Genomic DNA, 57,671 nt, shown 5'->3' on the forward strand with positions numbered 1-57,671 from the left:
ATAAAAAAGTCCCTAAAGGACCTTTTATATTTTCATTATAAATTTCTTTTTTGAAAAGAAAAGAAAAAATTTACTTTTTGAATAAAATCACTTTTTATTTGATTAATCTTTGTGGTTGAATAAAAATTTTTAGTTTTTAAATCTGATGATAAATATTTACAATAAGGATCTTTTTTAACATCAACAAATTTAATTAAATTTTTAATGTCTGTAGCTTGAATTTCCTTCTCTATATTGTTTGAGGCATCTTCATCTATAACATAATATAAATTGTCAAAATCAATAAATCCCAATTTAGGTTTTTTAGTTGTTGAAGTAGAAGATTTAATTTTGGACATCGTAAATTTTTTTACAACGGAAAGAAGAAAAGAAGTAAAAGAACATTTATCTAAGTGTGGTTTATATTTTTTTAAAACAGAAGCTACAATCATTAAAAATTCTTGATAAATATCATTAATAGAATAATAACTTAGCATCAAAAGTTCTTTATATAAATTAATCATTGAATAAATTTTTTCTTTATACCAAAAATCAACAATTAAAATTAACTCATTATTTTTACAATCATTAATAAAAAGAATTAATTTATCATTTTCAAAATTTTCAACTAAATTTTTAAATATTTTAATTTTATTTAAAATCAAAATTACTCATTCCCCTTTTTAACAATAGAATTCAAAAGAATCCCTGTGGCAACAGAAACATTTAAAGATTGAACGGTTCCATATTGTTTAATATATATTAATTCATCTGCTTGTTTCAGTACGGGTAATGAAACTCCATCACCTTCATTTCCAACAATTAAACAAATAGGAAAATTATAATTAACATCATCAAGTTCTTTTGCTTTTTCGCTTAAAGCAGAAGCATAAATTCAATAACCAAATTCTTTTAATTTTTTAATACTTGAAACTAAATTAGCTGATTTTATTATTTTCATACCAATAAAACCACCCGAACTAATCTTTAACACACTAGAAGTAATATCAGCACTTTTCTCTTTAGTCATTATTATGTGTTTAACCCCAAGAGCATTAGCTGTTCTAATTATTGCTCCTAAATTATGAGGATCTTGAATTTTATCAAGCATCAACACAAAATTTGGTTTATCTTTTTGAATAACTTGTAAATCATGTATTGGAAATTCTTTTAAGAAAGCAACAATTCCCTGATGATTTATATCTTTGAAATCAAGAAAAAAAGTCTCGTCTTTTGTTTCTATATCAAAATTGCCATATTTTTTAATTTTGTGTGCAAGAACTTCATTATTAACAAAAATTTTTTCTAAATTAAAGCCATTTTTTATTGCATCAAAAACAGAATTTTTCCCACACACAAATAATTTTTTCAAATTTTGCTCTTTATTTTTCCATTTTTGTGTTTTTTCTTTTTTATATAAGTTTTTCATCAATTAATTGTTTTCTTAATTTATCAGCATTAAGAAAATCCCTTTCTTTAAGGTATTTTTGTCATTGTTCATAAATTTCTAACGATACTTTATATTGTGATTTATTTGTTAATTTAGGGTGAATAATAGAAAGAATTTTAAAAATAATTGAAGCGGTTTCATAATTTGTGTCTTTATTAAAATCTTTTATTAAAGAATTTAAAATCAAATTAAAATCTGCAAAATCAAATTTTGAAAGAGATTCCATTGCTTTTAAAAAAATCTCATTTTCTTTAAATTTAATTAAATTTTCTGATTGAGTATCAATGTTTAATATAAAAAACTTAAAAATAAATTTTTTATATTTAATCAAAATCGCTTGCATATTATCTATTAATGAATCTGTAATGTTAATAGGCGCTGAAATTTTTGAATTTAAAATAATTAGTTTTAAAATTTCAGGCCCATATTTTTCAATAAAATCATTAGCTAAAATGATATTCCCTAGAGATTTAGACATTTTCAATCCATCTAAGTTAATTTGACCAGTTCTTATTCATTCTTTTGCTATATTTTTATTGTAAAGTGCAAAATGTTGAATATTTTCATTTTCATGATGTGGGAATGTCAAATCCATTCCACCTCCATGTATATCCACCCCTTCAGAACCAAAATGCTTAGAAATTAAAGCACAACACTCAGTATGTCATCCTGGCCTACCATATCCAATTTTTGTTTGATATTTAATTCCTATAGTAGTGTTTTTTCAAAGAGCAAAATCTGCTTCAAACAATTTATTAGAATCATTTTCTTCAAAATTCATATTAATTAATTTTTGATTAGAAACAATGCCATAATGATTTTGATTTTTTTCAATATTAAATCAAATATTATTTTGATTGTCTTTATATGCATTATTTTTTTCTAATAATTTTTGAACATAATCAGCAATAAATTCAATATTATTTGTTACTTTTTCTATTGAAGTAATTGTATTAACGTTAAGATCAGACAATAATTTTAAATAATCTTCTGCATAAAATTCAGATATTTCTTTTTCAGTTTTATTTTCATCAAGTGCTTTTTTAATTATTTTGTCATCAATATCAGTCAAATTATGAACAAAATTAAAAGAATTGCCCAACTCTCTTCAACCTTTTAACATTAAATCATAAGTTAAAATCGGCCTTAAATTTCCGATATGAACATAGTTATAAACTGTTGGCCCACAAACATAAATATTTAAATTATTTCTTGATTTCATATATTTTCCTTATTTATTTAAAAATTTATATAGTAAAAATGATAAATAAAATAATAAAATTTAATTATAAAAATTTAAGGAGATATATATGAAAATTGTTGTTGTTGGTGCAAACCACGCAGGAACTTCTTTTTTAAGAACATTAAAAACAGTAAATCCAGAAGCACAAGTTGTAGCTTATGAAAGAAATTGAAATACATCATTTTTAGGTTGTGGAATTGCTATTTGAGTAGCAGGACTTTTTAAAGAACCAGGTGGATTATTTTATTCATCACCAGAAATTTTAAAAAATGAATATGGTGTTGACTTACACATCGAACATGATGTTATTAAAATTGACAAAGAAAAAAAAGAATTAACTGTTAAAAATCTTAAAACTGGCGAAGAATTTATAGATACATATGACAAATTAGTTTTTGCTGGTGGAACTTGACCAATTGTTCCTCCTATTAAAGGAATTGATTATAAAAATATTGTTTTATCTAAACTTTATCAACATGCTCAATACTTAGTTGAAAAAGCTAACGATCCTAAAATTGAAAATGTTGTTGTGGTTGGAGCTGGATATATTGGAATTGAGCTTGTAGAAGCATTCCATATGAAAGGCAAAAAAGTTACTTTAATTGATTTAAATGAAAGAGTAGTTTCAAATTATTTAGATGAAGAATTCACAGAAAAAATGGAAGAAAATATGCTAAAAGACGGGATTGAATTAGCATTAGGCCAAAAATGTGTTGAATTCAAATCTGAAGATGGCGAACATGTTTCAGCAGTGGTTACTGACAAAGGCGAATATAAAGCTGATTTAGTAATTATGAGTGTTGGTTTTAGACCAAATACTTCAGTTATTGAAGGTGTTGAAAAATTACCTAATGGAGCTATAAAAGTTAATGAATTTCAACAATCAATTTCAGATGAAAACATTTATGTATTAGGAGATTCAGCAGCATTAAAACACTGTGTAAGCAATAATTACTCACACGTTGCTTTAGCGACAAATGCTGTTAAAACCGGTATTGTTGCAGCTCTTAATTTAGCAGGAATGAAAGTTGCTTTCCCAGGAGTTGTTGGTACTAATTCTATTAACGTATTTAATTGTAAATATGCTTCAACAGGATTTACCGAAAAAATGGCTAAACAAAACGGGTTTGATAATGTGGGAGCAATTTATTTTGAAGACAATGATAAATGTGAATTTGTAAAAGACTACGAAAAAGTAGGATTTAAAATCGTTTATGATAAAAACACATTAAAATTACTTGGTGTTCAAGTAGGTTCATGAGGAAAAGCAAACCACACAGAAGTTGTTTATATGTTTGGTTTTGCTCTTCAAAAAGGCGCAACACTTGTTGATACAGCATTAACAGACGTATTTTTCTTGCCACATTTCAATAAACCATTTAACTTCATGTTAATGCCAATGTTAAAAGCATTAGGATTAAATTACAAAAAATAATTAATAAATAAAAATTCTGGCTATGCCCCAGAATTTTTATTTAAAATTTCCTCTAATTCTGTTTTATCAATTTCAAATTTATATCTGTGTAAAACTTTTTGATTATTAAATTCTCATTTAAAGTCAATAATAAATTCAGGATCAAAAGTGAATTTATAGAAAATTTTACCTTCAGAAGAAGGAAAATTTTTAATTACAAATTGAACCAAATTAGGAACAATTTTTTTATCTCAATAGACTTTACCATTTTCATATCTTATGTATTTATAATAATTTTTGTAATCAATTTCTGGAAAATAAATATTTTCAACATTTAAAGAATCTTTTGGAGATTCTTTTTCAATTTCTCTTCCTGTTTTAGGATCCTTTTTAATAGGTTTTACTTTTGAAGTATTTTTTTGCTTCTTTAACGAAACAACAGAAACGGGGACAATTATTCCAATTAAGCCAGTTATCGCTAGAGAGGAAAAAAGAAAATTTTTAAGTTTCATTTAAAATCTCCATAAATTTTATATCTTCAAAATTTAAGTTTGATTTAAGTAAAAAGTCATTGGTATTTTCCAAAGCAATTGAATAATTTCAATTTTCATCTTTTGTTTCAGTTATTGTTTCATTAAAGTTTAATTTTACATATCCTAAGTTATCTGAATTTAAAATTGGTTTTTCAATAATATTTGTATTTTTTATATTTAAATTTATTAACTCTTTTTTATTGTTATGTCCATAATCAAAAAGAATGTGATATTTATTAGTTAAAATTCCAGAAAAATAAGGAGGCACTATATACCCTTTTTCTGTTGCTTCATCAGAAACAGATAAAGTCATTTCATTAAAATCAAAAGTTAAATAATCATCAAAGAAATAATCTTTAATTTCTTTAAATGCATTTTTATAATCCGTTTTATTAGTCCAATTTTTTACGATTTTCGTTGTTATGTTAGGCTGAAAACCTAATAATTGATTTTTAAAATCTACAAAGTTATATTTTGGAGGACCTTGACTTACTTCATTCATTCTTTTAATTTCTTTAAAAATTTCTCCAAAAGCAAAATGAGATGGTCCAACTCCATAAACTGAAGGATTTGGATGCATTCTTGCAGAATATTTGTGCTCAATATATGGAAATGACAAGGTATGTTGATAATCAATTTCAACTGTAAGCAATTTATTATTAACTTCAAACTGATTAGTTTTGGGAATTTTGACTTTCAAAATATCGAAATTATTAAAATAATTTCTTTTGTGATTATCATCGTCAATAAAGAAAACAAAAGAATTTGGAATTAAAAAGTTTACTTCGTTTTCTTGTGTATTTACATTGAAATTTTTATTGATGATAGGATTTTTTCTCAAATGGCAATAATATGGACCCTCTGTGCTGTGTTCACCAAAATATGATAAAGAAATAGTTTCTAGTTCTGAGTATTTGACACCAAGAGCCACAGAAGAAAGAGTGAACGAAAAAGTTTTAAACATCGATCCTTCAGGATAGGTGCCTTCTACATCGTATCTATCAGGAAATGCAACTTTCTTCATATAAATATCGCTCATTTTATGTGAAACTACTTTATCTTCATACAAATTATTATCTACATATTTGTTATTAATTGATATTGCAAATTCATCAAAAACCGATTCATCCCATAAATTTTCGGGAACAAAAATGTTAAAATTTATTCAAAAATTATCATTGTTGTATGATTTTTTTACAATAATTAATTCTTTTGTTCTAATTCTATTTCCACCACGATGGGTTGAATTTTTAGCATAAGGATCCAAATTTGTTGGAAGATGAATATAATTATAATATTTATCAATTATTCATTCTTCCTGTGCAATATTTATTGGATTTTTAATTTTGTATTCTTGAACTATCTTATCTTGATAATTAGAATTTAAATTGATTGAAGTAATAATAAAGAAACTCCTCCGTAGCTATTTTTCTGAATTTATAATATGTTGTGCTTGAAAAATAATCCAACATTCAATCCTTGTTAGTATTTTGGTTAATAAAATCATTTTCAATAATTAATTTGCTATTTGTTCCAAGTAGATTAAGAACTTTATTTAACCTATTTATAGGCTCATACTTAATTTTATTTTTGTTATTGATTTTCTCTTTTTCTTTTCAAAGACTTCTATTGATTTTTTCCATTTTACAAATAGTTTTGACTATTTTAGCTTGTTCAATAGAAGAAAGTTTATTTGAAAAATAATTGTTCAACGAAATCATATATCTCCTTTCAAATTTAAATTGCTAATTTAAATCAAAAAGGCGAAAAATAAAAAAATAATAAAAAATTTAGTCTTTTTTGTTGGTAATCAAGTTGAATTATTAGCCATTTTTAATATTAAAAAATACCTCTACAGAAGAGGCATTTTCAAAAGTTCAAATTAATTTGAAAAAAAAGGAAAACATAATTATTTTTTATAATTCAAAATGTTATTTCACTTTAATGGCCAGTTTTTTGGTGTATTTTTAGTTTTTTTAATTTTTACAATATAACTTAATTTATTGTCAAAAGTTAAATACTTAAAAATTTCAATATCCTTAGATTTCTCGGGGAAAAAATGTAAAAACTCGTCAATTTCAACTTGATAATTTTCTCCCTTTAATAAATATCAATAACCATTTTTTTTAAGTAAATGATGAGACATTAAAAAAATATTTTTAATAGAACTTAATGCTCTTGCAGTAATGAAATCAAAAACATAGTTATGATTATATTCTTCTGCTCTAGAATTAATTATTTGAAAATTTAAATTCAAATCTTCAGAAACATTTTTAAGAAATTCGCATCTTTTCTTTTGACTTTCCATAATAGTCAATTTAAATAAATTTTGATTTTCAATAAGAACAGGCACAGAAGGAAATCCCGGGCCAGCGCCAATGTCTAATAAAGAATAAACAGAGTTTAGATCAATTTGATTAATTAAAGGTTCAAAAGCTAATAAAGAATTAATTATTCCTTCATTTAATATGTCTTCTTTGTTTTTAAAGCCAGTTATATTCATTACTTGATTTTTACTATAAACAAGTTCTAAATATTTATAAATTTTAGAGTCAAGTTCTTTTTTCATTAAATTAGTTCCTGGAATCTATTGTAAAGTGTTGAAATTGACGAACCATTTATGTGACAGTCAATAACACCAGCTAAAAATTTATCTAAAGATACTACTTGCAATTTTGAAAATTTTGAAACTAAATGTTCATTATTAATTGAATCAGTAATTATCACTTTTTCAATATTTGGATTATTTTCAAACATTTCAAAACCTTTAGTAAATAAGCCATGAGTTGCAGCAATAATAATTTTTCTTGCACCGTTATCTTTTAACGCTTGCGCTGCTTTTAAAATAGTTCCACCTGTATCAATGATATCATCAATAATAACGGCATTTTGATCCTTAATATTTCCAATTAAACCTAAAATTTCAGTTTTATCAGTATCAATTCTCCGTTTGTCAATAATGCAAATTTTAATACTATTAGCAATCAATTCAGCTAATTTACGAGCACGATTGGTGCCTCCGTGATCTGGTGAAACAACAGTGAAAGTTTCTTTAGAATCAATAATTGGTTTAGCAAGAACAAAAGCGCCTTTTAAATCATCAATTGGAATATCAAAAAAACCTTGAATAGCCGGATTATGTAAATCAACAGCAATAATTTTAGTTGCTCCAGCGGTTTGCAATAGATTTGCAACAAGCTTAGCACTTATAGGTTGACGACCACTTTCTTTGCGGTCTTGGCGCGCATATCCATAGTAAGTTAAAATCACAGTGATTGAATTAGCAGAAGCTCTTTTTAAGGAATCAAGAAAAATTAAAAGTTCCATTAAATTTTCATTCACAGGCATAGATGTGCTTGCAACAACAAAAACGTCTTTTTGCCTTACTGTTTGTTGGCTAATTAACATGCTTTCTGTATCTGCAAAAGTGATTCTTTTAATTTCTGATAAAGGAATTTCTAAACGATTAGAGATATTTTTAGCTAATTTATAGCAATTAGGCATTCCAAAAAGGATTACATTTTTTTTATTCATAAATTTTGTCTCCTTATTTAAATTATATTTTTATTAAGTTATTTAAAAAAATAAAAAAATCGCGAAAAATCGCGACTATTTTGTAGCTTCATTAATAACAAATTGATTTAAAAGAATGTCAATTTTGTATTTGTGGTCTTTTTTAATTGAACCATCAATAATTTTATAAGCAATAACACTTTCTAGATTATTTTGCACATAACGACGAATAGGTCTTGCTCCAAAATTTGGATCATATGCCTTTTCAGCTATAAATTCAGCAACTTTGTCATCATATGCAAGGTTAATATCTTTTGCACTTTTAACTCTTTTAATTAATTTATCAAGTTCTAATTTAACAACTTCCTTAATAGCTTCTTTTGAAAGCGGTTTAAATGTAATAACTTCATCAATTCTATTTAAAAATTCTGGACTTAAAAATTTGAGTAATTCAGCCTTAATTGAAGGCATATCCTCAAGTTCATTTAAAATTTTTTCTGAAGCTATATTACTTGTCATAATAACAATTAAATTTCGACAATTGATAACTCTACCTTTTGAATCGGTGATTGTTCCATTATCGAGAATTTGTAAAAGAATGTTTAATACATCACGATGTGCTTTTTCAATTTCATCAAAAAGTAAAATTGTGTAAGGGTTACGACGAATTTTTTCAGTTAATGAACCAGTTGAATCATAACCGATGTATCCTGGAGGAGCACCAATTATTTTAGCAACACTATGTTTTTCCATGTATTCTGACATATCTAGTCTAATCATTTGTTTTTCACTGTCAAAAAGTGAATAAGCAAGAGTTCTTGCTAACTCTGTTTTTCCAACTCCAGTAGGACCAGTGAATAGAAAACTAGCCAAAGGTCTATTAGGATCATTGATATTAGCTTTTGCACGAATTACAGCTTGTGAAACTAAAGTAATGGCTTCATCTTGTCCTTTTACTTTAGATTCTAAATCATGTTTAAGGTTTAATAATTTTTCACGATCAGTTTCTAAAAGTTTAGTTACAGGAATATTAGTTCATTTAGCAACAATTGCAGCAATTTCTTCTTCAGTAACGGTGTCTTTAATTAAAGTATTGCTTGAATTATTAATTAAATTTTCAAGTTCCTTAATTTTTAATTTAACACTTGGAATTTCATCGTACATAAGTTTAGATGCTTTTTCATAGTCAGCTTCATTTTGATAAATAGTCAACATATGATTTAAATTATCTAATCTATGTCTTAGATTAGAAAGTTCATTTAATCTATTTTTTTCAATGTCTCATTTATGTTGTAGTTCATTAATTAAAGCATTAATTGTAGCTATTTCTTGTTCAATATTTTTAATTCTTTCAGCATGTTTAGTTTTATCTTCTTCTGATAAAGCAAATTTTTCCATTTCAAGTTTAGCTAATTTTTGTTTTGCTTTTTCCAATTTTTCTGGTTGAAAATTAATTTCAGTTTTAATTGTGGCGGCAGCTTCATCAACTAAATCAATAGCTTTATCTGGTAAGAAACGATCTGAAATATATCTTGAACTTAATTTAGCAGCTGCAATTAAAGCGTCATCTTGAATTTTAACATTGTGAAAGTTTTCAAAACGATCTTTAATTCCTCTTAAAATGGTAATAGTGTCGCCAATTGAAGGCTCTTTAACATCGATTTTTTGCATTCTTCTTTCAAGCGCCGCATCTTTTTCAATGTACTTGCGGTATTCATCAAAAGTAGTGGCGCCTATAAGATGCATTTTTCCTCTTGCCATTAAAGGTTTAATAATATTGGCTGCATCCATACCGCCATCAGAATTACGACCAGCTCCAATTAACATATGAATTTCATCAATAAATACAATAATTTCACCATTAGATTCATCAATTCTCTTAAGAATATCTTTTAATCTTTGCTCAAATTGTCCTTGATATGAAGCACCAGCAATCAAACTACCTAAATCAAGTTCAATTACATCTTTACCTTTTAAATTTTCAGGCACTTGACCTTCAACAATTTTTCTTGCCAATCCTTCAACAATAGCGGTTTTACCAACTCCAGGTTCACCAACCAAAACAGGATTATTTTTAGTTTTACGACTTAAAATTCTAATCATTCTTCGAATTTCATCATCACGATTAATAACGGGATCTAATTCATTTCTAGCAGCTAAATCAGTTAGATTTCGACCATATTTTTTTAAGACATCATCTTCATTCTTCTTATCTTTTTGATTATTATTAATATTATTTAAAAAGTCATCAAAATTGAAATCCATTTTTTACCTCCCAAAATTTAATATATATATTTTAGCACTTAAATAGTTAGAGTGCTAAAAAAAATAAAAAATTTTTTGTTTGATAAAATAAATTTTATGAGATTAAGATTTGATAAAAATGCAGAAGAGAAAATAATTAATTCAGGTTATTTAATTAATAATAAAACTTATCCAATTAAATTGAATGGAACCGAAGTTATTGAAATAGGTATGGGAAAAGGAGAAATGATTGTAGAATTGGCTAAGTCCAATCCTTCAATTCAGTTTTATGGATTAGAAAAATATGCAACAGTTGCATCTAAAGCAATTAAAAAAGCACAAGAATACCAATTAAAAAATTTTCATTTAATTTTAGATGATGCGACAAAATTAAATGAAATTTTTGAAGGCAATTGTGCCAAAATTTGACTAACTTTTAGTGATCCTTGACCTAAAAATCGCCATGAAAGAAGAAGATTAACTTATAAAGATTATTTAAGTAAATATTGTTCAATTATGAACGAAAACACCATTTTATTTTTCAAATCAGACAATGACAAATTATATGAATACTCATTAGAAAGTTTTAAAGAGAATAATTGATCAATTGTTGACAACGGCACTGACTTACATCAAAGCAAATATAACAATGAAAATGTCAAAACGGGTTATGAAATAAAATGAAGCAGTTTAGGTAAAAATATTAATTTTATAGTGGCTAAAAAACCACAATCTATGGAAAAAAAATAGCTTTTTTTCCATATTTTTATTTTTTAGCTCTTTTTTTAATTTTGACACTTAATTTATTAACTTTTATAATATATATTAAGATATTAAACAATATCTTTTCAAACAAACTAAGGAGTATTTATGTTTAAAAAAACATGATTAAAAGGTGTTTTATTAGCATCTATGCCAGTGGCAGTATCTTTAACTGCATTATCAGCAGGTTGCAATAATTCAGCACACCCTAAAAAACCTTCAGTGTTAGTTAGCGATGTTGAACCAAATGAAGCATTAAAATTAACTGCTGAACAAGTGCAAAATATGCCTAAAGTGGCAGTTATTACTGATGGTGGTGAATTAACTGATAAATCATTTAACCAATCATCATGAGAAGGGTTAATTAAATTTGGTGAATTTAATGAATTGCCTTTCGAAAAATATGGTGTTTATGAAGTAAAAAGCAGCAACTTTATGCAAATGTATGAACAAGCTTTAGCTGATGGAGTAAAAATCTTTGTTCTACCTGGATTCCATCACGAAGATCATGTAAAGGCTTTTTATGCAAAACATAAAGCTGAAGTTGATGCAAAAGGAATAATCTTTGTAGGATTAGACTTTGCAATGCCAGCAGAAGTTCCAGCAGGAAAAGGAATTTCAATCGAATTCTTAACCAAAGAAGGGGCATTCATTGCAGGATATGCATTAGCTCAATATCTTTCAGAAGTTTTCCCAGGTGCAGAAAATGCTGCTAAGAGAACTTTTAGTACTTTTGGTGGTGGTACTTTCCCAGGAGTTACTGACTTCAATGAAGGACTTTACAAAGGTGTAATGCACTTTAATTCATTACAAACTGATGTAAATAAAAAAGTTTCTTCAAATGATGCAAATCCAGTTATTCTTAACACAGGATTTAATGCTAATGACAACTCAATGGTAACTAAAGTTTCTTCAGATGTTATTGATAGAAATGGAACTGCAATTTTACCAGTTGCTGGACCATTTACATCAGTTGTAGTTAAAAATGAAAACTTCAAATCAAACAAAGATAGAATTGTGATTGGAGTTGATTCAAACCAAGCTTTATCTGAATCTAAAGAATACAGACACCGTTTCTTCTCATCAATTCTTAAAAATTTAGGACAAGCTGTATTTGATACAGTTTCAGGAATTATTTTAAATAAAGCGGAATTATTAGGTGGTTTTGTATCTGGAAGAACTAACGGAACTTTAGTTAAAGGGGTAGCCGATAACTGAGTAGGAACAGCTCCAACTAATATTGAAGGCACAAATAAAGCAATCGCAGAAAAAGCTTTAAGTGATGCAAAAACAGTATTTTCAAGTTTAGATGCTACAACTAAAGAATGATTAATGTCAAACAAAGTTCAAAAAGATGGACAAGAAGTTAACGATAATCAAGAAAGAATTAATCAATTATCTGTTGCAACTAAAATTACAACTTCTTAGTTGTAAATAAAATTATTCTAATTTATGTCTCAAAACGCAATTGAATTTAGACATATAACTAAGGAATTCCCTGGTATTAAAGCTAACGATGATGTTAGTTTTAAAGTTAAAAAGGGAACAATTCATGCTTTAATAGGTGAAAATGGGGCCGGAAAAAGTACTTTAATGAGTATGTTATTCGGTTTATATGAACCAACATCAGGCGAAATTTTAATTAATGACAAAAAAGTCTTTTTTAAAGGACCAAATGATGCAACTAATTATGGAATTGGGATGGTTCACCAACACTTTAAACTTGTTAAAGTGTTTTCAAACTTAGACAACATTATTCTTGGTTCTGAATGGACCAAGAATAATTTTATAGACAGAAAAATAGCAACAGATAAGATTATTTCCTTACAAGAAAAATACAATTTAAATTTTGATTTAAAAATGTTAAGTGGCGATTCAACAGTTTCAACTCAACAAAAAGTTGAAATTATGAAGATGCTTTTTAGAGATAATGACATTTTAATTTTCGATGAACCAACTGCGGTTCTAACTGACGAAGAAATTCAAGGGTTATTAAAATCATTTGAAATTTTTAGAGAAGCTGGAAAAACAATATTATTTATTACCCACAAATTAAGAGAAATTCAACAAGTTTCTGATTATGCGACTGTTTTAAGACATGGAAAAGTTATTGGAACTTATGATGTTAAAACAACTCCAATGGATGAAATTGTTAAAGCGATGGTTGGATCAAATGTGGTAATGGCTAAAAATAATTTACCAACTGAACGTAAAAAAATAATTTTTGAATTACAAAATATTTCTACTAAAAATCAAGTCAAGAATCTTCAAAATCTTTCATTAAAAATTCATGCAGGTGAAATTTTTGCTATTGCAGGAGTTGAAGGAAATGGACAAAGAGAATTAGAACAAATTTGTTCAGGAATGATCTTGCCTTCAGAAGGAAAAATTTATAAAGCTAATCAAAATGGCGAATTAATTGATATTACTAAAGACAAAGTTTTAAAAAGATCAAAAAATGGAATTTCATTTATTCCAACTGACAGACATGCACATGGTTTAGTTTTAGATTACAATATTCAAGAAAACTCAATTTTACGTAGATTATGAGATAAAAAATTTCAAACATTTACTTGAATTAAAAATAGAAGTAAAAAAGAATTTACTAACGAAATTATTGAAAAATATGATGTAAGAGGTGCTTTGAATGGCTATGCCCAATCAAGATCTCTTTCTGGTGGAAATCAACAAAAATTTATTGTTGGTCGTGAAATAGAAACTCCACATGAATTCATCATCATAATGCAACCAACTCGTGGTTTAGATGTCAAAGCAATTAATAATATTCATCAACAAATTATTAAAGAAAAAGAAAATGGCAAAGGAATTTTACTTATTTCTTATGAATTAGATGAAGTTCTTGCCTTGGCAGATACAATTGGAGTTATTAACGAAGGTGAATTAGTTGCAATTAAAGATGCTAAAGAAATTACAAGAAGTCAAATCGGAGAATTTATGGCCTCAAAAAAGGAGAATAAATAATGAAAGAAAAAATCTTAAATTGAAGCCAAAATCTAAGATCATTTATAAGATTAGATCAAACTAAAAGCACAACAAGAAAAGTTTTTTCATCAGTTTGATCTGTAGTACTTGGACTTTTTGTGGCAATTATTATTATTGCAATTTTAGGACAAGGGAATCCTTTTGTTTTCTTCGAAAAATGAGGAGAAGCATTTAAAGGAACCAAAGCAAGCAATTTATTAATTTATTTAATAATTTTCGGATTTGCAGGACTAGCTTCTGCTATTGGATTTAAATCAGGCCTATTTAATATTGGTATTAGTGGCCAAATGATGATTTCGGGATTAGTAGGCTTTAGTTTATTAATGGTTATGGGAGTAAATGGAAGCAACATTAATCTCGGACATCTAATTATGATAATGGTACTTTCAATTATTTTAGGTGCCTTTATTTCAATGATTGCCGGTGTGCTTAAAGCTTATTTAAATGTGCACGAAGTTATTTCAACCATTATGCTTAACTGAATTATTGTTAATTTAGCAAAATATTTATTTAATGTTTCAAGAGCCAAAATTATTTGAGGTGAACAAATTTTCAATAATTATTTCAGTACCCAAATTACAATTGGAACTAAACCAGAAGCCTTTGGAATTCTTTCAAATGCTATGGTTACTGGATTTTCTGTTTTCGGAATCATTTTATTCATAGTTGTATCTATTGGAATATTTTTAATGTATAAACAAACTACATTTGGTTATAAATTAAAAATGCTTGGTTTATCAAAAACTAATGGAAAATACATTGGAGTTAATGAAAAAATTTCTATAGTATTGGTAATGAGCGTGTCTGGAGCTTTTGCTGGATTTGCCGGATTTATGTACTATTTCTTTAAAGAAAGTATGTTATTCCAAAATTTAACAGTGCCACTTGGAATAGGATTCGACGGAATCGCAATTTCTTTATTAGCACTTAATTCATCAATTGGTATCATTCTTTCATCATTATTTTATGCGATGCTATATACCATAGCCCCTTCATTACAATCAAATCCGCTTTATTTAAAACCTGATGACGTACAAATAATTACAGCAGCAATTTTATATTTAGCGGCGCTTTCACAAATGTTATATAACTTCAAACCATTTAATTTTGTTTGAAGATCTATTGTGAATGTTTCTTCAAAAAAATGATGACTATTATTGAAAATTAAATATTTAAACTTGCAAAAAGAAAAATTAATTAAAACTTATTCATTGAAAAAAGCCAAAATTGAATTAAACATTAAAGAATCTAATAAAGATTCAATGTTAAATGAGTATAAAAAAGCGAAAGAAATTTCATTTATAAAATTAAGTAAATTAGATAATCAATTGGATTATTACAAAGAAATGTTGAATTTACAAAAAGGCAATCAAACAATTGATAAAAACGTAATTCAACAATTAAAAACTGATTTAGTTTCTAAAAATAATCAGCCAGTCGAAATTTATTATGATTTAGCACAATTTAAAGCTAAAGAAAAATCAAAAATTGAATTGGTTAAAGAATTAAACAAAGAATTCAAACAAGAACAAGATAAATTCTTAAATTTAGTTTATACAACTAAAGATAAATCTGCTCAAATTAAGGCTTTTGAGCAAATTGGATTATTAAAACAAAAACACTGACAAGCTTTGAATGAAATTAATATTGATGCAATCAAAAACGTCAAAATGCAACACAAAGCCAACATTAAAGAATTAAAAAATCACTATAAATTAGATGTAGAAAACAATTATCAATCAATGATGAATGTTTATATCAAACCTTGATTTAATAAAGCATTTAATTTCAAGAAAGGAGCTAAATAAAATGAACATTTCAATTTCATCAGGTTCATCTTTATATAACCTTATTCTTGTGTTCTTTTGCATTTTAGCTCTAGGAGCAATTAGTGGTATGTTTTCAGAAAAAGTAGGAATTGTTAATATTGGAATTAACGGAACTATGATTTTTGGAGCTATTGGATATTTAATGTTTAGTCAGACAGCAATTAATAATAATTGAGGGAATAGTCCATGATTAGTGATTCCAGCTACTTTAGTAGCAATGTTATTTGGATTTGTTTCATCTTTATTATTTGGATTTGCGACTATCAAATTGAAAAGTTCACAAACAATTTCTGGATTTGCTTTTAACCTATTAGCAGCAGGAATTGCATTATTCGTAATGCGTTTTTATGGAGAACAAGGAAGTACAAATTTAAATAATACAATTAATCATTTACACTTCGCATTAGAACCTACAATTGATGGGGTTAAAGGAACATTTCCAATTATTCCATTTAACTTGATTATTACTTTAATAATAATTGTTGGTGGTTATATTGTTTTATACAAAACCAAATGAGGTCTTAGATTTAGAAGTATCGGGGAAAATCCACAAGCAGCTGATGTGGCTGGAGTAAAAGTTAATAGTTATAAATGACAAGGAATTTTTATTTCAGGAATTATCGGTTCAATTGCAGGAGCATTTTTTGCTCAAAAAACTTCAGATGGAAGTTTCACTTTTAATGGCGATGTGTTAGGTCTTGGGTATTTAGCACTTGCTATTATGATTTTAGGTCAATGAAATATATTAATTATTACTGGAATTTCATTTATTTTCTCAATTTTATTAAGTCTTTCATTCAACCAATCAATGTTCCCTGCAATCAAAGATCATGCTGGAATTTTAGAAATTCTACCTTATTTATTAACCTTAATTTCAGTCATGTTTTTTGCTGGTAAAAAATCCAAAGCACCAGCAGCAGCTGGAATACCATATGATAAATCGCAAAGATAAAATAAAAGGTTGTTATCAACCTTTTATTTTTGTTTAAATCGATAAGAAAAAAAGAAAAAGACAATCTTGGATAAATTTTATAATTCTAAAAATACTTTATTTATAGGAATTTTATGTTTGTCTTAATGGGTTCATTAATACTTTTAATAATTTATACAATTTTATTGTTTCCTTTTTCTTCAAATATTTATGCGCATGGAAGAGTAAAAGATTTATATGGAGAGAATCATCCATACACAATAAAAGATGAGAAAAAAATAAAAAAAATTTATAAATTTTATAAACCTTTTTTATTTATACTTATTAATGGCGTTATTTTTAATACTATTATATTTATAATTGCAGTTTCTCACAAAATGAAAATAGATTCTTCTTTTTTTGTTTCAATAAATTTATTAATTATTGTTATTTGAATAAATATTTCTTTAATATCAAAAACAATAAATTCTATTAAATGAAAAACAAAAAACAAAAATTAAATTTTGTTCAAAATGATTAATTTGTCTTATTAAAAAAGATAAGGAAGAAATGATAAATATAGTTTTTTATTCAATACTAACAGTTAATTTATTATTTTTTACAATTGTTAATTTATTTTTTTGAAATTATCAATTTAAAAAATTGAAGAAGAAAATGCATACTAAATTTAAAATTTTTGAATTTCCCAAACTAAGAAAAAAAATAGTAATTTATTATTTAATAACAAATTTAATTTATCTATTTTGTGCGATTACATTGAGTTTTTTATTTGAATATATAGCAAATTGACAGAAATGAATGGAATTTTTATATTTGAATTTAACCAATTTTATTCTAGCTTCATTTTGTTTTATTTTTGGAGCTATAAAAATAAAAACTATTGAAAATAATTTAATTCTAGGGGAAACAAATTAAAAATGTCAATAACATTACTTGCTCTAATTTTTTCAGTATTCTATCAAGTTTTAATTTTTCCTCGAGTTCTTATAGGAAGAATGAAATTAACAATAATAGCTAGATATGGAATCGATGATCCATATCTTGATGTTATAGATAAATTCAGAAACAAAATTTATAAAATTTACGACCCAATTGTTTTTTGCTTTTTCATAGGCCTTATCGCAAATTTGAGTATTTTCATCTTAAAAATACTAAATATGATTCCTATTTCTACATTATTTTTTGTTTGAATGAATATATCAATAGCATTTTTAAGTTTCAATCTTTTTATAATATTAAAATGTATAAAATCGATTAATTTCAAAAAGAAAAAATAATTTTATATATCGATCAAAACCAATCAAAAAAAGAGAAAGTAAATTCTTTCTCTTTTTTTTGATGTTAACTATTCTTCGTCATCTTCATCATGGATATCATCATTGATATCATTATAATGATCTAATAGTTCAGATTTAAGTTCATTTAATAATTTAGAAGTTTTAGACACTTTTTGATTTTCAGTATTATTTAAAGCATTTTCTTTATTAACTTCATTTTTATTAAATTGAATTGGGCTTGTTTCAAATAAATTCTCATTTTCTTCATCAGTGAATAAAATGATAGGGACAATAATTGGATTTCTTCTTTTTTGATTGTGAAATAGATTTTCAAGTCTTTCAGTAATTAATTGTTTTAATTCAACTACATTTCAGTCAGGGGTGTTTCTGATATAGAATAAAGCACAACCATGAGAAATTCTTTTAGCTTCTTCAACTAATTCAAGAGAATTTTTTACATAAAAACTTCCTCTTGAAATTAAAGTTGGTCTACCAACAATATTATTCTTGGTTTTATCAATATTCAAAATTAAAGCAACAAAACCAGATTCAGATAATCTTGCTCTATCTTTAATTATAGTTGCATTCGTACTTAAAGTAGTATAACCATCAATATAAATTGGACCAAAATCAATTCTTTCATCAGTTTCATAAACGTTTTGCTTATGCATATTATAAACATGACCTAAAGCAGGAATAATAATGTTATGCGGATTTACACCATTTTCAACTGCAGATTGTCCATGCACCATTGACATACGATATTCGCCATGATAAGGCAAGAAATATTTAGGTTTAGTTAGTTGAAAAATTTTGGCATGTTCATGTTTATAAGCATGACCGGAAGTGTGCAAGTAGCCATCAACACCATTTTCCTTAATGATAGCCCCTAATTTAGCTAATCTATTAATAAGTAATTCTATTTCGCTTCTATTACCTGGAATTGGACTTGATGAAAAAATAATTAAATCGTTTTTTTCAATTTTAACACTTTGGTGTTTGTTATAACTCATTCTAGAAAGGGCAGCAAGTTGCTCTCCTTGACTTCCTGTTGTTAAAATTACAATATCTTTTGATGGATAATTATTAATTTCTTTTTTCTCAATGAAAACATTATTTGGTGCATTAATATAACCTAATTTACGTCCGATTTTTACTCCTTGTACCATTGAACGACCAAAAGTTACAACTTTCTTTTTCAATTTAACAGCCAACTCAATAATTGCTTTTACCCGAGTTAAATTAGAAGCAAAAGCAGTAATTATAGTTTTTTTAGTTGCCTGGCGCATATATTTTTCAATATCAGTCAGAATATCATTTTCGCTTGGAGAATGAAATGGACGCATAGCATTAGTTGAATCTGATAAAAGGATTGTTAAACCTTCTTTTCCAATTTGATCTAAACGTGCGAAATCAGTATATGAGTGTCCAATTGGATTATAGTCAAATCTAAAATCCCCAGTACACATTAAAGAACCATTTGGAGTAGTGATTCTGATTCCAAAAGCATCTGGAATAGAATGTTGAGCAGTTCAGAAATCAACTTTACAATTTCCAAAATGATAAACCGCATTTTTTTCAATTTCAATAAATTCAATTTTTTGATTAATTCTGTGCTCATCAAATTTTAATTTGAAGTACTGAATAGCAATTCTAGGTGCAAAAATTCTTTTAACTGGTACTTGTTTAACCAAATGAACAACGCCACCTATGTGATCTTCGTGGCCGTGAGTAATAAATAAACCTTCAATTTTGTCACGATTTTCATATAAATATGAGTAGTTTGGAATAATACCTTTAATACCAGTTGTCGCAGTATTTGCAAATTTAATTCCAGCGTCAATAATAAAAATATGATTATCTTGTTCAACAATTAAAGTTGATTTGCCAATTTCTTGTACTCCACCAATAGGAATTATTCTTGTAGGATTCATTTTTCTCCTTTATTTTTAAATTAATTTATGAAATATAAAACGATTTTTATTTATTTAAAAATAAATAATACTAATAAATTATAATTTTAATTATTATTTTAGGTAAATAAATATGAAAAGAAAATCAATAAATGTTAAAAAAATTATTAGCAAATTCAACATTTCATTAATTAATGGTGAGAAAGAATTGATTTACCGCAATATTTTTAATCCAGCTATTAAAAGGTTAGGGTTAGAATTGGCAGGTATTATTGATAACACTCGTTATAACAGAAATGTAATTTGTTGAGGAACAACTGAAAGCGTATTTTTTAAACAACAAGGAAAAATACAGGCTTTAAAAACTTTAGACAAAATTTTATCTGTTGAACCCCCACTTGTTATATTATCAAAAGGAATTACACCTTTAATTAGAAATTGAATTGTTTCAGTGGCTAATAAATACAAAATTCCAGTTTATCATGCAGCAGTAAGCACATCAAAAATTACAACATCAATCGGTACTTATTTAAGTGACTTTTTTTCAGAAGAAGTCCAAGTCCACGGATGCTTAGTTTCTGTTGGTGGGACCGGAGTTTTAATAGTTGGTAAATCTGGAGTTGGTAAATCAGAAGCAACTTTGGAATTAGTTTTGAGAGGCCATATTTTTATTAGTGATGATGCAGTATTAATTAAACATATTGGTGCGAATTTTTACGGTACTTCGCCAGCGATTACCAAAGATTTAATTGAAGTTAGAGGAATCGGTTTTACTAACATTAAATATACTTATGGAATTAAAGCCATAACTGAGGGTTGTGTAATTAATTTAGTAGTAGAATTAGTCAATCAAAATGAAAATGTAATTTTTGATAGACTTGGTGTTGAATATCAAAAATACGAGATAATGGACGGTTCAATTCCAAAAATTCAAGTGCCAGTAAAAAATGGTTTTTCTGCTGCATCATTGATTGAGGCTGCAGTAAGTACTTATTTAGCTAAAAAAGACGGTTTAAATGTTATAGATTTAATTGAAAATCGAAGAAAGGAGATAAATAATGCCTAGTTGACAACCAGAAGCAGGAATTAAAGCAAATACTCCTTCAGTTTTATTTCAAATTGGAAGCTGAAGTTTTCATACTTATTCTTTAACCTTATTATTAGGTATTTTAGCTGCAATTTTAACTATTTCAATTTTTTGATATAGAGCAAAATACAAATGAGAAATTTTATGAACTTTAATTTTTATTACCATTCCAGCTGCAATTATTGGAGCTAGATTATGAGATTTAGTTGAAGAATGAATTTATAAAAGAGACACATTTGATTTTAGTCGTTGGTATGCGATTTGAGAAGGTGGATTGAGTATTCAAGGGGGAGTTGTTTTAGCTTTTATTTGTGATTTAGCATATATTTATGCTAAACGAGATTTAATTGATATACGGAAAGTTGCTTCAATTATTGTACCAACTATATTAATTGGGCAAGTAATTGGACGTTGAGGAAACTATGCTAACCATGAGTTATATGGAAAAGTCGATTGATCAGGTAATTCAGTTTTAATATTTGGACATAATTTTGCTCAAAATATGTTTATTTCAGATGCAGTATCTGATAGTTATAATCAAATTGCGCTTTATAGATATCCATTATTTTTATATGAAGGTTTAGCAAACTTAGCGGGATATTTAGTTTTAGTTTGAATTATTAATTGATTTGGATTACTTAAACCAGGATCTTCAGCCGGCTTATATTTCATTTGATATGGTTTAGTTAGATATGCACTTGAACCATGAAGAGAAAATTCATATGCAATGTATAGTGTAGCTTCAATTGCTTTCATTATTTTAGGGTTAATTGCTTTTATTTACTTCCAATATTTATCAAAAATTCACTATATAAAAATCAAAAGAAAATACTATTTTGATTACAAAATTGCTCATCCTGAACAATATATTGATTGAATTAATTCAACCAGATTCTTTAAAACTAAAAGAACTAAAGAAAAAATTACTGAATTAGCTTATTAGGTGGAATATGAATAAAGTTTATGATGTAATAATAATTGGCACAGGACCAGGAGGATTAAACGCTGCTTTATACGGCTCAAGAGCTGGATTGAATGTAGCAATTATCGATAAAGGTGCCCCTGGAGGAAAATTAAGTCAAACTGCTAAAATTGAAAATTGATTAGGAACTGAAATAATAGAAGGTTATGAATTAGCTATCAAAATGTTTGATCATGCAATTAAATTTGGTGCTGAGTATAAATACGGCAATGTAAAATCTATTCAAAAAAATAAGGAATTATTTGAAATTTATTTTGCCGATGAGTTTAATGAAACAATGTATGCTAAAAATGTAATTGTAGCAACAGGAATGAAAAACAAAGAACCAAATTGAATTGAAAATTATGAAACATATAAATACAAAGGAATTTCTTTTTGTGCAACGTGTGATGGACCGATTTTCAAAGACCAAAATGTAGTTGTAATTGGTGGCGGAAACAGTGCAATTGAAGAAAGCACTTTTTTAGCTAATATTGTTAACGATGTTTACTTAATTGTTAGAGATAATCAAATAATTGCAGAGCAAAAATTAATAGAAGATTTAAAAAAACACACAAATGTTCATATTCATATGAATTCTGAAGTGATTAAAATTTTAGGTAATGAAAATCAAATTAATACTTTTGTAATAAAAAATAATTTAGATAATTCAATTTTTGAAATTAATGCAAATGGATTTTTCCCTTTTATTGGTTTATTGCCTAATAATCAATTAGTAAATAATTTTTCAGAAATTTTAAATGAATCAGGTTTCATAAGAACTGATGAAAATATGCAAACTAAAGTAAAGGGGCTCTATGCTGTAGGTGATATTAGAGAAAAGCATGTTAGACAAATAGTTACAGCAGCTGCAGATGGAGCTATTGCAATAAAAAATATTGTAGATTCTAAAAATTAAATTAAAAAAAGATAGTGAAAATGCTTTTTTAGTTATAATTAAAGCACTTTTGTAAAAAATATATTTTTTAATAATTAAAGAAAGGAGAACCTTATGTCAAGAGTAGACCAAATTACAGGAAAAGGGCCTATGGTAGGAAATCTTCGTTCACACGCTATGAATGCTACAAAACGTAGATTTAATGTAAACCTTCAAAAAGTAACAATTTACTTAAATGGTAAAAAAACAACCTTAAGAGTAAGTGCAAAAACAGCTAAAACACTTAAAAACAAAGGTTTTTAATCCTTTCTTATCTTTAATCAAAATATGGATTTTTCCATATTTTTTTTGTTTTTATAACCTTTGAAACTTGGAAACTCAGAAAGTCTGTTAACAGTGAATTGCCGTTAAGTGCTCTGGTTCCTGAATATAAGAAAAAGTATATGGATGTAGATGGTAAAACAGTCGGAAGATTAAATATCGAAAAAATTAAAAAAGTCGCTAATGAAGATGACTTTTATATGATTGAAACCAACATAACAAACATAGATTCAAAAGAAGTGAATGAAATATATAAGGAACAATGAAAAGTGGTAGAAGGTTTGAGAACCTTAAAATCAACAATCGAAGTTAGACCGATCTATGTTTATAAAGACGAGCATATTCAATCTCATGTATTTTTATGCTTTTTGTCTCTAATTGTTTTATAAATTAAAGAAATTTTATAAAGATAATGGAGAGAACCAAGAACTCACAATGAATATGTTTATAGATGCATTGAAACTTATAACAATCATAACAAAGATTCTGAATGGTAATGTTGTAAGTGAAATCAAGAATAATTTAGACCCAGAACATAAGGAATTAAACAAAATATATAGTGATTTTCAATATGTAGTTGAAGGTCTATCATTGTAATTTAAAAGCGCAAAAAAACGAATGTGCCTTATTTTTAGGCATATTCGTTTTTTTCTTAATTACAACTTGGAAACTCAGGAAATTAAAAAATTTTTAAATTTCTATAACAATGATATAACTCAATCAAATTTAAATTGAAAAACACCAAAGTAATAATATGCTTTGGTGTCAAATATCTAAAATCTCAAATTTTTATGCCCTTGTTAAAAATCCTTATAATCTTTAGTTGTGCTTACTACTAAATATATTAGAGCTATCGGAAAACAAAATATTAATAACAATATAAAAACTATTATACTAAATCCCTTTTTATCTTCTTTTATTATTATTTCAGGTTCCAAGGGGCTTTCTATATTTATGCTTTCATTTGAATTTAGTGAATTATCATATTTTGATTTCGTCTCTTCATATAAAGGGTTGAGACGTTGACAATATTGACAAAATTTAAATTCATTAGATAATGAAGCACCACAGCCTACACATTCATTAATATTTTCTAACATCTTATCTTCCTATTCATTCCTTTGTACAGGAATTTGTTTTGCTTGATATTTATTTTCAGATTTTAAGTTATTTTTAATTCAAAAAATCACACAAATAAATGCAACCACAATCAATAAAATCGAAATTATTGAATATACTGATAATCATACAAGCGATTCAGTAAGTAAATAAATCGCTCTTATTGATTCTGGAATTAAAAGCAATAAAACCCCTAAAAAAGTAAAAATAATATAACCAACATTTACTGGTTTTAATCAAAGCAGATATCCGATTAACACAATAAAAATAATAGAACATAAAGCTTTTACAACAATATAAAGTATTAAGTGATCATTTCCTATGAAAAATGGGTTTCTACCAATGCCTATTGGAATGATTATAGAAACCATTAAAAGAAACACGAAAAAAATAATTCAAAGTATTTTGTTTTTAGTCATTTTAATCCTTTAATTTAAATCCACATTCACTACAGAATTTAGGATTATATGCTATTTTATTTTGACAATTAGGGCATTTTGCTGTATTGGCAGTTCCACATTCACTACAAAATTTAGAAGTTGACAACATCGGTGAACTGCATTTATAGCACAACATAGTTTGAGATTCTTTTTTAGGTTCATCAGGCGGAATAATGGGATTACTTCCATTTAAACTTTGTCCTAACCCCATCCCCAAAATCATATTTGCCGACCCATTATTATTTTCAGCTAATTTTTCAGTTACATCATAGCCTTTAACTAATCTATAATTATTTTGTAAAATATCCAATTCAGCTTTTTTAGAAAGATAGGAATTGATTTTTTCGCGATCTTCAATAGGAATATTTAATGAATCTAACGATAAATTAATAAGATCAAAACCAAATTTGGTCATTTCAAATCTTAATTTATTTTCAAGTTCAGATTGAAATTCATCAAGGTGTAAATTTAATAAATCATAAGATATTTTGTCTTCATTCATCTTTTTAAGAAGAATTGATTTAATATATTGTTGAATTTTTCCTCTAAATATATTAAGAACAAAATCAAATTCTAAAAAACCATTTTCTCTTATTGAGCCAACAAGTTTTTCATATAGAAATTGATAATTTTCAACCTTAAATCCTAATTGGCCTCTACCACGAATTCTAATAATAATTCCATAGATAGGATCTTTAATTTCAATTGGTGATGACGTTCCTCATTTAGCATCTAATTTTAATCTTGTATTAATAAAATAAAATTGAACAGGTCAAGGAGTTTTTCCTTTATGAAACGATTTTTCGATTGAACTCAAAAAAGGAACTGTGTTCGAATTAATTTTAGTTGTTCCTTCTTTAAAAATTGCATCAATTTGCCCGTTTCGTACAACTATTGCTACTTGCCCTGGGTTAACAATTAATTTAGAATTATTTCAAACTTCAGTAATCGGATGTTTATAAATTAATCAGTCAATTTTTCCATTACCATAAAAATCTATTACTGAATAACCTTTTTTCATATTACTCCTTTAAATTTGAATCTTCACAATTAAAATTTTGAAGAATATGCATAGTTTATTAACTTCTTTAACTAATGTTAATAAGCGATTAATAAGTACACATTTTTATCTTAAAAAAAAAAAAAAGAAGCATAAACCGGCAAAATGCACAATAAATACAAACAAATCTGCATTTCTTGTTTTCTATATAGGAAAATAAACGAGGTACTCAAACAGAATGAATGGCAAGACCCTTTTCAAGTTATGATAATTTGGTATTGCAATTATTTAAACAAAACAAATGTTTATTTGAAAGAAAAAATTAAAAAGTTATTTTAAAATGAAGATCAAATAGTTCTCAATTATAGTGTTATTGGCAGAACAATTATAGAATTCAATCGTTTTAAATTGAAAAACACCAAAGCAATATTGTGCTTTGGTGTCAATTATCTAGTTTATGCTTCTAATTTATTTTTATATCTTTCGATATTTAGTTATTTAGTTCTTTTTAAAAATGCTCTCATATCAATTCATTCATTTTGATTTGGGAATGAACCAGAATTAATAAAGTATTCATAAACAGCATTCATTGTTTCTTTGTTAGCTTCAAAACCTTTGTCATCATCTTTATATTCAATATCTCTTGTAACAATATTAAATTTATTTGAAAGTGGGAAATTTTGAATATCTACAAAACTTTTAATTTTGTCATCATTTCATTTTAATTCAGTTTTTAAAAAAGTCATTGTAGATAAAATGGTTGTTGTAGTGGCTTGAAGTCCATATAACTCTGTTTTGGAATTTTTATTATTATCAAAAAGAATCGATTTATTATTTCTTAAATTAGTAAAATCAACTGCCAACATGTTTTCTCAAGCAATTTGAGAATTTAAAATTAGTGCATAATTATCACTATTTTCTCCTAATATCATATTGATATATTCAACTGATTGTTCGATGTTATAAACTGGATGCAATTTAAAGAAATAATTGTATTCACTTCTTGGATACAATTCATGAATTTTATTAAAGAATGAGCGAATTTCATCTAAGGCATATTGTTGATAACTCAATCTTCAACGACTATCTTTCTCATTGTGTCTAAACAATGAAGACCCCATAAAAATAAGGTTTTTCTTATTTGGATCGTAATTATTTTGACCTTTTACAATAAAGTCTAAAAATGTTTTATTTTCTAAATTATTAACCTTATTAAATTGTTGAATAAAATTTTCACCAATTTCAGGAAAATATGAATAAAAAGCAGTTGGAGTTAAAGGATATTGATTAATATTCAATTTAGCTCACCCAAAACCTTTATTTTCCAAATCTTGATTAAGAGCATTAATATATGATGAATCTAAATTGTAAATTTTAAATTTGTCTGTTAAAGTTAAAAAATATCTTCAATCTAGTGTGAGATTATCATTATTTGAATTTTGAAACTCTATTCATTTAGCAGTTAATTCTTCTTTACTATAGAAAGTTTTTTGATTTACAACCCAAGATAAATATTTATCACGAATAAATTTATAAGGTTGAGCATTACCATCGCTTAAAATAACTATTTTATTAGCTCTTTTAATAATTCAGTTACGAACATTTTTATTCATTCCAGTAAAAGAAATATCAGGGATGTAAAAATCAAACTTAGTAACTCCTGAGTCTAAATATTCTTTCAAGTAATTTTGAATTTCACTTACTGTTCTAGGAAAAACAAGATAATTTGTATTAGAAGAAGAATCTAAATATTTAGTATTTTCAAAAACTTCTAATTTTCCGTTTTGGTTCAGATGTTTATCACCATATGAATTTAATAAATAATTTAAATTAAATCTTTGATTAGTGGCATCAAGCTCACGATTTTCATATTGTCACACATTGTGATCAATCAAAAACATGTTCTTATTTGTAATTGATTGATCATTTTTTGATAATTCAAGTTGTCCAACAAGTTGAATAAAACCTGAAATAAAATATTGAGCAGCATTTCTTGAAACAAAGATTGAAGGAAATTCATTAGTTGCTGAATCTTTTAAGTCATCAAAAAATGGTTGAAAAATTAAATTTTTTTCATAAATTATATTTTCTACCGGCTTTTCTGGTTTAGTTTCATTTTTCGTAATCTTGTTGCAATTAGTAGCAACAAGAGGCAAAGATAAGCTAACAATTAAACTTGATAAACAAAATAACTTTTTCATTTTATACCCCTTATTTTCGTTAATTTCTTTAATTATATATATATATATATATATATATATATATATCGGACTATAAAAAGCCTATAAATAGGGTAAAAAATATGAAAAAAAGCAGCAAAAGCTGCCTTTGTAAAAATAAATTATCTTTTAATTTCTTTAAGTCTTGCTGCTTTACCGCTACGATTTCTCATGAAGTAAAGTTTTGAACGACGAACTTTATTTGAACGAAGAACTTTAATTTCAGCAATCAAAGGTGAATTAAGTGGAAAAGTTCTTTCAACACCAATACCGAAAGAAATTTTTCTAACAGTAAACATTTCTCTGGTTCCATTGCCTTTTCTTGAAATTACTAAACCTTCAAAATTTTGAATACGCTCTTTTTCGCCTTCACGAATACGAACTGAAACAACAACATTGTCTCCAACTTGAAATTCAGGGTGATCTAAACGTAATTGATTGTTTTCAACCAAATTCATTAATTTATTTTGCATTATTAATCCTTTCTATAATATCAGGACGATTTTTTAAAGTTTTTTGATATTGAGCTTCTCTTTTTCATTTTTCAATTTCTGCATGATTGCCACTAAAAAGCACTTCAGGAACTTTCATCCCCTTATATTCACGTGGTCTTGTATATTGTGGATAATCTAAATATCCTTCCCCTTGAAATGAATCATTTTGATGGCTTAATTCATTAATTACTCCTGGAATTAATCTAATAATAGAATCAGCAATTACCATTGAAGGTAATTCACCACCAGTTAATACATAATCACCAATTGATAATTCAAGATCAACTAATTCAGTCACGCGTTCATCAAAACCTTCGTATCTACCAGAAATTAAAGTTATTTGATTATCATAATCTTTAATTTTGCTAGCAATATCATTTGCCAATTCTTGATTAAACACTTTGCCTTGTGGACTAACTAAAATTTTATAGCCTCCACGGTTTTTTAAACTTTCGAGTGCCAAATCAATTGGTTCAACTTGTAACAATAGTCCATGACCGCCACCATAAATTTCATCATCTACTTTATGATGTTTATCAAGACTAAATTGTCTAAAATCAACTACATTAAATTCAATTAAGTTACGTTCAATTGCTTTTTTAATAATTGATTCTTCAATAAAAGGTTTGAAATATTTAGGAAAAAGAGTTAAAAAATTAATAATCATTATTTTTTATTTGCTTGAAATTTAGCGTTTAAACCATTTGCTCTAAATAAGTTATAAACAGTATCTGTTAATTGTGCACCTGAATTAATTCATTTTCGTGTAGCTTCTTCATTGATTGTCAATACTTTTGTGTGAGGATTGTAATTACCTAAAGCTTCGATAAATCTTCCATCACGTGGAGCACGAGAATCAGCAGCTACAATTTTATACATAGCATTAAATTTGCTACCAAGTCTTTTTAATCTAATTTTTACCATTGTAGTCTCCTATTTTTTAATGTCAAGCAAAAGTGCTTGACAGCAATGAATTTATTTTATATTAAAAGAAAAAAAACAAAAGTATTTTTAAATTAAAATACTATTATTAAATTTAATATAATAAGCACTATGATAGGTGTAGACATTGTAAAAATAAATCGATTTGCAAATAAATCAGATTATTTTGTCAGGCGCATACTATCGAATAGGGAATTAAATTACTATAATCAACAAATTGATATTGATAGTAAAACAAGAGTTTTAGCTTCGATTTGAGCGATCAAAGAAGCTATTTTTAAGGCAGACAACCAATATGCAAGTTTTCAAAAAATTGAATTAGAACATACCGATAAAGGGTGAAAAAATCAAGATTTTGATATTTCAATATCGCATGATGAAGATGCAGGGATTTTAATTGCTTTTGTAATAAAAAAAAGATAAGGAGTCAAAATGAGCTTTAAAGCAAAAATGTTCTTTTTATTTCCATTTTTCTTATGACATGTATGAAGAATTAGGGTTTATGCGCGTAAATATCGTAGAACTCCGGAACAATATACTTTGCAACAAAGAAATGATTGATTATTAAGAAAAGCTAAGAGATTAATTAAATGATTCAACATTAACTTAGAAGTAAAAGGTTATGATGAATTGCCAAAAGCGCCAGTTTTATTAGTGCCAAACCATAAATCAAATTTAGATGCAATCTTAATTTTAGCGGCTTTAGCTAAGCAAACTAAAGAAGAAGGTGTTAGAAATAAAATTCCTACATTTTTAGCTAAAAATGAACTATTAAAATCTAAAGTAGCAAAAGCAACTTTAGAATTATGTGATACATTTTTCATTGATAGAAAAGATATTAGGGACTCATTTAAACAATTAGCTAAATTCGGTAATTTTGTAAAAGAAAATTTAACTTATGGAGTTATTTTTCCTGAAGGAACTAGAATAAAAGGCGATGAATTAGGTGAATTCAAAGCTGGGGCATTCAAGACTGCAATTAGTAATTATATTAGTGTGGTTCCAGTGGCAATTCATAATTCTGAAAATGCTGATAATAAAAACAGAAAAGAAAAATTAAAAATAACAGTGGAATTTTTAAGACCAATTAGAGCCAATGATGTTATTACTTCAAATCCTGAAGGTCTAGCAAAAAGAACTAAAGAAGCAATTAGTGGAGCTTTAAAAAATGCCAAAAACTAGTATGTATGATACTCCTGATGGTAAATATGACATAAAATTAGAAAATTTTGATGGGCCATTAGATTTATTACTAAGTTTAGTTCAAGATAAAAACATTGATATTATGGAAATTGATATTGTCAAATTAGCTACAGAATATTTGGCAATTATTGAAAGATTGAAAGAAAATGAAATTGATGTAGCTGGCGATTATTTAGTTATGGCAGCTACATTATTAGCATTAAAGACTAAAATGATGCTTTACACTCCAGAAGAAAAACCAGAAATCGAAGAAGATAAAAGAGAAATTTTAAGAAGATTATACGAATATCAACAAATCAAAGAAATTTCTAAAACTTTAAGAGAACAAGAAGGTTTAAGAAGAGAAATTTTTATCAAAAAACAAAGTAATATTGATGAATTTATGATTGAAGATGATAAAAGCGCTTTAGATGGTAATTCTAATCCATTAAAGTTAATTACTACTTTAAGAAAAATGTTTGAAAGAACTTTTGCTAATCAATTAAGAAGAACTAAATTTGAACATTTTGATTTAACTCCAAAAGATCAAATCCCTTTTATTTTAAATTTGTTTGATCAAAATGAAGTTGTGACTTTTGAGATGATTTTTACACAACCTTCATTAAGCCACTTCGTAATTACTTTAATGGCAATTTTGGATTTAGCAAGAAGACAAATTATTAGAATTAAACAAGAAGAACAATTTGGAGAAATTCTCTTTGAAAGAGGACCTGAGTATGAAAAATAAAATTATTGAAGCCTTATTATATGTGCAAGGGGATGAAGGCCTTACTCTTGAACAAGTTCAAGAAATATTTAATTTAAATACAAAAGCAGAAGCAAGAAAAGTAATGAACGATTTTTATAAATATTACAATGACTTAGATGGTGCTTTAAAAGTAGTTAATTTTAATGAAATTTATAAATTAGCAACGAGAGAAACTTTTAAAGAGTATATTGTTAAAATGGTAAGTGTAGTAAGAAAACACCGTTTATCTAATGCAGCTATTGAGGTGGCTGGAATTATTGCTTATAAACAACCTGCAACAAGATCAATGATTAATAATATTCGGGGAGTAGCTAGCGATCAAGTTTTAAATACTTTATTAGCTAAAGGAGTGGTTGAAGAAGTGGGGATTAGTCCTACTCCTGGCAATCCAGTTTTATATGGAATTACTAATAAATTTTATGATTACTTTAGAATAAAATCTTTAGCTGATTTACCTAAATTATCTGAATTTAATTACACTGATGGTGTTGAAAATGAAGATGAATTTCGCCTATTTGATAGTCAAAGACAAGATAATTATGAATAAGGTGTACTTTCGTACACTTTTTATATTTTAGGAATTTATGGCACAATTGAAAGAATATAAAATAACAGAGGCAAATGAGTCTAAAAAGTTATTAAATTTTATGAAAAAGATTTTACATAATTACTCTTTATCATTTATTTATAGGCTTTTTAGAAAAAAAGAAATAAAAGTTAATCAAAAAAGAATTACTGATTTTAATTATCAATTAAAAACTAATGATATTGTCAGTTTTTATTTGAATGAAGAGAATAAACTTGAAATAAAAACTGAAAATTTTAATACTTCAGATATTAAATTTTCAATTATTTATGAAGATAAAAACATTTTAGTGGTTAACAAACCAATTGGAATTAGTATTCATTCCGAAAAGGATTCTTTGGACATGCAGGTTTTAAAATATTTAAATTATCAAAATAATTTAGAGGATTTTAGACCAAGTCATATTGGAAGAATTGATAAAGAAACCAGCGGATTAATGTTATATGCAAAGAATCATTATGCCTTGTCGCAATTAAATAAAAAACAAAATGATTTTGAAAAAATTTATACTTTTAAATCAGATTACAATGGCAAAGATAGAGAAATTATTACTAAAATTTTAATAAAGGATGAACGTAAAAAAAATAACAAAGCTAAAGAAGCTATTACTCAAATCTATAATCGTAAAAATCAATGATTTGCCAAAATTTTAACAGGAAGAAAACATCAAATTAGAATTTCATTAGCTGAAATCGGCTATCCAATTTATGGTGACAGAAAATATGGTGGCAAGAATGCTGATAGAATGTACTTACATAGTTACAAATTAAAATTACAAAATTTAGATGGAAAATTAGATTATTTAAATAACACAGAATTTATTGCAAAAATTCCTTGAAAGGTATAAAAATGGAAAAAATAACAAAAGAAGGTATTAAAAATATAGTTAAATCTATTTATCTTGAACCTAAAGCAGAAGTAATTGAAAAATTATGACAAGAATGACAAAATTTGCAAACCGAAATGAAATGATTAGATGAGCTTGCTTTAGATGATTTAGAACCAATGACACATATTAATGAAGAATATTTAATAGATTTTTTAAGAGAAGATGTTGTAGATTATAGTTTTGCCATTTCTAAAGAAGAAGCTTTAAAAAATGCAAAAGAAAAAAATGACGATTTTGTTTTAATTAAAAAGGTGGTCTAATGACAATTAAAAATTTAGGAAATTTTCAATCCGCAATTAAAGAATTGAAAGAAAATCAAAATAATTGTGTTCTTATAGTTAATGAAAATGCTCATACATTAAATAGCAACGGAATTTTAGCCAATGCAGTTTTTACTGTTAAAGATAATTATGCAACAAAAGATTTTCCAACTACTTCTTCAAGCAAAATTTTAGAAAATTTTAGTCCTTTTTATAATGCAACAGTAATTGAAAAACTTTTAAACGCTGGTGCATTAATGGCAGCCAAAGTAAATTTAGATGAATTAGCTTTGGGAGGAACTGGAACTTTTAGTGCAAATGGATTGATTAGAAATCCATTAGATCCTTCAAGATTAGCAGGAGGATCATCTTCAGGTTCAGTGGTAACACTAACAAATAACATTTCTTTTGCTTTAGGTTCAGATACTGGAGATAGTGTAAGACTTCCAGCTTCATACAACGGAAAAGTAGGATTCAAACCAAGTTATGGTGCAATAAGCCGTTATGGACTTTTTGCTTATAGTTCAAGTTTAGACACAGTAGCTTATTTTGCACATAATGTTAATGATATTGCGATGGTTTCTCAAGCCTTATTTGGCAAAGATAATAAAGATTTCACATCATTAGAAGTTAAAATCGATCAAGTGCAAAAAATTAAACCGAAAAAAATAGCTTTTCTAGATTTAGCTGAATTTATTAATCCGGATTTAGCAAGCAAATATGAAGAGTTGTTCAATTTGTTGAATGAAGATTCTGAAATAGAAATAGTTAAAATTAAACCGGAAATAAAATATTTTAGAGCAATTAAACCCATCTATCAAATTATTTCTTTTTCTGAAGCAAGCTCTAATCTATCTAATTTAAATGGTATTGCTTTCGGTGAACGTCAAAATGGAAAAGATTGATCACAAATTATGACAAATACAAGATCAGTAGGATTTGGCGAAATGGTTCAATGAAGACTAACCTTAGGTTCATATTTCTTACATGCAGCAAACCAAAAAGAAATTTTTATCAAAGCGCAAAAAGCACGCCGAGCTTTTAAAAACTATATTAATGAAATTCATAAAAATTATGATTTAGTAATTTATCCAGCTAGTGCTGATGTTGCACCTCTAATAGAGGGACCTAATAAAAATTATGGTTTTATGGAATACATTTTAACTGGTGCCAATTTAATAGGAAATCCTTCAATTACAATTCCTTTTATTAAAATTAATAATTTGCCAATTAACCTAGCTTTAGATAGTGAAATTTATAGCGATGAAAAATTATTATCATATAGTCTATGAATGGAAGAATTAATTGAAAATAATTTTAATGGAGGTAGAAATGATTAATTTCGAAGTAATAATTGGAATTGAAATTCACCTTGAATTAAATACTAAGACCAAAATGTTTTCTCCAGCAGCTAATATTTTTGGAGCAGAACCAAATATTACTATTAATCAAATTGATTTAGCTTATCCAGGAACTTTACCTTTGGTCAATAAAGAAACTGTAATTTCAGGAATTAAGTTAGCTAAAGCTTTAAAAATGGAAATCGATCAAGAATTGCACTTCGATCGTAAAAATTATTTTTATCCTGACTTACCAAAGGGTTACCAAATTACTCAATTTTATAGACCAATTGGTAAAGATGGATTTTTACCAATTAAATTAAATAATCAAATTAAAGAAATTGCAATTGAAAGAATTCATCTTGAAGAAGACACGGCAAGACAACATCATAATTCAGACTATACAGAATTAGATTATAATCGTGCCGGCGTACCATTAATTGAAATTGTTTCTAGACCAGTAATTCATTCTGCAGACGAAGCAGTTGCTTATATTGATATGATTAGAAGAATTGCTCTTAGTTTAGGGATTTCAGATGCAAAAATGGAAAATGGATCTTTAAGAGCAGATATTAATATTTCATTAAGACCTTATGGTTATCCAAAATTTGGAACTAAAGTTGAAATTAAAAATATGAATACTTTTAGCAATGTTAAAAGTGCAATTGAATATGAAATTGCTTTACAAACTCAAAAAATATTGAATAACGAAGAAATACTTCAACAAACCAAAAGATTTGATGAAGCAAGTCAAAGTAATATAGTAATGAGAACAAAAACCGGAGAAGTTGATTACAACTATTTTCCTGAACCAAATATTCCTTTCATTAAACTTTCAGATTCTTTTATTAACAATGTTAAATTAAACGAATTACCTTGAGAAATTGAAGAAAGATATAGAGAAGAAGTTAAAAATGAAATTTATGTAAATAGTTTGATTAATGATTTAACTTTAGCTAAATATTTTGATTCTATTAAATATCCAGATAGAGAAAAACTTGCTAAATTATTTTTTGCTGAAATTGTGCAATTAGCAAATAGTGAAAATAAACATGTAATTGATTTAAACATCCAAATTAATCATATAGAACAAGCATTAAAATTGTTAGATGATGAAATTATTTCTGGAAAATCATTTAAAAAATTGATTACATTATTACCTAATTTTGATGTTGAAAACATTGAAACATTAATTGAAGAGCACAATTTAAAACAAATCAGCGATAAACAAATAATCACTGAATGAATATTAAATAGTTATAAAGAAGAAATGATTAATGATTATGTTCAAAGGCCTGAAAGAATTATTAAGCAAATTTTAGGCCAAGTAATGAAATTATCTGGTGGACAAGTCAATCCCAAAATTGCTAATGATTTAGTAATTGAATTTTTAGAAAGCAAAAAATAAACAAAATAAAGTCAAAAAAAATACGCCAAACGCGCACAAGGCGTATTTTTTTCATTATAATTTAAAAAAAGAGAGGCAGGTAAAATGAAAGAATATGATAGATACATAGAAGAACTAAAAAAGATGAATCTTACTGAAGCAGAAAAAATAAATACTAAAATTTATCAAACATTGAAGTTAAATAATTTTAAAAATATTGAATCAATTTCAGCTAATATTCAATCTTTTGCTAATAAAAAAGATCCTACTAAAATAAGAATTAGAAGTGATAAATTTTTAAATAATGCGAAAAGCGAGAAAACAACATTGTTAATAGGTTCATATAAAAACCATAATAACTCAATAACTAATTTAATTATTTCATCACACTGATTTAAACATTATTCATCATCTTTAAATAAAAGTAATAGCTTTTTTGTTACAGAATTTGAAGATCTTGAAAAATTCGCTAATTTTAATGGATACCAATTTAAAAAGAAAAATATAAAAGATAAAAATTCTTCAATTAAGTATATATTTTTAGCAATAAACGATGAAAATGTAACTTCAGAAGTAATTAAAGAATATATAAATAACAGCAAAACAATTTCTGATTCAGTTTCAACAAATTCTAATTTTTCATTTGAAAATTATGTAAGCAAAAAAACAGATCCAAAAATACCTCAAGAAAATAAAGATAAAACATTAAGAATATACAATAATAGTTGCGCGATATATGACCTAAATCATAATTATTGTAAAACCAAAATTAATTGGATAGAAACAGCAAAGGAAATAAAAGGGACAAATTTGAATTTACCAATTGATTATCATCATTTTATCCCCAAATCAACTTTTAAAAACTCTTGATTTCATGAAAACATTGAATTAGATTGAGATTTTATTCATAAAGATATAAATTTACTACCACTATGTCAAATTTGTCATCAAAGTATTCATAGCAAAGATAAAAAGTTGGCACTAAAAACTTTTATGTATATATTGGAAGCGCTTAAAAAGGTATATAGGTTTGAAGAGTTTGAAGAATACTTAACTAAATCAAAAGTATTTAAAAATATAAAAGAGTTGGAAAACTATTATCTAAATATTATGGGAGATGAAATAGAAAATGAGTAAAAAAATTGTTGTATGAGATTTATTTGGTGGTGGTCAAAATAGTGTTTATGGATCTTTAAAGGAAAGTAATTGACTTAGTAAATATGATATTTATACTTTCGATGTAACAGAACCAACAAGAAAAAAACATATAAAAATGGATTTAGCACAGGACAATATAATTGAATTATTTAAAGATTTTCCTAAACCTGATATTATTGTTGCTTCACCATTATGTCAATCATTTTCTTGCGTATTAAATATGAAGGGAGGAGGAACCTGTTTTTGAGCTTATGAGGACGAATCAAGAACTAAATTAAAAGAAAGAAGTATTGAAGATTTTGAACAAAAGAAAAGTGGATTCACTAAAAATTTAAAAAGTGAAGTTCAACTTTTTATTAAAAGACTTGGTGAAAAATGTATTAATAACACAATAAAATTAATTCAACATTATAAACCGAAACTTTGATATATAGAAAATCCCAAAAATTCCTTAATGTGAAAATACATAAAATATAATAGGAATGATTTTTACAACAAAAATTTTTATATTAATGAAGCTTCATTAGGAAAATATGGATTTTTTACAAGTAAACCAACTTTTTTTATGTCTAATATTGAAATGAGTTTGAAAAAAGGGAAAATTGAACCTCCTTATGAAATAAAGGAAATAAAAGGCGAAAAGTATTACGTTTTAAAAGACGATCCTTCTGTAATGGTAAAGAGAGAACTTGATAGCAGAATGATAGGTTTGGCATCTATTAATAAAATGATAAAAGCAAGAAAAGTTAAATCAGGAATGGGTGGATTAGATTTTGTTATGAAAATGCAAAAAGCACCAATTCAAAAAAATAAAATGGTTAATGAACAATTATCGGAAGCAGGGCCAGCAAGCGCAATACCTCACTCGTTAATAAAAGAGATTTTCTGACACTTTGGAGAAAATTTAAAAGAATTTAATTAAATTTTAAAAATACGAAACTTTTTCATATAAAAGTTTCGTGTTTTTTAATTAAGCAAAAACTAATAATATAAACATAAATAAGCCTACAAAACTTACGCTATCATAACGATCTAAAACACCACCATGATCGAGTAAAATTTTGGAATAATCTTTAATGCCATTCATTCTTTTTAAATATGAGAAATATAAATCCCCGATGACAGCTAATAATGTGCCAAAAGCAACAAACAAAGTTTTTAAAGCAATGTTATGTGGGAATAAATCGAGTCCGAAAATCAATCCAGAAGTTACAATAATGCCAAACGAAATACTGAATATAAAGCCTTCTCAAGTTTTTTTTGGACTAATGGCAGGGGCAAAAGGTTTATTAATTCATTTTTTACTAAATAATTTTCCACCAATAAAACCACCAACATCTGAAACCACAGCGGTAATAATCATAATTAATCAATACCAATAGTTAAGAAGAATTGAAAAATAAAAGAATTTAATGCTTATTTGCAAAATATAAATTGAAATAAACAAAATAAAAACTCTACTTAATCGATCTTTTCAAGAAATATTGATTTTAGTTTGTAATTCAATTGCGAAAAAAATCAAAGAAACGGCCAAAATTATAATTAATGATTGTCAATCTGCTCCAATTAATTTCATTGTTTTACTTAATTCTTGGAATTGAGTAGAACCATTTTGAATTTTTTGAATAGAACTTAAATTACTTGTATTTAAAATATGCAATTCAAATGCATTTAAAGGAAAAAACATTAATGAAGTTGTAATTAAGGCTAAAGGAATTGAAAAATATTTTTTTAAACGATTAGCATTAAATAATTCATAAAGTAAGATGCTTAAAATAGTAAAACCAAAAAGAAAAGCAACTATCCTTGCTTGATAATGAAATGGTGCGAAAATAGAAACAGGGATTAAAGTTGCAAATAAAAAAATAGCAAATAAAAGCCCAGGAATAATTCTTCTTTTAAGTAAATTCATTTTTTTATTATACTTTAATTAATATTAATAGTTATTTATGTTTATAATAAATTAAATAAATTAATAGAGGTAAAAGTGAAATACAAACGAATATTAGTAAAACTTTCAGGAGAAGGTTTAGCAAACAAAGAAAAAAGTCTTTCAATTGATTATGAAAAAGTAAAAAATATTGCATTGCAATTAAAAGAATTAGTGGAATCTGGTGTTGAAGTTAGTGTTGTAATTGGCGGAGGAAACTTCTGAAGAGGAGCAAGCGCTGAAAAGAATGGAATTCCAAGAAATAGAGCTGATTACATTGGAATGCTTGCGACAATTATGAATGGACTTGCATTAAAAAGCGGATTTGAAAAATATGGTTTAACTGCAAGAGTGCAATCATCAATTAATATTGATCAAAAAGTAGCTGAAAATTACATTAATGAGAAAACCTTAAAATATCTAAGCGAAGGTGAAGTTATTATTTTTGTTGGTGGAACAGGAAGACCTTATTTTACAACTGATACTGCAGCAACTTTATTTGCTTCAGAAATTAAAGCAGATGTAATTTTAATGGGTAAAAATGGTGTGCCAGGAGTTTATGATAGTGATCCTAAAACTAATCCTAACGCAAAATGATATTCACGCATTACATATGATGAGATTTTAAATAATAAATTGCAAGTTATGGATTTAACTGCCACCTCAATGGCAAGAGACAATAACATTAATTTAATTGTGTTTAACATTTTAGAAGAAAATTCAATTTTAAGAGTAATGAAAGGCGAACTTCAACATACAGAAGTTACCAAATAGGAGTAAATTATGAACTTAGAAGAATATTTATTAGAATTTGATGATGAAGCATCAAAAGTTTTAAATCATTTTGTTTTTGAACTTTCAAGAATTTCTACTGGAAGAGCAAATCCTCAATTAATTAAAAATATTAAAATTAATTACTATGATACTTTAACCCCACTTGAAGAATTAGCTAATGTTTCAGTTCCTGAAGCTCAACAATTATTAATTAAACCTTATGACACAAGTGTTAATAAAGAAATTGCAAAAGCCTTAACCAATGCTAATTTAAGTGTTGGAATTGCTGATGAAGGTCACCAAGTTAGATTAACTTTCCCTGCTTTAACAACAGACAGAAAAAAAGAATTAGTTAAAGGCTTAAAAAAACACACTGAAGCAGCTAAAGTTGGTATTAGAAATGTAAGACAAGAAATTAATAAAAAAATTAAAGCAAATGAAGAAATTTCTGAAGATATGCAAAAGCATTTTTTAAATGAAATCCAAAAAGAAGTTGATAGTAAAATTCAACATATTGATGATTTAACTAGTGCAAAAGAAAAAGATATAATGGCAATTTAATTTTTAAACTACCTATAGGTAGTTTTTTTATTTTTTGCTATACTAATTATGAGAAGAAAATCTCTATGTATTGATGTCATAACAGTCATCCCAGCCAGGCATATTAAATAATAGGCAATGTTGAAAGCGTCTTTTGGTTATGCAATATCGGGCGCTTTTTTTGTAAGGAAATTAATGATTGAACATTTTAATTTATTTAATGCTTTAAAAAAATTCATTGATTTATTCAAAGAAAAACAAAGATTCAATGTCTATTTTAAAAATAAAATATTAATTTGTTTAGATTATGACAACATTGCTCATTTAATTGGAATTCAATATTTTCAAAAAATTTTCAAATTAAGTAAAAGAAATAGTATTCATAAAAATATGCATATTTTTATTGATAAGGTAATTAATGAAAAAATCGATTTATATCATTTAAAACAAAAATTTATAAATAATATAAATTTATTAAATGAAAATAAATTTTCACCTGCTTACTTTTTTGATTTAATTTATGCAAGACTTGAATATTTTTATTTTTTTATGATTGAAAGTTTTATTAAGAATAAAGAATTTATAGTCTTAGAAAATAAAGATAAAATTAACCAAAAAATGTTATTAATAAAATTAAAAAATAAAAATGGATATTTTTTAATTTTAGAAAATATAAGTTTAACACATTATAAATATCAAACTTATAAACCAATTTCAATTCAAAAACGAAATATAAAACAATTAATAAATGAAACAAAATGATTAACTAAAAAGACAGAATGGAAGAAAAATGAAAAATTGACCTAAATTTAGCTTATTGCCAAAATTAAATACAAGAAAAATAGCTTTTATAGCAATTTTAATTGCAATTTCAGTAGCTTTTTTCATTATCATTGTTAATTTAGTGCCAATAGCTTCAATTCCAACTTTTAAAATTTCTTTTATTGGATTGCCAATTAAAATTAGTGGTTTTATTTTTGGCCCAATTATTGGAGGTTTGGTTGGTTGCTTAAGTGATTTAATTTCTTTTTTATTTGTACCAAATGTTTTTAATCCTTATTATATTTTAGCCGCTGTAGTTAATGGAGTTGTTTCAGGAATTATTGGATGATTATTTTTAAATGTAATTAAAAATTATTTTGGTGGGAAAAGAAAAGATTTGGTTTTAAGTTTGCAGATTTTTAAATTAAAAAATAAACTTGAAAAATTAAAAGGCAAATTAGTTTCGCATAAAGCTAAAAAAATTCGTAAATTGGAAAATAATATTATTTATTTAAATGAAAAGAGAAAGAAAAATAATTTGCTTGGCACTCAATCAGAATTGAAAAATTTTAACGGAGTAATCGCGACATTAATTTTAGTAACTTTAATTTTGTTAATTATTTGAATTATAGGATTTAAAGTACCACAAAGCGCTATTAATAATGGGGTTATTAAAAATAGACTAATTTTAATTTTATTAATGATTTCGGGATTTGCTGTAATGATAATTTTTATTTGAATTGCTAGATTTAAAATGAAAGATAAAAATTATTTTGTGATAGTACCAATCATCATTTTTTCAGCCTTAATTGAATTTATTAATGTGCCAATCTTATCATTAGCCGATTCACAAGCATTGAGTTCAAGTGATGGATTATTCATTTATATTTTTCAACACACATTATTTAGTCCAGTAAAGATTTGATTTAATATGTTTATTATTTTCTTTACATTTAACGTAATTAATGGTTTAATCAACAAAAATAACAACATTTCATATTAATTAAACAAGGTGTTAACCTTGTTTTTATTTTGAAAAAAATCTAGATTTTAGTTCTATTTATTGAGTGAAATTGAAAATTAAAAAAAATCAGCAAATTTAAATTGCTGATTTTTAAATAGAGACGATTATTTGCCTTGTTTATTTACAAACAAGTCTAAACGAGATGACTTTCTTGCACCTTTATTTGGGTGGAAAGTACCTTTTTGTACTGCTGTAGCAATCATTGAGTGAGCAAAAGCCACTAATTCTTTTGCATTTTCAGCATTAGCTAAAACTGCTTCTCTTGCTGCTCTAATTGCTTTACGAACACGAGTTTTCATCGCATTATTACGAAGTCTTGCTTGTTCGTTTTTTGCAATACTTTTAATGTTTGATTTAATATTTGCCATTTTCGCCTCCTTTTTCATCTATTGTTAGTTTTTCTAACTGAAAAATCTATTGCATTATATATTAAATTTACAGAAAGTATAAAAAATAATGCTATACTATATCAAAAGTCAAGTTTATATAGTTTAAAGAGTTGCATGAACTTGCAACTCTTTATTATTTTAAGGAGCAAAATGAATTGAAAACAAATTTTACAAAAGCAATTTGGAGAAATTATTTTAGATGTAAAAAACGAATTTGCATTTAGTCATCCAACTTTAACAGTTGTTTTAAATACAAGCAATATTGAAGAAGTGGATAAATACACAATGTTAATAAATACTTTTTTAGATGCTAATTTTGAAGACAAAATGAATTTTGATGTTTTAAATATATTGTCAAAAGGAGCAGAAATTGAAATCCCGCTTGAAGAATTGAGCAATTTTAAGGACACTTTTGCAACAGTGACAACTAAAAAAAGTATTAATGGATTAAACAAAATTAACGGTCAAATTTTACATGATAGAGATAATGTTTTGCAACTTAAATGAAACAATAAAGGTCAATTTAGAACTCTGAAAATAGAACATAGCAACATTTTAAAAGTGGAAAAATATATTAAATTTTAAGGATTAAAAATGAGTGAAACAATTAGAAAAAATAAAAAAATTAATCAAGATAAAGATTTCTATAAAGTAATTGAAGGTTTTGCAAGCACAGATCATTTACCCTTCAATGAATTAGCTGAAATGTTTAGCCAAGAAACAACAAGAATTATTAATAAATTAATTGATCCGGATGCTGAAATTGAATTTGAAATAGATCACGAGAAAAAAGAAATAAAAATTTATAACAAAAACGCAGAAGTTATTGAGGATCTTCCTGAAGAAGAAACATTAACTACTGCTGATGAAATTTATCAAATCGAATTAACTAAAGCAAAAAAAATACTTAGAAACAAAAGTTTAAAAGTTGGAGATTATGTCAAGATTCCGATTAATTTGATTGCTTTAAAAGAAACATCAGAAGATAAAGATGTTTTAAAAGTTATTTTACAAGCTTTAACTCAAGGTAGAAGACAACTAAAGAAAAAACATATTTATGAAATTTACTCTCGCAGAATTGGCGATAGTGTAACTGCACTATTTAATTCAAAAAATAAAGATGGTTCTTGAAATGTTGAATTTGCTGATAAAACTAGTGCTTATTTACCATCAATGTTTATTAGTAAATTAAGAAATATTAAAGTTGGTGAATGACATCAAGTGGTAATTGAAAAAGTAATTGAAGATACTAAATTATCACAAGTTCAAGTTTCTTTAGATTCAACAAATATTATTAAAAAAGAGCTTATTGATAGTATTCCAGAAATTAACGAGGGATTAATTGAAATTGTTAATATCGTAAGAAAACCGGGTATAAAAACAAAAGTTGCAATTAGAAAAACAGAACTTGCGCCAGCAGAATTAGATGCTTACGGTTCAGTTATTGGAATTGATGGAATCAGAGTAAAAACCATATCAAAGAAAAACTTTGGCGAAAAAATTGATATTGTTGAATGAAACGATGATCTTAAAATTTTTATTGCTAATGCTTTGACTCCTGGTAAAGTTTCAGACGTAGTACCTTCTAAAGAAAAAAATAATGCATATTATGCAATAGTTTCTAATGAAGATGGAAATATTTCTAAAGCTATTGGTCAAAAAGGAGATAATGCTGTTTTAGCTTCACAATTAACTAAAGCATTGATTGATGTGATCAGTATAGAAAAAGCACAAGAACTTAAACTTGAATTCAATACAAATGCCTTTGAAACTAAAGAAATGGCCAAATCAAATGTCAAAGTTTCAAGAGAAAATAAAGTAAAAACAAAACCAAGAACTTCTAAATCTCAATCAATTTTTGATAATTTAAACTTTACAATGGACTCATTTGATAGTGATATTGAGGCATTTGAATTAGAAGAAAAAGAAAGATTTGAAAATCAAAGATTTGATGATTTTGATTTTGAAGAATTATACAAACATCATTTAGATAATAAAAAAGAAGAAACTCAAGTTGATGAAATTCAAGAAGCCGAAGTTAAAAAAGAAAATAAAGCTAAAAATAATGAAAATTCATTAAAAGAATATAAAGAAGCAAAAAAACTTGTTAAAGATTTTAAAGTGGATAATGATTTAATTAATTTTGGTAACAATTTAGATCTAGATCTTTCAGAATTTGATGATGAAGAGTGAGATTAAAAAAACCATAACAAATAGAAAATGTATGGTTTCAAATCAAATTTATTCAACCTCTGAATTAATTAGATTTAATTATGATAAAAATAATAAAGAAATATCTTTAGATTTAAATAACCTTAAAAAAAATCGTGGAGCATATTTTTATCCAAGTAAAGAAAATTGAGAAAAAATATGCGCCACCAAAGCTTTAAATAGAGTTTTTAGAACAAATGTTTCAATAGAAACTTATAAAAGTATTCAAGAACAATTGGAGGAGTTAGTATGGACAAAAACAAAAGAATAAAAAATGAAGAAACTGTTAAATCTCAATTAATTGATGTAAAAACAGAAGTAAAAGATGGTGTTTTTATATTTACAAATAAAATGCCAATCGCAGAATTTGCACAAAAAATTGGAATTAATCCTAATGATATAATTAAAAAATTTTTAATGCAAGGAAAGCCTTATACACTCAATAGAGTTCTTGAAGAAGAGGAAATTGCTGAACTTTGTTTAGATTACAATTTGGACTTTAAAAAAGAAGAATCTGTAAATGTTGGTAACTTTTTAAATAAAGTTAAATTTGATGATAATGAAAAAGATTTAAGAAAAAAACCTCCTGTTGTAACAGTTATGGGACATGTTGATCATGGAAAAACAACATTAATTGATTACATTAGAAAAACTAAAGTAGCTCAATCAGAATCATCAGGAATTACTCAACACACCGGTGCTTATCAAGTTAATCATAAAGGTAATAAAATTACTTTTATTGATACACCAGGGCATGAAGTTTTTACCGAAATGAGACAACGTGGAGCTAAAATAACTGACGTAATTATTTTAGTTGTAGCAGCTGATGATGGTGTTATGCCACAAACCAAAGAAGCAATTCAACATGCAAAAGAAGCCAATGTACCTTTAATTGTTTTTGTCAATAAAATGGATAAACCAACAAAAAATGTTGAAAAAATTAAATACGAGTTGCTTGAAAATGAAGTGGTACTTGAAGAATATAATGGTGATGTACCAGTTGCATATGGTTCTGCCAAAACAGGACAAGGTATTGATGAACTTCTTGAAGCAATTATCTTAATGACTGATTTACTTGATTTAAAAGCAAATCCAATGAGATATCCTTCAGGAACTGTTATCGAAAGTAAAGTGGATAAAGGAATTGGAACAGTTGCAACAGTTATTATTGAAAATGGAACAATGTTTAAAGGAGATTTCATTGTTGCAGGCTCAAGTTATGGAAGAGTTAAATCAATGATTGATGCAACAGGCGCGAGATTAGAAAGTGCAGGCCCATCAACTCCAGTAATTATTTCCGGATTAAATACTGTTCCATTAGCTGGAGATAGATTTATTGGTTTTGAAGATGAAAAATTTGCTAAAAAATTAGCACAAGAAAAATCTCAAATTGATAAAAATCAAGAATTATTTCTTAAAAGTAGTAATGTTGCGGCAAACGATGACAAAAAGATTATTAATATAATTATTCGTTCTGATGTTCATGGAACTGCAGAAGCATTAAAAACTTCAATTGATGGTATGTCAAATGATGATGCAAAAATCAGAGTTATTTTGGCGAATGCGGGACAAGTATCAAATTCTGATTTATTATTAGCACAAACTTCTAATGCAATTATTGTTAATTTCAACATTAAGCCAAATGCAAACATTAGACAGAGTGCAAAAACTCAAGGAATTAAGATGATCTATGACAATGTGGTGTTTAACATTGTTGAAGAAATGAAAAAACTGCTTGATGCCGAAAAAACCATTGTTTATGAAGAAAGAAAAATCGGAACAGCTCACGTAATTAAAGTGTTCACCTACTCAAAAGTTGGAACTATTGCTGGTGCATTGGTTGATGAAGGAGTAGTAAGAGCCGGAGCAAAAGTAAAAGTCTTTAGAAAAGGAAAAATGATTCATAAAGGAGTAATTGAAACTCTTAAACGCGAATTGAATGATGCCAAAGAAGTTGAAAAAGGTAAAGACTTTGGTACACACATTAAAGATTTTAATGATATAAAAGAAGATGATGTGTTTGAATTTTTAGAAGACTTTCCAGTTAATAAATAAGGATAAAAATGAATTTATTAAATTATTTAGCTGATGTAAAAGATTTTCCTAAAAAAGGAATAATTTTTAAAGATATTTCTCCACTTTTAAATGATGGAACAGCCTATAATTATGCAATTAATGAAATGATAAAAAAAATAAGTGATGTAGATGTTATTGTTTCACCAGAAGCCAGAGGTTTTATCTTTGGTTGCCCTGTGGCTACCAAAATGTCAAAAAGTTTCGTGATGGTTAGAAAGCCAAATAAATTGCCTGGAGAATGTTTTGAGCAACATTATGATTTAGAATATGGACAAAACGTTTTACAGATTCAAAAAAATTTAATTAAACCAGGTCAAAAAGTTGCAATTGTTGATGACATTTTAGCGACAGGTGGCACAACAGAAGCAATTATTAAGTTAGTTGAACAAAGTGGTGGCAAAGTAACAGACATTGTAGTTTTATTGGAATTAAGTTTTTTAAATGGAAAAGAATATTTAAAAAAATATGATGTAAATATTCATTCATTATTAAAAAATTAAAATGGTTAGAAAAAAAATAAAATTTATTAATAAAAAATATTTAACTTTTCCAAGCAAAGATTTTGAAGATAATAAAGTAAAAAATAAAGGAATAATTTTTAAATATGTAAATATAGCTATTTATTTAGCTTTATTTCTTTTATCGGGGTTAACTGTTTATTTCGGGTATATACCACTTTGAAATACTCAAATTACATATTTACCTATAATTGTTGTTTTTGCAACTGTTCATTTGGGATTTGCTGGAGCAATGACAGCAGGGTTAGGATTTGGATTTTCTTCCTTTTTAGCAGCAATGATGCTTGGTGTAATAAAATACCAATATCCAGATATTTCAATTTTGCCAAGAGTACTTTTAGGACTAATTGTTTATGCTATTTATAGATTATTAAGAATGGATGACAAAAATAAATTGTGAAAATTTGCCTTTTTATCAATTTTGGCATCAATTTTAAACATTGCATTAGTTCTATCAATGCAATATTTACACAATTTATATTCTCCACTTAAAGGAATTTTACCTATAAAAGAATGGATTCTTTTACATATTCCAACTTTAGTCATAGAACCAACAGTTGGATTAATTCTTGGAATTTTGCTATTTTGATTTGCAAAAATGACAAGAAAAAAATATTTGCAAAGATTAAATATGAGTTATTAAAAAGTGAAATTTTCACAAAAAAAGCACCTTATAAGTGCTTTTTATTTTAAATATAAAAATAATCTTTAATAATTAATATGTAAATTTTTAAATTACACTTGGAGAATGAATGAAAAAAAATAAATTATTATTAAATTTTAGTACTTTATTATTACCTGTTTCTTTTGCCACATTGGCAACAGCATGCGGCAAAGATTCAGAAATAAAAATAGAAAATTCCAATAAATTAGTAATTAATCAAGTTAATCCTTTAACTAAAGATCCTTTTTTCTTGGATTTAAGCACCGAAGGTCAGACCAATATTGAACCAGGAAATTTATTAAAACCTATTGTCGGTGGAAATTTATTTAGGAACCAAACTATTAAAAGTCCAGAATATAATGATGATGAAAAAGCATCATTAAAAAACTCTGGAATTGTCAAGTATGCTTTTGAATTAGCTAAATCTATTACTATTACTTTAGAAAACGGCGAAACAAAAGTATATGATAATGATAATGCTGAAATTATCAATAATAATGGTAATGTTTATGAGTATGCAACTTCTAATGATGCAAAATCTATTAACTCTGCACAGTTTAAAATAGATATGCAAAATGCAAAAAAAATTGCAATAGGTGTAAAAGAAGAGATTAAATGAGTAAATTCAAAGGGTGAAAAAACAGAATATTCAATTAGCGCAAAAGATTTTTGATATTCATATTTAAGAAGTTACTATACCGGATTTTTCCAAAGAGCATTTAAAGAAGAAAACGGAAATTATCAACAATCTTTATTAAGTGACAAATATAATAGAGAAAGATTAAAAACTACTTCAAGATTTAATGGTTCATTATTATTTACTAACAGTCAACAATTTGCAATTAATGGTCTTGACATGACTAAATTTATAGAATTTGATAATGAAACCTTTGAACCAACTAGAGCAGTAGCAAATAATGAATTAGTATTTGAAGCAATAGAAAATGAAAATAATACTTTTGATGAAAGTAAAGATTTCTTTAACTTTTTTGATTTATTATTAGTGAAATCTCAAATTTTTTCAGCAGCACCTAGTCAATATATTAATTTTTTAAATAAAAGTCATCAAGCTTCAGAAACAATTGAACATGAAGGTCAAACAATTCATGTTAATGGCCAAAGTATTGTTAATAAAATAGGCTTATATTACTATGGTACTAATGGATGAGAAAATAATTTATATGCAGGTGCATATATTCCAGTTAAATTGAATGATAATGAAAATGAGTTTAATTTAAAATTAAATGAACAGTTATTTGATAGTCAAAATTTACCAGCAATAAAAGAAATTCAAATTTCTTCTGGAATCAATGACTCTTCATTAAACTTTAATAATTTTAAAAATGGCGAAAATGCCTATTTAAAATATTCTTCTTTATCAGAAACCGAAAAAAATTACATTAATCAAAATAGTGCTAAATTTAATTTAGTGAAATTTAAAAATTATTTAAAAACTAAATCAATTGGAAATACTGCATTCAACATTACACCAAAAGTTGCTTGATTGGAAAACGGTCAATTGAAAACAATTGACTATGAAAAAGTTGCTTTTAATGAAAATTATGCAAAATTAGTTTATGGTTCAACTTTTGCAGAAATTAATCGTGGTTGAAGAGGCGAAGATTTTAATTCAAAAACTTCTATTGGTGCAGGTGTATTCGAAAACAAATCAATTGCATTTAGATCACTAATTAATGCCGCAATTAATTGAAAATATATTGCAGATTTACAAAATAATACTGATTTATGATTGACCAATGCAGCACCGGACGCTTTACTAGGTGGAACCAATCAAAAAGAAAGTAAATATAAAACAGCCAGAGATGCCAAAGACATTATCAATAATTTAATGGTAATTGACAAAAACGGCAATTTAGTTAATTTTGATGATACAAATAAAAATTCAAGTTATCAAAACACTTATAAATCAGTCTTTTACGATCAAATCAAACCATTAATCAGTGAACTATTAGATGAATTTTATCAAAGCAATTCTTTAACAAATGATCAAAAAATTAAGTGAATTATTTACAACAACGTTTTAGTTGATAAAAATGAAGCCAATCATTATGCCAATATTGTTAATATCTTGAAAGAATTAGATTCAAGAATTGAACCAGAATTTAGAGAATTAAAAACTCAAAAAGACATTAATGATGTAATTGGTGCTTATAATGGTGGTGGCAATAATTCGGTAGCTCAATATATAACATATAGCTATGAATTTGATACTTTATCTCCATATCTTGACAAAATAACTCATGCAATTGGATTAAGCCCTTTTGCTTTATGACATAAGTTTTCAACCTTAGAACCTAATTCTCCATTAAGACAAGCTTTCCCTGAATTGGTACGCTTTTCAGAAACCTTAAAACAAAGATTTGAAAGCGGACAATTTAAATATAATGAAATATATACAGGTGGTATTTTAGAAAATAGACCAGAAGACTTAAATAGTGTTTTCAAAAAAATTGAGTGAAATGACTTAGCTAAATTCAATAGTTATGAAGAAAGAGAACTATATTTAAGAGGAATTTACTTAAACAATGCTTGACAAAATGTTGGATTTGGTGGTTTGGGTTATGAATACGCAGGTAAAGGAATATTTAAAATTGACAACATTTTAGAACAATCTAAATATGCTCGTTATTACTTAACTCAATCAACTAATGAGCAATTAGTTGAATTATTGCGTGAACTAAACACTTGAAGATCATTTAATATTGATTTAAGCAAAACAATTCCAACCTTAAGTGAAACAGATGTTTTAATTGCACACAAAAATCTCAATCCGATTGTTTCATTTAATAATGTAACTTATGTTCAAGATTTTAAATCAAATAAATAAAAATAAAGTGTTTCAACAACTGAAACCTTATTTAAAGTTAATAAACAAAATTTTATTAAGTTTTGTCACAGTGATTTGCATTGTGACATTTCTTTATATTTTGTTAAGTGCATTTTTTCCAATTACAAATGCACAAAGACAATCTCTAAATAACGCCGGAGCTAATTATGATGAGATTTATGCGAATATTGTTAAAACTAATTTATTAAATAAACCACTTATTTATAGAGTTTCAATTTATTTAAGAAACATTTTTCAATTAAATTTTGGGGAATTTAGCCAAGTTTCGGATCTATACGGAATAGGCAATACAAATATTTTTGACTATTTTATAGTACAAAATAAATACACTTATTTAATTGGATTTATTAGTTTGATCATTAGTTTAATTTTAGGGTTCTATTTGGGATATTTGTCAGGTAAGCATAAACAAAAATTGATTGATTATGGATTAAATTTAACTGCAATTATTTTCTTATCGATTTCATTACTAGTTTTAATTCCTGTCATTATTTTGATTTTTTCTTCTTTTGGTTTCATAATTAAATTCAATAGTAATAATTTGTTAACATATCTATTGCCTATTTTTTCTTTGGTTTTAATCACAATTGCTCCAATTATGCAAATTATTAGGGCAAAGACAATTGAAATTAGCGAAACAGAATTTTTTATTTTTTACAAAGCAATGGGATTTAGTCAAAACCAGATATTTTATAAATTATTTTTTCCAAATTTAGTGGCAGAATTAATGAATTTACTTCCTTTTTTGACAATTGGTATTTTTATCTCAAGTATTTTTTTAGAAATTTATTTTGCAATTCCAGGCACTTGAAAATATTTATATAATGTAATTACTTCACATGAAAACAAAGCATCTTGTTTTTTGGTTTTATGATTAGGAATAATCTATTCATTTACTTATGTTATAGGCGAATTAGTTAAATTTATGTTAAATCCGCAAAGTATAAAGGTTGATAATGAATAAATTTAAATTTGTACAAAAAAATGTAATTAAACATTCTCCAGTGCCAAAAAACAATACAAAGATAAAGAACTTTTTTAAATCAAAAATAAACTTATTTTTATTATTTTTGATTTCAATTTGTCTTTTAGCGGGAATTATTACTTTATTTTTAAATAATGCTCCCTTAAAAAAAGTGGCTAATTTGAATTTAGATAAAAATATGCCGCCTTATTGAAATTGAAATTTTGAATATAGTACTAAATATAATGCGGAAAATAATATTTCTCAAGCGATTCAAAAATTTTTAGAAGATAATAATTTGCCCTATTTTATAGGCAAAAAAAATGGTGCTCTCGAAACAAAAATTTATTTTAATTTAAATGATTTTTTTCAAGCACAAAAAATTCAAATCAAACCTTTTTTAGGTACTGATTCACAAGGAAAAGATGTGTTTATTTATTCTGGACAATTATTCACTAAATCCATTGCAATAGCAGCAACAATTTTTGCTTTTGAATTATTTTTTGGCTTATTTATAGGAGTTTATTTAGCTTCCAAAAAACAAATATCATTACAAATTATCAAAACAATAAATGTATTTATTTCAATTCCAGATATAGTGACAATTTTGCTTGTAATTTTATTCACCAGCAACTGATATATTATTTATTTTGTTATTTTTCTTACAGGAACTTTCAGAATGATTTATTGAGCCTATCAATATGGAGTTTATGAATTTAATCAAGCCTATATTGATGCTTTAATCAGCAACAATGTATCTTTAATAAGAATTATTTGATTGCACATTATTCCAAAAATTATTGGCAAAATTTTAATAATTTTTATTCGAAGAATAAGTTATATTATTTTTTTAATTGCCACTTTGGAATTCATTGGGGCAAATACTCAAAACAATATTGGTTCTTTGTTTAAAGATAATTGAAATAAAAGAGATGAAAATTTATGACAAATTTGATATCCAACATTTTATTTATTAATATTTTTTGTTTCATTGCAATTAATTGCAATTAATTTAGCTAAAACTTTAGATCAAAGGAGATAAAATGATTAAACAATTCATTTATGGTGATTTAAAACTTGAGTATTTAGAAATAAATAATCAAAAATCAAAAAATTTGATTTTCTTGCACGGATTTTCAAGTGATTTTAATTTTTTCAATTCATGATATCCAGAATTAAGCAAAAATTTTAATATTTATGCTTTAAACATGCCAGCACATGGCAAAAGCGAAGCCAGATTAGACATTATGACTGAAATAGATTTAATGAAAATTTTTGTTGCTTGAATTAAAGAACTGCAATTAAATAATTTATATTTAGTGGGCCATTCAATGGGCGGCGCATTAGCTCTAATGTCAGTTCAAGAATTAAATGACAAAATTGAAAAAATTATTTTAATTGGACCACAAAATCGATCAAGTTTAGTTCGTGAACAAGATTTTTATGATACCTTTTTTCCAAGAAAAATTGCAGATTATGCCAAATTAGTTAAATTATGCTATTACTATCCTGATAAAATTCTAAATAATAAAGAATGAATGAAAAGAGTAGAAAAATACTTAAATGAAAGTCAGGAACAACTTGATTTAGTTTATACTCTTGGTAGAGATTTACCTAAAACTGTCAACATGGATTTAATTGACTTTGGAATTAAAAATTTAAAAAATGATTTAATTTTAATTTATGGCGAAGCGGACGGAATTATAGATGCAAACAATATTGATAAATATTTTTTAAGTTTAAATCCCAAAACCAAAGTTTATAAAGTTAACCAAGCAGGCCACACAGTTTGATTAGAAAATCCAGTGGAATTTGCAAAAATAATGCAAAAAGAAAAAATGATATAGAAAAAATCCCTAAATTAGTTAGGGATTTTTTAAATTTTAATCTTACGAGATCAAAAATTATTTTTATCAATTGTATAACTTGAAAAATAGGTTTTGTAATATGACTCATTAATAATAATACCTAATCAAACGAAATAACTAAAAAACATTACAAATAAAGCAACATACATAAAAGTTCCAATTAAACCATATTTACCATAATTAATAAAAGAAGTCAGTAAACCAAAAATACTTACAAATAAAAACATTGGTACAGTTGAAATTAAAACCCCAGGATTAATTTGGTTTCAAGATAATTTGAATTTCGGGCTAAATTTAAATAAAAATAAGAAACCAAAATAACTAACAACAGGTAAATATAAGCAAAATGTAATGTAGAAAAATACATTTTGGCTTACCGGATTACTAATGTATTTAATAAAAGTGTTATATATAAAAATGTAGAATAAAATCACTATAAATAAGTATAAAGTAATACCCAGCACAATGAAAAATCCTCTTAAACGATTAGTAATAATATTACCCATTTTTTCGTGGTTATATATATAACTTTGAGTGTAAACAAATTTGCCATAACCATTTGAACTTAATCACAAAGAAGTTAGAAACAAAATAATCATTGAAATATATTGACTTTTTAAATTCGTAACAATTTCCAATTTAAAAACTTGATTAAGTCCAGGAATGATTTTGGCTAAAATTACATTTAAAAAAATTTGATCATACCCAGGAACAAAAGACAGTAACAAGGTAATCATTGTGATGATAGGCGCAAAAGAAACTAAAAAATAAAATGCCTGTGAAATCGGAATAAAAGAGTTTTCTTTTGAACTAAACTTAGCATGTGCACGATCCACTAATTCATCAATTTTCGGACGATTTTTTCAAGTAAATCTAGTAATGGCACAAAGTAAAATAAACTTTAAAAATAACTTAAGCAACTTTTCAAAAAACAAAAATTGAATTTCTTTTTTATTATTTCGAATATTTTTGTTTAAAACAAATGCTTTTAATTCTTGGTTATATGCCTTATTAATTTTTTTTAAATTATTTCCAGAATAGATATTTTTATTATTTTTCTTTTTCATATTAGTTTTCTAAATCTAATTTTTCAATATCTTCAATTCTTTGAAGATGTCTGCCACCTTCAAATGAAGTGGCCATATATTTATCCAACATTGCTTTTGCTTCTTCAAAACTCACTTGTCTACCGCCCATGACAAGAACATTTGCATCATTATGCAATTTTGCTAATTCAGCATCTTGAACAGAAGCAACTCTTGCTGCTCTAATATCGTGATGTCTATTTAATGCATAAGAAATACCTAAACCGGTTCCACAAAAAGCTAAACCGAAATCAACATCATTTTTGTGTTCATTAATATAATTGGCCATTTTATGACCTTGATGTGCATATGAAACAGAAACTGAATCATCTGCCGGGCCTAAATCTACGACTTCGTAGCCTTTAGAAATTACATAATTTTTAAGTTGGTTTTTCAAACCGCAAGCAGCGTGATCGCTAGCTAAAACAACTTTTTTCATATTATCTCCTTTTATATTTAATATTTATTTTATTTTTTTCCATTTAAATTATTTTTTATTTAAAAAGTTAATTTAAATTATATGAAAATAACAAAACAAAATGATATTAAAGATTGTGGACTACATGTTTTAAAATTTTTTATTAAAAAATTACAAAATAAAGATGTAGATATAAATTATTTAAAAATAAACAGTAGCTACAATGAAAATGGAATAAATTTATTTAACTTAAAAGAATTAGCTAAAAAATTTGAATTAAATATGACAAGTTATTCTTGTGATTTTGAAATTTTGAAAACTTTACCAAAAGATGATTTCCCAATCGGTGTTCTTATAAACAGAGACTCTTTAAACCATTATTTAATAATAAAAAATATCGATAAAAGCAAAGTTCATTTCTATGACTCTGCGACAGGAAAAATTGAAAAATTAAAACACAACGAATTTAAAAATATTTTTCAAAACGTAGTTTTTACTGTTGAAAAAGAAAAAAAATGAACGAAAAATGAAAACTATAAATTGAGCGACAAAACAAAAGATTTATTAATTGGAAATAAATTATCAATTTTTTATTTTTTATTAGCAATTTTGAATTTGATTTTAATTTTTACCTCAACTTTTTTTGTGAAAATCATTTTTGATGTTTTATTAAAAACAAAAGAAATTTCGATTTTACTCCAAGTCTTCGCTTGCTTTTTAAGTTTAAACATAATAAAAATAATTAATTCACTCGTTAAGAATGTTGCAATAAAAAAAGAGCAAAATAAAATTGAATGAGAGATAACTAAAAATTTCATTCAAAAAATAAATTCATTATCGGTAAATAATTTATCTAAATTAACTAAATCAGATTTATTAAGAAGGTATTCATATATTAGTTTTGTTGGACAATATAAAGCCAATTTCATTTACTTAATTTTTAGTCAACTTCTTGCTTTTATTATTTCTTCTTTGTTAATGATATGAGTAAATTTTTATATTTTTTTATTAGTGTGTTTCGCAACTGGTTTTCAATTTTCAATCGATCTTTTAATTAACTTTAAAATTAAAAGTAAAACATTTAATTGAATTAAATCTGCAAATAAAAAATTAAAAACTGATTTAGATTTAATTGAATTATCGAAACAAAATAAAAATGATGAAGAATTATATTTTTGAAACAATAAACTTTATATTGAATTTGTTGAACTTAAAAAAAGTGACTTTGATATTTTTAAATTTAAAGAAACGAAAAATATATGAAAAGGACTATTAATCAATAATTTGAACTTATTTCTAATTTTGTTTGCTACTTTTTTAATTTTTAAAAATGAATTCTCTATGGGAGATTTATTAATTTCTTTAACTTTAATTCCTTTTATAAGTGATCCAATAATTTCGATTAGTGATCTTGTAATGGAAAACAATTTATATAGCGAATTTATAAGCGATATAAATTTTGTTTTTAATCTAAAATCTAAAACTGATATTAAAGAAGGGATACTTATTCAAAAAATCAATAATATAAAATTTAATAATTTACTTTTTGGTTATGAAAACGGCTTAGAAGTATTAAACATTAATAATTGAACATTAAATAAAAATACTCAAATTAAAGGAAAAAATGGTTGTGGAAAATCGACTTTGCTTTCGCTTTTGAATAATCAACTTGACAATTGGCAAGGACAAATTGAAATTAACGAAATTAATTTAAGTAATATAAATTCCAATCTTTTATTTAAAAAAATAATTTTATTAACTAATAATGATTTTTTTCCTAATTTAAGTGTAATTGATTTTTTAACAAATAATATTTTTGCAAACAAAGAATCTTTATATAAAAATATTGAAAAATACGATTTAAATCATTTGCTTACAAAATTAAATATAAATTTAAATGGGAAATTAATAGATAATGGAAATAATCTATCTAAAGGTCAAAAAGCTTCTATAAATCTGCTTAAATTATTTATTAAAAAATATGATCTAATAATGCTTGATGAAGTATTTGAAAATATCGAAAATAGTATATGCGAAGAATTAAAAGAAAAAATAAAGAAATTTCAAGATGAAGCAATTTTTTTGGAAATAAGCCACAATAAAAATTATATTCATATTAATAACGAGGTGAATTTTGAATCAATTAACAAAATTAAATAAATGATTAATTATTATTTTTTGTTGTTTGGTTTTGCTTATTTTGGGAATATTGATTTACTTTTCAACAATTGAAATAATTACAACAAAAACCATTAAATTCGTTATTTCTCCAGAAAACAAAAATTGTTTATTTACTGAAAATGAGAACTTAAAATTAATTGATGTAAATTCAAATCTATCAATCAATTGAAAAAATGAAAATTTAAATTTAAAAATTTTAAAAATTGAAACTTTAAATAATGTTGCAAAATTAACAGTAAATTATCAAAAATTTTT

57 protein-coding genes and 1 pseudogene (1 of these 58 running past the window's edge) are annotated in these 57,671 nt (G+C 25.9%); 37 read left to right on the forward strand and 21 right to left on the reverse strand.

The window, feature by feature from the left end; genetic code table 4:
• Positions 1–35: 35 nt before the first annotated feature.
• Genes Q346_RS0101045 through Q346_RS0101055 form a run of 3 tightly spaced genes read right to left on the reverse strand, consistent with a single transcriptional unit; the run spans position 36 to position 2,651 of the window.
• Positions 36–644, reverse strand: a complete 609-nt coding sequence (locus Q346_RS0101045) for a hypothetical protein (RefSeq protein ID WP_027332687.1) — start codon at positions 642–644, stop codon at positions 36–38.
• 2 nt (positions 645–646) lie between these two features.
• Positions 647–1,351, reverse strand: a complete 705-nt coding sequence (gene rlmB / locus Q346_RS0101050) for a 23S rRNA (guanosine(2251)-2'-O)-methyltransferase RlmB (protein WP_027332688.1) — start codon at positions 1,349–1,351, stop codon at positions 647–649.
• Between the two features lie 40 nt (positions 1,352–1,391).
• Positions 1,392–2,651 (reverse strand): class I tRNA ligase family protein, encoded by a 1,260-nt coding sequence (locus tag Q346_RS0101055; protein WP_027332689.1) that lies wholly within the window; start codon positions 2,649–2,651, stop codon positions 1,392–1,394.
• An 88-nt stretch (positions 2,652–2,739) separates the two neighbouring features.
• Between Q346_RS0101055 and Q346_RS0101060 the strand changes: the two genes are divergently transcribed.
• Positions 2,740–4,107, forward strand: coding sequence for an FAD-dependent oxidoreductase (locus tag Q346_RS0101060; RefSeq protein WP_027332690.1), 1,368 nt, complete (start codon positions 2,740–2,742; stop codon positions 4,105–4,107).
• 20 nt (positions 4,108–4,127) lie between these two features.
• Here Q346_RS0101060 and Q346_RS0101065 read toward each other — a convergent pair whose 3' ends face one another.
• From Q346_RS0101065 to Q346_RS03765, 6 genes are all read right to left on the reverse strand, one after another.
• The gene (locus tag Q346_RS0101065) at positions 4,128–4,598 is read right to left on the reverse strand and encodes an MHO_1590 family protein (protein ID WP_027332691.1); all 471 of its coding nucleotides are present in this window, start codon (positions 4,596–4,598) and stop codon (positions 4,128–4,130) included.
• The gene (locus Q346_RS0101070) at positions 4,588–5,886 is read right to left on the reverse strand and encodes an MHO_1580 family protein (protein ID WP_027332692.1); all 1,299 of its coding nucleotides are present in this window, start codon (positions 5,884–5,886) and stop codon (positions 4,588–4,590) included. Before Q346_RS0101070 ends, Q346_RS0101065 begins: the two co-directional genes overlap by 11 nt.
• A gap of 109 nt (positions 5,887–5,995) precedes the next feature.
• Complete coding sequence (locus tag Q346_RS0101075) at positions 5,996–6,340, reverse strand: MG284/MPN403 family protein (RefSeq protein WP_027332693.1); 345 nt, start codon at positions 6,338–6,340, stop codon at positions 5,996–5,998.
• Positions 6,341–6,528: 188 nt separating this feature from the next.
• The gene (gene rsmG, locus Q346_RS0101080) at positions 6,529–7,188 is read right to left on the reverse strand and encodes a 16S rRNA (guanine(527)-N(7))-methyltransferase RsmG (protein WP_036437893.1); all 660 of its coding nucleotides are present in this window, start codon (positions 7,186–7,188) and stop codon (positions 6,529–6,531) included.
• Positions 7,188–8,153 (reverse strand): ribose-phosphate pyrophosphokinase, encoded by a 966-nt coding sequence (locus tag Q346_RS0101085; protein ID WP_027332695.1) that lies wholly within the window; start codon positions 8,151–8,153, stop codon positions 7,188–7,190. Before Q346_RS0101085 ends, rsmG begins: the two co-directional genes overlap by 1 nt.
• Positions 8,154–8,228: 75 nt before the next feature.
• Entirely contained in the window at positions 8,229–10,397 is a 2,169-nt protein-coding gene (locus tag Q346_RS03765) for an ATP-dependent Clp protease ATP-binding subunit (RefSeq protein WP_051521784.1), read from the reverse strand.
• A 96-nt stretch (positions 10,398–10,493) separates the two neighbouring features.
• On the opposite strand from Q346_RS03765, the gene trmB reads away from it, so the two are divergent.
• The 5 genes from trmB (at position 10,494) to Q346_RS0101115 (ending at position 16,922) form a co-directional block, all read left to right on the forward strand.
• Positions 10,494–11,126, forward strand: coding sequence for a tRNA (guanosine(46)-N7)-methyltransferase TrmB (gene trmB, locus Q346_RS0101095; protein WP_027332696.1), 633 nt, complete (start codon positions 10,494–10,496; stop codon positions 11,124–11,126).
• Positions 11,127–11,246: 120 nt separating this feature from the next.
• Positions 11,247–12,566 carry a BMP family ABC transporter substrate-binding protein gene (locus tag Q346_RS0101100; RefSeq protein WP_027332697.1) on the forward strand — a complete coding sequence of 440 codons (1,320 nt, stop codon included), beginning with the start codon at positions 11,247–11,249 and terminating at the stop codon, positions 12,564–12,566.
• Between the two features lie 24 nt (positions 12,567–12,590).
• Positions 12,591–14,120, forward strand: a complete 1,530-nt coding sequence (locus Q346_RS0101105) for an ABC transporter ATP-binding protein (RefSeq protein WP_027332698.1) — start codon at positions 12,591–12,593, stop codon at positions 14,118–14,120.
• Entirely contained in the window at positions 14,120–15,949 is a 1,830-nt protein-coding gene (locus Q346_RS04010; RefSeq protein ID WP_051521785.1) for an ABC transporter permease, read from the forward strand. The genes Q346_RS0101105 and Q346_RS04010 overlap by 1 nt, the downstream gene beginning before the upstream one ends.
• 1 nt (position 15,950) lies before the next feature.
• A complete protein-coding gene (locus Q346_RS0101115) occupies positions 15,951–16,922 on the forward strand; it encodes an ABC transporter permease (protein WP_036437895.1) in 972 nt (323 codons plus the stop codon).
• Between the two features lie 1,324 nt (positions 16,923–18,246).
• Here the strand turns inward: Q346_RS0101115 and Q346_RS0101135 are convergent.
• A complete protein-coding gene (locus Q346_RS0101135; protein ID WP_027332703.1) occupies positions 18,247–20,112 on the reverse strand; it encodes a ribonuclease J in 1,866 nt (621 codons plus the stop codon).
• 112 nt (positions 20,113–20,224) lie between these two features.
• Between Q346_RS0101135 and hprK the strand changes: the two genes are divergently transcribed.
• The 5 genes and pseudogenes from hprK to Q346_RS04075 form a co-directional block, all read left to right on the forward strand.
• Entirely contained in the window at positions 20,225–21,157 is a 933-nt protein-coding gene (hprK, locus tag Q346_RS0101140) for an HPr(Ser) kinase/phosphatase (protein WP_027332704.1), read from the forward strand.
• Positions 21,150–22,121 carry a prolipoprotein diacylglyceryl transferase gene (lgt, locus tag Q346_RS0101145; RefSeq protein WP_027332705.1) on the forward strand — a complete coding sequence of 324 codons (972 nt, stop codon included), beginning with the start codon at positions 21,150–21,152 and terminating at the stop codon, positions 22,119–22,121. Before hprK ends, lgt begins: the two co-directional genes overlap by 8 nt.
• Positions 22,122–22,128: 7 nt before the next feature.
• The gene (locus Q346_RS0101150) at positions 22,129–23,058 is read left to right on the forward strand and encodes an NAD(P)/FAD-dependent oxidoreductase (protein WP_027332706.1); all 930 of its coding nucleotides are present in this window, start codon (positions 22,129–22,131) and stop codon (positions 23,056–23,058) included.
• 93 nt (positions 23,059–23,151) lie between these two features.
• On the forward strand, positions 23,152–23,340 hold the full coding sequence (rpmB, locus tag Q346_RS0101155) for a 50S ribosomal protein L28 (protein ID WP_027332707.1): 189 nt from the start codon (positions 23,152–23,154) through the stop codon (positions 23,338–23,340).
• Between the two features lie 77 nt (positions 23,341–23,417).
• Positions 23,418–23,955: pseudogene (locus Q346_RS04075) on the forward strand (IS1634-like element ISMsy1 family transposase); the annotation flags it as partial.
• Positions 23,956–24,158: 203 nt separating this feature from the next.
• On the opposite strand, the gene Q346_RS0101170 reads toward Q346_RS04075, so the two are convergent.
• The 7 genes from Q346_RS0101170 to rpsP form a co-directional block, all read right to left on the reverse strand.
• The gene (locus Q346_RS0101170; protein WP_027332710.1) at positions 24,159–24,458 is read right to left on the reverse strand and encodes a hypothetical protein; all 300 of its coding nucleotides are present in this window, start codon (positions 24,456–24,458) and stop codon (positions 24,159–24,161) included.
• A 9-nt stretch (positions 24,459–24,467) separates the two neighbouring features.
• Positions 24,468–24,896, reverse strand: coding sequence for a hypothetical protein (locus Q346_RS0101175; RefSeq protein WP_027332711.1), 429 nt, complete (start codon positions 24,894–24,896; stop codon positions 24,468–24,470).
• A 1-nt stretch (position 24,897) separates the two neighbouring features.
• Positions 24,898–25,938, reverse strand: coding sequence for an SPFH domain-containing protein (locus Q346_RS0101180; RefSeq protein WP_027332712.1), 1,041 nt, complete (start codon positions 25,936–25,938; stop codon positions 24,898–24,900).
• A 473-nt stretch (positions 25,939–26,411) separates the two neighbouring features.
• Positions 26,412–28,118 (reverse strand): hypothetical protein, encoded by a 1,707-nt coding sequence (locus Q346_RS04015; RefSeq protein WP_051521786.1) that lies wholly within the window; start codon positions 28,116–28,118, stop codon positions 26,412–26,414.
• A gap of 140 nt (positions 28,119–28,258) precedes the next feature.
• Complete coding sequence (gene rplS / locus Q346_RS0101190) at positions 28,259–28,609, reverse strand: 50S ribosomal protein L19 (protein WP_027332713.1); 351 nt, start codon at positions 28,607–28,609, stop codon at positions 28,259–28,261.
• Positions 28,599–29,297, reverse strand: a complete 699-nt coding sequence (gene trmD, locus Q346_RS0101195; RefSeq protein ID WP_027332714.1) for a tRNA (guanosine(37)-N1)-methyltransferase TrmD — start codon at positions 29,295–29,297, stop codon at positions 28,599–28,601. The genes rplS and trmD overlap by 11 nt, the downstream gene beginning before the upstream one ends.
• Entirely contained in the window at positions 29,297–29,554 is a 258-nt protein-coding gene (gene rpsP, locus Q346_RS0101200; RefSeq protein WP_027332715.1) for a 30S ribosomal protein S16, read from the reverse strand. The genes trmD and rpsP overlap by 1 nt, the downstream gene beginning before the upstream one ends.
• 129 nt (positions 29,555–29,683) lie before the next feature.
• On the opposite strand from rpsP, the gene Q346_RS0101205 reads away from it, so the two are divergent.
• The 10 genes from Q346_RS0101205 to Q346_RS03780 all read left to right on the forward strand — a co-directional run bounded on the left by Q346_RS0101205 (position 29,684) and on the right by Q346_RS03780 (position 38,065).
• Positions 29,684–29,995 (forward strand): holo-ACP synthase, encoded by a 312-nt coding sequence (locus Q346_RS0101205; protein ID WP_027332716.1) that lies wholly within the window; start codon positions 29,684–29,686, stop codon positions 29,993–29,995.
• A 9-nt stretch (positions 29,996–30,004) separates the two neighbouring features.
• Entirely contained in the window at positions 30,005–30,754 is a 750-nt protein-coding gene (locus Q346_RS0101210; protein WP_027332717.1) for a lysophospholipid acyltransferase family protein, read from the forward strand.
• Positions 30,741–31,502 carry a segregation/condensation protein A gene (locus Q346_RS0101215; RefSeq protein ID WP_027332718.1) on the forward strand — a complete coding sequence of 254 codons (762 nt, stop codon included), beginning with the start codon at positions 30,741–30,743 and terminating at the stop codon, positions 31,500–31,502. The genes Q346_RS0101210 and Q346_RS0101215 overlap by 14 nt, the downstream gene beginning before the upstream one ends.
• Positions 31,492–32,070, forward strand: coding sequence for an SMC-Scp complex subunit ScpB (gene scpB, locus Q346_RS0101220; RefSeq protein WP_027332719.1), 579 nt, complete (start codon positions 31,492–31,494; stop codon positions 32,068–32,070). Before Q346_RS0101215 ends, scpB begins: the two co-directional genes overlap by 11 nt.
• 37 nt (positions 32,071–32,107) lie before the next feature.
• Positions 32,108–32,956 carry an RluA family pseudouridine synthase gene (locus Q346_RS0101225; RefSeq protein WP_036437899.1) on the forward strand — a complete coding sequence of 283 codons (849 nt, stop codon included), beginning with the start codon at positions 32,108–32,110 and terminating at the stop codon, positions 32,954–32,956.
• Positions 32,957–32,958: 2 nt separating this feature from the next.
• Positions 32,959–33,258 (forward strand): Asp-tRNA(Asn)/Glu-tRNA(Gln) amidotransferase subunit GatC, encoded by a 300-nt coding sequence (locus Q346_RS0101230; protein WP_027332721.1) that lies wholly within the window; start codon positions 32,959–32,961, stop codon positions 33,256–33,258.
• The gene (locus tag Q346_RS0101235; protein WP_027332722.1) at positions 33,258–34,598 is read left to right on the forward strand and encodes an amidase family protein; all 1,341 of its coding nucleotides are present in this window, start codon (positions 33,258–33,260) and stop codon (positions 34,596–34,598) included. Before Q346_RS0101230 ends, Q346_RS0101235 begins: the two co-directional genes overlap by 1 nt.
• On the forward strand, positions 34,591–36,006 hold the full coding sequence (gene gatB, locus Q346_RS0101240; protein ID WP_027332723.1) for an Asp-tRNA(Asn)/Glu-tRNA(Gln) amidotransferase subunit GatB: 1,416 nt from the start codon (positions 34,591–34,593) through the stop codon (positions 36,004–36,006). The genes Q346_RS0101235 and gatB overlap by 8 nt, the downstream gene beginning before the upstream one ends.
• Before the next feature lie 84 nt (positions 36,007–36,090).
• Complete coding sequence (locus Q346_RS0101245; protein ID WP_027332724.1) at positions 36,091–37,122, forward strand: hypothetical protein; 1,032 nt, start codon at positions 36,091–36,093, stop codon at positions 37,120–37,122.
• Entirely contained in the window at positions 37,115–38,065 is a 951-nt protein-coding gene (locus tag Q346_RS03780; protein WP_036437903.1) for a hypothetical protein, read from the forward strand. Before Q346_RS0101245 ends, Q346_RS03780 begins: the two co-directional genes overlap by 8 nt.
• Before the next feature lie 48 nt (positions 38,066–38,113).
• Here Q346_RS03780 and Q346_RS0101255 read toward each other — a convergent pair whose 3' ends face one another.
• Positions 38,114–39,055 carry a phosphatidate cytidylyltransferase gene (locus Q346_RS0101255; RefSeq protein WP_027332725.1) on the reverse strand — a complete coding sequence of 314 codons (942 nt, stop codon included), beginning with the start codon at positions 39,053–39,055 and terminating at the stop codon, positions 38,114–38,116.
• Positions 39,056–39,130: 75 nt separating this feature from the next.
• Between Q346_RS0101255 and pyrH the strand changes: the two genes are divergently transcribed.
• From pyrH to Q346_RS0101275, 4 genes are all read left to right on the forward strand, one after another.
• A complete protein-coding gene (gene pyrH, locus Q346_RS0101260; protein WP_081774423.1) occupies positions 39,131–39,847 on the forward strand; it encodes a UMP kinase in 717 nt (238 codons plus the stop codon).
• Between the two features lie 9 nt (positions 39,848–39,856).
• Positions 39,857–40,408: a ribosome recycling factor gene (gene frr / locus Q346_RS0101265; protein WP_027332727.1), complete on the forward strand. Its 552-nt coding sequence runs from the start codon at positions 39,857–39,859 to the stop codon at positions 40,406–40,408.
• Between the two features lie 174 nt (positions 40,409–40,582).
• The gene (locus Q346_RS0101270; protein WP_027332728.1) at positions 40,583–41,194 is read left to right on the forward strand and encodes a hypothetical protein; all 612 of its coding nucleotides are present in this window, start codon (positions 40,583–40,585) and stop codon (positions 41,192–41,194) included.
• Positions 41,178–42,152 (forward strand): ECF transporter S component, encoded by a 975-nt coding sequence (locus Q346_RS0101275; protein WP_027332729.1) that lies wholly within the window; start codon positions 41,178–41,180, stop codon positions 42,150–42,152. Before Q346_RS0101270 ends, Q346_RS0101275 begins: the two co-directional genes overlap by 17 nt.
• Before the next feature lie 125 nt (positions 42,153–42,277).
• Here Q346_RS0101275 and rpsT read toward each other — a convergent pair whose 3' ends face one another.
• The gene (gene rpsT / locus Q346_RS0101280) at positions 42,278–42,541 is read right to left on the reverse strand and encodes a 30S ribosomal protein S20 (protein ID WP_027332730.1); all 264 of its coding nucleotides are present in this window, start codon (positions 42,539–42,541) and stop codon (positions 42,278–42,280) included.
• A 171-nt stretch (positions 42,542–42,712) separates the two neighbouring features.
• Here rpsT and Q346_RS0101285 point away from each other — a divergent pair, with 171 nt between their 5' ends.
• The 10 genes from Q346_RS0101285 to Q346_RS0101330 all read left to right on the forward strand — a co-directional run bounded on the left by Q346_RS0101285 (position 42,713) and on the right by Q346_RS0101330 (position 53,711).
• Positions 42,713–43,147, forward strand: coding sequence for an LSm family protein (locus Q346_RS0101285; protein WP_027332731.1), 435 nt, complete (start codon positions 42,713–42,715; stop codon positions 43,145–43,147).
• A 9-nt stretch (positions 43,148–43,156) separates the two neighbouring features.
• A complete protein-coding gene (locus Q346_RS0101290; protein WP_051521787.1) occupies positions 43,157–44,761 on the forward strand; it encodes a NusA N-terminal domain-containing protein in 1,605 nt (534 codons plus the stop codon).
• Between the two features lie 25 nt (positions 44,762–44,786).
• Positions 44,787–45,044: a YlxR family protein gene (locus Q346_RS0101295; RefSeq protein ID WP_244874345.1), complete on the forward strand. Its 258-nt coding sequence runs from the start codon at positions 44,787–44,789 to the stop codon at positions 45,042–45,044.
• Entirely contained in the window at positions 45,023–46,828 is a 1,806-nt protein-coding gene (infB, locus tag Q346_RS0101300; RefSeq protein ID WP_027332734.1) for a translation initiation factor IF-2, read from the forward strand. Before Q346_RS0101295 ends, infB begins: the two co-directional genes overlap by 22 nt.
• An 8-nt stretch (positions 46,829–46,836) precedes the next feature.
• Positions 46,837–47,349 carry an adenine phosphoribosyltransferase gene (locus Q346_RS0101305; protein WP_027332735.1) on the forward strand — a complete coding sequence of 171 codons (513 nt, stop codon included), beginning with the start codon at positions 46,837–46,839 and terminating at the stop codon, positions 47,347–47,349.
• Between the two features lies 1 nt (position 47,350).
• Positions 47,351–48,010, forward strand: coding sequence for a hypothetical protein (locus Q346_RS03785; RefSeq protein WP_051521788.1), 660 nt, complete (start codon positions 47,351–47,353; stop codon positions 48,008–48,010).
• Between the two features lie 109 nt (positions 48,011–48,119).
• Positions 48,120–50,879: an OppA family ABC transporter substrate-binding lipoprotein gene (locus Q346_RS0101315; RefSeq protein ID WP_027332736.1), complete on the forward strand. Its 2,760-nt coding sequence runs from the start codon at positions 48,120–48,122 to the stop codon at positions 50,877–50,879.
• Complete coding sequence (locus Q346_RS0101320) at positions 50,851–51,864, forward strand: ABC transporter permease subunit (RefSeq protein WP_027332737.1); 1,014 nt, start codon at positions 50,851–50,853, stop codon at positions 51,862–51,864. The genes Q346_RS0101315 and Q346_RS0101320 overlap by 29 nt, the downstream gene beginning before the upstream one ends.
• Positions 51,857–52,906, forward strand: a complete 1,050-nt coding sequence (locus tag Q346_RS0101325) for an ABC transporter permease subunit (RefSeq protein WP_027332738.1) — start codon at positions 51,857–51,859, stop codon at positions 52,904–52,906. The genes Q346_RS0101320 and Q346_RS0101325 overlap by 8 nt, the downstream gene beginning before the upstream one ends.
• A gap of 1 nt (position 52,907) precedes the next feature.
• On the forward strand, positions 52,908–53,711 hold the full coding sequence (locus Q346_RS0101330) for an alpha/beta fold hydrolase (protein ID WP_027332739.1): 804 nt from the start codon (positions 52,908–52,910) through the stop codon (positions 53,709–53,711).
• A 29-nt stretch (positions 53,712–53,740) separates the two neighbouring features.
• Here the strand turns inward: Q346_RS0101330 and Q346_RS0101335 are convergent, their stop codons facing one another.
• Together Q346_RS0101335 and Q346_RS0101340 are read right to left on the reverse strand one after the other, a co-directional pair.
• Positions 53,741–54,799 carry a YihY/virulence factor BrkB family protein gene (locus Q346_RS0101335; RefSeq protein WP_027332740.1) on the reverse strand — a complete coding sequence of 353 codons (1,059 nt, stop codon included), beginning with the start codon at positions 54,797–54,799 and terminating at the stop codon, positions 53,741–53,743.
• A gap of 1 nt (position 54,800) precedes the next feature.
• Positions 54,801–55,256: an RpiB/LacA/LacB family sugar-phosphate isomerase gene (locus tag Q346_RS0101340; RefSeq protein WP_027332741.1), complete on the reverse strand. Its 456-nt coding sequence runs from the start codon at positions 55,254–55,256 to the stop codon at positions 54,801–54,803.
• 81 nt (positions 55,257–55,337) lie between these two features.
• Here Q346_RS0101340 and Q346_RS0101345 point away from each other — a divergent pair, with 81 nt between their 5' ends.
• Positions 55,338–57,395, forward strand: a complete 2,058-nt coding sequence (locus tag Q346_RS0101345) for an Mbov_0121 family peptidase domain-containing ABC transporter (RefSeq protein WP_027332742.1) — start codon at positions 55,338–55,340, stop codon at positions 57,393–57,395.
• A protein-coding gene (locus tag Q346_RS0101350; protein ID WP_027332743.1) for an MAG1140 family protein crosses the window boundary here: on the forward strand, positions 57,370–57,671 show its 5' portion. The gene runs 76 nt beyond the window's last position; 302 of the gene's 378 nt are visible here — the first part of the coding sequence; the start codon lies at positions 57,370–57,372; its stop codon lies off the right edge, out of view. Before Q346_RS0101345 ends, Q346_RS0101350 begins: the two co-directional genes overlap by 26 nt.

It is taken from the genome of Mycoplasmopsis gallinarum DSM 19816 (assembly GCF_000621085.1).
GTDB classification, from domain to species: domain Bacteria; phylum Bacillota_I; class Bacilli_A; order Mycoplasmatales; family Metamycoplasmataceae; genus Mycoplasmopsis; species Mycoplasmopsis gallinarum.